Raw genomic sequence first — 57,671 nt, 5'->3', positions numbered from 1 at the left:
CCGCGGCGGCAATGCCGCTGAGCCAGGCGTAGGCGCCACGGTTGCCGCGCGGGGCCCGCCGGGCGGCTGACAGCGCGCGGCGCGCCTGCGCGCCGTTGAAGGGCGGTTCGCGCAGGCGCACGCCGGTGGCGTCGAAAATCGCGTTGGCCACCGCGGCCGCGGCGGGCAGCGAGGCGGCCTCGGACCAGGCCAGCGCGGTTGGCGTGGCCAGCGCGCGGGCAGGGCGTACGACTTCCGGCGTCGGCAGCTGGCAGGCGGCGGGCGCGGCGGGGACGCCCCAGTCGTCGTAGGCGGCCGGCGCGCCGAGCAGGCGGCCCGCGGTGTCGCGCAGATGCTGCTCGATGCGCGGCGCGTCCTGGCCGGGCGCGGCCGCCTCTTCGAGGTCGTGGCCGACCACCACGCGGGTCAGCGCGACCTTGCCGCTGTCGGGGTCGACCGCCACGTCGGCGACCCAGGCCGACCAGCTGCGCAGCGGCGGGTCGGTGCTGTCGTCGATGACGCTGGCATAGGCGAAGCCGCGTCCGCCGCGCCCGGCGGCCTGCCAGCCGGCCTGCTGCGCGACTTGCCGGATCAGCGCCGCGCCGCGCGCGTCGTCCAGGTGGCGCAGCCGGTACTCGACCGGGTCGACGCCGGCGCGGACCGCGGCCTCGTCGAGGAACGACTCCAGCGCGAACACCTGCGCCGCGCGCTGCCCGGGCAGGCGGGCCGCGCCGGGCGGCAGGGCGCCCTGGCTGTCGGCGGCCAGCCGGGCGGCGGCAAAGCGGTAGGGCGGGGCGTCGGCGGGCGCGGCGGCCGTGCCGCCGGCCAGCAGGCGGGCCAGGCTGGGGCGGGGCAGGCTGGCGCCGTCGTGGTGGATGCGCAGCGCGGCAATGCCGCCCTGCGCGTCGAAGTCGGCGCCCAGCCGGATCGCGCCGCTGGACGGCGCCGCCGGCCAGGGAACAGGGTTGCCGGCCACGCGTACCGGCTGGCCCACGGCGCGCGACAGCAGCGCCGCGTCGGCGGCCGTGTCGATGGCGGCGATGTCGGCGGCTTGCCCCGGCGGGGGGCCATATGCCAGCACGCGCACCGCATCGGGCGGCAGGTCCAGCAAGGCGGCCAGTTCGCGCCGCAGCGCCGGCGCGGCGGCGGCCGTCCAGACGGTCAGCGCGCCGTCGCGCCACCAGGCCAGCGCCCAGGTCGACATGCCGAGGCTGTCGGCCGCCGGCCAGCGGTAGCGCTGTTCGAACGGCATCGACGCGGCCGCGTCCGCGCGGCCTTGTTGCCACAACGGGTGGGCGTCGGCCGCCGGCGGCGCGGCGCGCCACTGCACCGGCAGCCGCGCGGCGGCCTGCTGCGCCAGCTCCGGCCGGGTGGCGACGATGCCGACGAAATCCCGCGCCACGAGCACGTGCACGATGCCGGGCAAGCCTTGCAAGGCGCTGGCGTCGGCATGGGCGGCGTGAGGGCCGGTATAGCGTTCGCCGTTCCAGCTGGCGCGCGGGGGGCGCAGCACCAGGCCGGCCAGCACGCCGGCGGCTGGCGGCGCCAGGTCGGCGCCGCCGGCCGGCAGGGCGGCCATGGGGGCGGCCTGCGGCGGGTCGGCGCGGCTCATGCCTGTCGCGCGGCCCACAGGCGCGCCGCGCGGCGCGCCGCCGCCATGATTTCGATATGCGTGCCGCAGCGGCACAGGTGATACTGCAACTCGCGGCGGATGTCTGCGTCGGTCGGCGCGGCATTGCGCAGCAGCAGCGCCTGGATGGCCATGATCATGCCGTTGAGGCAGTATCCGCATTGCGCGGCCTGTTCGTCGATGAAGGCCTGCTGCACCGGGCCGGGCGCCTGCGGCGTGCCCAGCCCTTCGAGCGTGGTGATGGCGTGCCCGGCCGCGCCGCGCACGGGTATCGTGCAGGCGCGCGCGGCCACGCCGTCGACCAGCACGGCGCATGCGCCGCACTCGCCCAGTCCGCAGCCGAACTTGGGCCCGTTCAGGCACAGGTCGTTGCGCAGGATGTAAAGCAGCGGGGTGTCGGGATCCGCCGTCACCGTGTGGCGGCTGGCGTTGACCTCGAGCGTGAAGTCGCGAGTGGCTGCAGGCATGGCGATACGGCAAACCTCGATGCGGCGCGGCAAGCTGCGCAGGTTATCCGGACTGGGCGGCGCGCGGCCAGGGGGATAACCCCTGGTGGCGCGCCGGCGGCGGGCGGCTTCAGGCCGCCGCGCGCCTGCCTTCGACCAGCGGCTCGGCGTACACGTCGTAGCCGAAGCACCAGTCCGGGTTTTCGTTGGTGCGCAGCCACGTATTGTCGTGCGATACCCGTTGCACGCGGCTGGCGCGTTCGGCGCGGTTGTCCTCGTACAGGCGGAAGGCGGCGGCGTGGTCCTGCAGCCCGGTCTGCTCGAAGATGCGCGTCAGCATGGCGGCGTCCTCGATCGCCATGGCCGCGCCTTGCGCCATGTGCGGTTTCATCGGGTGGCAGGCATCGCCCAGCAGCACGATGCGGCCGCGGCTCCACAGCGGCAGCGGATCGCGTTCGAGCAGGGGCCATTTGGAAACCTCGGGCGTGGCCTCGATGAGCGCCTGCACGGTCGGATGCCAGCCGGCGAAGGCCGCGCGCATTTCGGCCTTGCTGCTGGGCACCCAGCTCTTGCCCATGTCCCATTGCTGCTCGGGCACGCCGGTCACGTAATAGATTTCATCACGCTTGCCGGTGACGAAGTAGACCATCATATGGCGATCGTCCGACCACCACTTGACGCACATGTCGAAAGGCAGCGAGCCGCTGTCCAGCGGCGTGGGGAATACCGCGCGGTGCGCCACGTAGCCGGTGTACTTGGGCAGTTCGGCGCCCAGCAGGTGTTCGCGCAGCCGGGAGTTGACGCCGTCGGCGCCGATCACGATCTCTGCCTCCTCGACCGAGCCGTCGGCGAAGTGCAGGCGCACCACCTCGTCGTCCTCGTCCACGCGCGTCAGGCGCTTGTTGAACTGCAGCAGGCCCGCCGGCAGGGCGGCGGTCATCAGGGCATGGAAGTCGCCGCGATGCACCGTCAGGTACGTGGCGCCGTAATGCGAGACGGCGTAATCGCCCAGCGGGATGCGGGCCAGTTCTTCGCCGGTCCGCCAGTCGCGGCTGTACCAGTAGTCCGGGTGCGAGCCCTGGCGGTTGAGCTCGTCCTCGATGCCGATGCGCCGCATGATCTTCATCACGTTGGGCCCGAGATGGATGCCCGCCCCCAGCCGGGAGAAGGCCGGCGCCTGCTCGTACAGGCGTACATTGAAGCCGGCGCGCGCCATGAGCGCCGCGCCCGCGGTGCCGCCGAGACCGGCGCCGATGACAGCGATTCTGGGTTTGCCTTGCACGGTTTTTCTCCTGGAGTGAGGCGTGGAGCGGACCTGCGGTGCTCATGAAAATAAAGTGTACACACTCAAAATTGGCAAGTAAACAAGGAATCGTCCGCGGCTTTCTTCAAGCGCGTCCAGTATGGCGGCTGTTTGTAGCAAGTTGTTGTCTATACGATGTTTTCATAGGGGTTTTCCCTGACTTCAACGGCTCGAGCCGGCAGGGAGCGAGCTATTGCCACGGCCTGGCATAGCTGTGAAAATAAAGCGTATACATCTTATTAAGGGCGTCTTTCGGCGCCCGGTTACCGGGAGCAGGGCGTGCAGAAGACCTACCGCATTGGCCAGATCGTGCCGAGTTCGAATACGACGATGGAGACGGAGATACCCGCGATGCTGCTGGCGCGCCAGCAGATTCGCGGGGAGCGCTTCACTTTTCATTCGAGCCGGATGAGGATGAAGAAGGTGGTCAAGGAGGAGCTGGCGGCGATGGACGCGGAGTCGGATCGCTGCGCGGTGGAGCTGAGCGATGCGCGGGTGGACGTGCTGGGTTATGCGTGCTTGGTGGCGATCATGGCGATGGGCCGGGGGTATCACCGTCAGTCGCAGGCGCGGCTGACGGCGCACACGGCGGCCAACGGGGGCGAGGCGCCGGTGATTACCAGCGCGGGGGCGCTGGTCGATGGGCTGAAGGTGATGGGGGCCAAGAAGATCGCGGTGGTGGCGCCGTACATGAAGCCGCTGACCGAGCTGGTGGTGGACTACATCGGCCACGAGGGCTACGAGGTGGTGGATTACCGGGCGCTGGAGATACCGGACAACCTGGATGTGGGACGCCATGATCCGGCGCGGCTGCCGGAGATCGTGGCGGGGCTGGACTACCGCGAGGCGGACGTGATCGTGCTGTCGGCGTGCGTGCAGATGCCGTCGCTGGCGGCGATTGCCAAGGTGGAGGCGCAGACGGGCAAGCCGGTGGTGACGGCGGCGGTGGCCACGACGTACGCGATGCTCAAGGCGCTGGGGCTGGAGCCGGTGGTGCCCGGGGCGGGCGCGCTGCTGTCGGGCGCGTATTGAGAGAGGAGGGGAGCGAGCGATGAGCAATTTTCAGTATGGCGGCAACGTGCAGGCCAACGGGATCCGGCAGCACTACCTGCGCTACGGGGGCGAGCGGGCCGGGCGCGATCCGGTGATCATCGTGCCGGGGATCACCAGCCCGGCGGTGACCTGGGGTTTCGTGGGCGAGCGCTTTGGCGAGCAGTTCGACACCTACATCCTGGATGTGCGCGGCCGGGGGCTGTCGCAGTCGGGGCCGCAGCTGGACTATGGGCTGGACGCGCAGGCCGAGGACCTGCTGGCGTTTGCGCGCGCGCTGGGGCTGTCGCGCTACAGCGTGGTGGGGCATTCGATGGGCGCGCGCATCGGGATCCGGGCGGCGCGCACGGGCGAGGCGGGGCTGGCGCGGCTGGCGATGGTGGACCCGCCGGTGTCGGGCCCGGGGCGGCGGGCGTATCCGGCGCAGCTGCCGTGGTACGTGGACTCGATGGCGCAGGCGCGCCAGGGGATGACGGGCGAGCAGATGAAGGCGTATTGCCCGAGCTGGACGGACGAGCAGCTGCGGCTGCGCGCCGAGTGGCTGCACACGTGCGATGAGCGGGCGGTGCTCGCCAGCTTCGAGGGGTTTCACCAGGACGACGTGCACGCGGACCTGCCGCGGGTGCGGGCGGCGCGGCTGCTGGTGACGGCGGCGCGCGGCGAGGTGGTGCGCGATGCGGACGTGGCCGAGATCGAGGCGCTGGCGCCGGGCACGGCGCACGTGCGGGTGGCGGATGCGGGGCACATGATTCCGTGGGACAACGAGGAAGGCTTTTACGCGGCGTTCGGGGAGTTCCTGGGGGCGCGCCTGCGGGCGGGCTGAGGCCGCGATGAGACAAGGAGAGTGGCGATGCCGGTAAGCGATTACGAGATGATCCGCGCCTGGACCCAGGTGCTGAGCCTGTCCAGGCTGCAGGCGGGGCAGACGGTGACGGTGCTCACCAGCGCGGCCACGCACCCGCAGACGCTGGGCACGGCGCTGGTGGCGGCGCAGTCGATGGGGGCGGTGGTCAATCGGCTGGACCTGCCGCCGGTCAATGGGGAGAAGGCGCTCAGCCGGGACGCGCTGGCGTACCTGGGGACCACGCCGCTGACGGGCAACAAGGCGGCGATCGCGATGCTCAAGGCCAGCGACCTGGTGTTGGACCTGATGACGCTGCTGTTCTCGCCCGAGCAGCACGAGATCCTGCAGGGGGGCACCAAGATATTGCTGGCGGTGGAGCCGCCGGAGGTGCTGGCGCGGCTGGTGCCCACCGAGGGCGACCGGCAGCGGGTCAAGGCGGCGGCGGCGCGGATTGCGGGCGCGCGCGAGATGACGGTGGAGTCGGAGGCGGGCACGCGGCTGCGCTGCATGCTGGGGGAGTTTCCGGCGATCAGCGAATACGGCTATGTGGACGAGCCGGGGCGCTGGGACCACTGGCCCAGCGGGTTCGCGCTGACCTGGCCCGACGAGGGGTCGGCCAACGGCACGATCGTGATCGACCGCGGCGACATTGTGCTGCCGCAGAAGTCGTACGCGAGCGAGCCGATCGTGCTGACGGTGGAGAACGGCTACGCGACGCGCATCGAAGGGGGGCTGGACGCGGAGCTGTTGCGCGAGTACGTGGCCACGTTCAAGGATCCGCAGGCGTACGCGATCTCGCACATCGGCTGGGGCCTGCAGCCGCGGGCGAGCTGGACCACGCTGGGGCTGTACGACCGGGAGGCGACCATCGGCATGGATGCGCGGGCCTACGAGGGCAATTTCCTGTTCTCGCTGGGGCCCAACAACGAGGCGGGGGGCAGCCGCACGACGGCCTGCCACATCGACATTCCGCTGCGCCGCTGCACGGTGCGCCTGGACGGGCGCGAGGTGGTGCGCGAGGGCAAGGTACTGGACTGAGGAAGGGGCAAGGACAATGAGCAATGATCTGGCCAGCTATGAACGCCAGGGGTTCGGGGCGCGGTTGGAGCCGCAGGCGCCGTACGGGCTGCTGATCGTGGACTTCGTCAACGGGTTCGCGGATCCGGCGCAGTTTGGCGGCGGCAACATCGCGGCGGCGATCGAGACCACGCGCACGGTGCTGGGGGCCGCGCGCGAGCGGGGCTGGGCGGTGGCGCACAGCCGCATCGTGTACGCCGACGACGACGCCGACGGCAATATCTTCAGCCTGAAGGTGCCGGGGATGCTCACGCTCAAGGAGCATGCGCCGGCCAGCGCGATCGTGCCGCAGCTGGCGCCTGCGGCCGGCGAGTACGTGGTGCGCAAGAGCACGCCGTCGGCGTTTTTCGGGACGATGCTGGCGGCGTGGCTGGCGCAGCGCGGGGTGCGCACGCTGCTGGTGGCCGGGGCGACCACCAGCGGGTGCGTGCGCGCCAGCGTGGTCGACGCGATGTCGGCGGGGTTCCGCCCGCTGGTGCTGTCCGACTGCGTGGGCGACCGCGCGCTGGGCCCGCACGAGGCCAACCTGTTCGACATGCGGCAGAAGTATGCCGCCGTGATGACGCACGACGAGGCGCTGGCAAAGACAACGTAACCCCTCAGGAGCCTGTCCCCGCAGGGGGACAGGCTCCTGCCGAATTATGTTCCGCAGTGGGGACAGGCTCCTGCCGAGTCCTGGGGCCGCCCGGAGGAAGTTCATGCAGACACCCAGATCGCAACGAGAGGCCTTGCTGCGCGCCGCGGACGCCCTGCTGGTCACGCGCGCGCCGACGGCCGGGGCGCGGCCGGCGCCGGGGCAGCCGGGCGCGGCGTCCGATTATGTGCCGGCCACGCCGGACGTGTTCATCGCGGTGCGGGCCGACGGCCGGGTGCAGGCGTTCAACGGGCACGTGGATCTGGGCACGGGCGTGCGCACGGCGCTGGCGCAGATCGTGGCCGACGAACTCGATGTGGCGTTCGAGCGGGTGGAGATGGTGCTGGGGCATACCGAGGCCGCGCCGAACCAGGGGCCGACGATCGCCAGCGCCACGATCCAGATCACCGCCGTGCCGCTGCGCAAGGCGGCCGCGCAGGCGCGCGCCTGGTTGCTGGCGCGCGCCGCCGGCGCCTTGCGGGCGCAGGCCGACATGCTGCGCGTGGACGATGGCGTGGTGCGCGCCGGCGATGGCCGCGCCACCGATTACTGGACACTGCTGGCCGGCGGCGGCGCCACGCTGGCCCTGGCCGACGAGGTGGCGCTCAAGCCCGGCGCGCAATACCGTGTCGTGGGCCGGGCGGTGCCGCGCGTGGACATTCCGGCCAAGGCCACCGGCCAGCTCACCTATGTGCATGACATGCGGCTGCCGGGCATGCTGCACGGCCGGGTGGTGCGTCCGCCCTATCCGGGGCGCGACGTCGGCGGCTTCGTGGGGCACAGCCTGCGCGCGGTGGACCGCGCCTCGATCGCGCACCTGCCCGGCATCGTCGAGGTGGTGGTGCTGGGCGATTTCGTCGGCGTGGTGGCCGAGCGCGAGGAACAGGCCATCAAGGCGGCGCGCCAGTTGAAAGTGCATTGGGCCGCGCCGCCGCCCGCGCCCGACCTGGGCGACCTGGCGCGCGCGCTGCGCGACCAGCCGGCCACGCCGCGCGAACTGGTGGCGCAAGGCGACGTGGACGCGGCGCTGGCTCGCCAGGATGCGCTGCACCGCACCTACGTATGGCCGTACCAGATGCATGGCTCGATCGGCCCGTCCTGCGGGCTGGCCGATTATCGTCCTGATGGCCTGACGGTCTGGTCGGGTACGCAGAACCCCCACATGCTGCGCATCGACCTGGACCGCCTGCTCGGCCTGGGCGAGTCGCGCATCGAGATCGTCCGCATGGAGGCGGCGGGCTGCTACGGCCGCAATTGCGCCGACGACGTCTGCGCCGACGCCGCGCTGCTGTCGCGCGCGGTGGGACGGCCGGTGCGGGTGCAGCTCAGCCGCGAGCAGGAGCACGCCTGGGAACCCAAGGGCGCGGCGCAACTGATGGAAGTCCGTGGCGCGGTCGACGCGCAAGGCGGCCTGCTGGCTTGCGATTTCGCCACCCGCTATCCGTCCAACGACGCGCCCCTGCTGGCCCTGCTGCTGACCGGGGCGCTGGCCGCCGAGCCGCGCACGCTGCAGATGGGCGACCGTACGGCCGTGCCGCCGTATCGCTACGACAAGCTGCGCGTGGTGTGCCACGATACCGCCGCCATCATGCGGGCGGCCTGGCTGCGCGGCGTATCGGCCCTGCCCAACTCGTTCGCGCACGATTGCTTCATCGACGAGCTGGCCGAGCGCGCCCAGGCCGATCCGCTGGCGTTTCGCCTGCGCCACCTGGACGATTCGCGCGCCATCGACCTGCTGCGCGAAGTGGCAAGCCGCGCCGGCTGGCGGGACGGGCAGCGCGGCAGCCGCGGCAAGGCGGACGCGCGGCACCTGCTGCGCGGCCGCGGCCTGGCCTACGCGCGCTACGTGCACAGCAAGTTTCCGGGTTTCGGCGCGGCCTGGGCGGCCTGGGTGGTGGACGTGGCCGTCGATGCGCGCAGCGGCGCCATCGTGGTCGAGCGGGTGGTGGTGGGCCAGGATACCGGCATGGTCGTCAACCCCGATGGCGTGCGCCACCAGTTGCACGGCAACGTGATCCAGTCGCTCAGCCGCGCCCTGAAGGAGCAGGTGTCGTTCAACCAGGCGGGCGTCAGCAGCATGGAGTGGGGCGCCTATCCCATTCTCGGTTTTGCCGAGGTGCCGCCGATCGAGGTGGTGCTGATGCCGCGCCAGGACCAGCCGCCCATGGGCGCGGGAGAGTCGGCCTCGGTGCCGGGCGCCGCCGCGTTGGCCAACGCCCTGTTCGACGCCACCGGCCGGCGCTTTCGCGAGCCGCCGTTTACGCCCGAGCGGGTGCGCGCGGCGCTGGCCGGCTGAGCGCGGGCGCCGCCGCGTTGCGCCAGATCAAGGCCGCGCGGGATCGCGCGATGCATAATGGGCCTGGCGCGAATGGGATGTTCCGCAAACGCCGTCGCGCTCGTTCCGGAGATGCGATGCGACGCCTGAGAACAATATTCATTCTGCTGCTGGCGGCCCTGTCCGTCCTGTGGCTGAGCCAGAACCCGCCCACCGCATGGGGCGAGGGCTTCTGGGCCATGCGCAAGCCCCTGATCTACTACACCGGCATCCTGGCCCTGGGCATGATGTCGCTGGGCGTGATCCTGGCGGCGCGGCCGGCCCGCTTCGAGGGCGCCCTGGGGGGATTGGACAAGTTCTACCGGCTACACAAGTGGCTGGGGCTGGGCGGCGTGGCCTTGGCGCTGACGCACTGGCTGCTGAAGATCGTGCCGCCCTGGATGGCCGCGCAGGGCTGGACCGTGCGGCCGCCGCGCGTGCCCGCGCCGGCCGGGCAGGCCGCCCTGTACGATCCGTTCCAGGCCTGGCACGGCGTGGCCAAGAGCCTGGGCGAGTGGGGGCTGTACGCCTTGCTGCTGCTGGCCGTGCTGGCCCTGTACAGGCGTTTCCCGTACCGGCACTTCTTTCGCACGCACCGGCTGATGCCGGCCCTTTACCTGGTGTTCGTATTCCACGCCGTGGTGCTGATGGCGCCGGCCTACTGGCGCGGGCCCATCGGACCGGTGATGGCCGTGGTCATGGCCGCCGGCGGCGTGGGCGCGCTGCTGTCGCTGCTGGGCCTGATCGGCCGCCCGCGCCAGGCAGCCGGCCGCATTGCGCGGCTGGAGCGATTCGCCGACAACGCGGTGATGCAGGTCGACGTGCAACTGGAGACGCGTTGGCCCGGCCACAAGGCGGGCCAGTTCGCGTTCGTGACTTTCGACCGCGCCGAGGGCGCGCACCCGTTCACCATTTCGTCGGCCTGGCGCGACGACGGCTTGCTGCGCTTCAGCATCAAGGGTCTGGGCGACTACACCCGCAGCCTGCCGGCGCGCTTGCGGGTGGGTGACGGCGTGACGGTGGAGGGGCCCTATGGGCGCTTCGATTTTCGTCCGAATGGCAGGCCGCAGATCCTGGTGGCGGGCGGCATCGGTATCACGCCCTTCCTGGCGCGGCTGCAGGACATGGCCGCGACCAGCGCCGATGGCGCGCCGGCGCACGAGGTCGACCTGGTGTATTCCACCAATGCGCCGGACCCGGATTTCATCGGCGAGCTGCGTGCCCTGGCCGGGCGCGCCCGGGTCGGCCTGCATGTGCTGGTGACCCAGCGCGACGGCAAGCTGACCGCCGATCGCCTGGTCGACATGCTGCCGCGGGCCGCGCAATCGGAGGTGTGGTTCTGCGGCCCGGCCGGCTTCGGCCAGGCCCTGCGCGAAGGCCTGGCCGCCCGCGGCCTGCCCCCGGCGTGCTTCCACCAGGAGCTGTTCGAGATGCGCTGACGACGTATCGCTAGAAGCGGTACATGGCGCTCAGGGTGACCGTGCGGCGCTGGCCGTAGAAGCAGTCGCCGCGCCGCAGGCACACCACCTCGTAGGTCTTGTCGGCGATGTTGGCCACGTTCAGCGCATAGCGCCACGAACCGGTGTCGTAGCTCAGCATGGCGTCGAACAGGGCCACCGAACCGGTCTCGGGCGCGGACCCGTCGCGAAACGCGTTCAGGTAGCGCACGCCGGCGCCGGCGGCAAAGCCGTGCACCTCGCCCACGCTGAACCGGTATTTGCTCCACAGCGAGAAAGTGTGCTTGGGCAAGCCTTCGAGCTGCGGGTCGATGTCGGTGTAGTTGTAGTTGGCGATGACATCCATCTGCGGCGTGACGCGGCCGCGAAATTCCAGTTCGACGCCGCGCGTCCTGGTCTTGCCGGTCTGCACCTGGTTGGTGGGGTCGGACGGGTCGTTGGTCTGCCGGTTGCGCTCGCGCAGGTCATAGGCCGCCAGGGTGGCTTCGTAGCCGGTGTCCTGCGGCATGTACTTCAGGCCCGCTTCCCATTGCTTGCCGCGCATCGGCACCCAGCGGTTGCCGCTGTTGTCGGTGCCGGCGATGGGGGTGAACGACTCGCTGTAGCTGATGTAGGGCGACCAGCCGTTGTCGGCGGCGTACATCAGCCCCAGCCGCTTGGTGGTGGCGTTGTCGGTTTCCTTGTCGGCGCCCTCGACGCTGTTGGCGACGCGGTCGTGGCGCAGGCCCGCCACGACGATCCAGTTGCGGTCGAACTTGATCTGGTCCTGCAGGTACACGCCGATCTGCTGCTGCTTGTTCTTGGGCACGTCCGACATGGCGTAGTCGGGCAGGGTGCCGTAGACCGGCTGGTACAGGTCCAGCGGCGCGCCGAACCCGCTGCCGGTCTCGCCGGTCTCGCGATAGCGGCTGTAGTCCACGCCCATCAGCAGGGTATGCTCGGCGCGGCCCCAGTTCACCTTGCCCTCGAGGTTCTGGTCCGCCAGCAAGGAGCGCATGCGCGGGTTCTTGATGTACAGGTAGCGGTTGACCACGCGCTGATCGGCGTCGATGAAGGGATTGTCGGGGTTGCCGTAGACCGCCGGATATAGCGTGCTGTAGTCGACCTTGCTGGAGGTGTGGCGCAGGTTCTGGCGCACTTTCCAGTTGTCGTTGAATTTGTGCTCGAACTGCCAGCCCACGCTGAATTGCTCGGTGTCGTAGCGGTCGAAGCCGGGCTCGCTGGTGAAGCGGCGGGTGGGGATGCGGCCATTGGGATTGCCGCTGACCGTGCCGCTCCAGGGCAGGAAGGCCTGGGTCGTGCCCGACTTGTCCTTCTGCCAGTAGGCCTGCAGCGTCAGCGAGGTGGCGGCGCTGGGCTGCCAAGTCAGCGACGGCGCGAGCATCATGCGGTCGTCCTTGGTGTACTGGACCTGCGTATCGCTGTCGCGTCCGAGGGCCACCACCCGGTACAGCCAGGTACCGTCCTCGGTCAGCGGGCCGGTGAGATCGGCCTGGATCTCCTTGCGGTTGTGGTTGCCCACGGTGACGCCGATCTCGCGCATGGCCTCGGGCTGCGGACGCTTGCTGACGAGGTTGACCACGCCGCCCGTGCTGCCCTGGCCGTACAGCATCGAGGCCGGGCCGCGCAGCACTTCGACGCGCTCGAGCCCATAGACCTCGGTGCGCGGGTTGTTGTAGTTGAAGAACTGCTTCAGGCCGTCGAGATACTGGACCGGCTCCACCCCGCGCACCCGCACGTAGTCGCCGCGATTGTCCACGCCATAGGCATTGGGGCGTACTCCCGCGGCGTAGTTCATGGTGTCCTGCACATTCTGCGCGCCCTGGTCGATGATCTGCTCGCGCGGGATCACCGTGACGGCCTGCGGGGTTTCCGAGAGCGGGGTATCGGTCTTGGTGGCAGTGGCGCTGCGCGTGGCGGCATAGCCGTCGACCGGGCCGGTGGCGGTTTCGCCCCTGCCGGTGACCTGCACGGCGGGCATGGTGGTGGCTTCGGTGGCGGTCTGAGCCTGGGCGGCGCCGGCCGCCAGCGAGGCGGCCAGCGACAGGTGCAGCAGGCGCGGCGCGGCCGGGCGGCGCCGCGGTGGCGTGTGAGTGTGCAAGGGGTTTCCTCTTTCTTTTGTATGTCTAAGGCTACAAATTCTATCGCCAATCAGAATGATTCACATTAAGTGTTTTCCACAAACTGTTTCGGCGATGAAACACGGCCCGTCGCCGGGCCACCCCGCTAGGCGGGCCGCCCGGCTTCGTCGCGCAACTGGCGGCGCAGGATCTTGCCCACGTTGGTGCGCGGCAGCTCGGTGCGGAATTCCACCGAGCGCGGCACCTTGTAGCCGGTCAGGTTGGCGCGGCAGTAGGCGATCAGCGCGGCGGCGTCCAGGCCCGGATCCTTGCGGATCACGAACAGCTTGACCGCCTCGCCCGAGCGCGCGTCGGGCACGCCCACGGCGGCCACCTCGCGCACCCCCGGGTGCAGCGCCACCACGTCCTCGATTTCGTTGGGGTAGACGTTGAAGCCCGAGACCAGGATCATGTCCTTCTTGCGGTCGACCAGGAAGACATAACCCCGCGGGTCGACGTAGCCCATGTCGCCGGTGCGCAGGAAGCCGTCGGCATGGAAGCTGAGCGCGGTTTCATCGGGCCGCTTCCAATAGCCTGGCGTGACCTGCGGACCGCGCACGCAGATCTCGCCCGTGTCGCCCAGGGGCAGCTCCTTGCCCTGTTCGTCGCGGATCGACAACTCGGTCGAGGGCACCGGCAGCCCGATGGAGCCGGTGAAAACCGGGGCGTCGAGCGGGTTGATGGTGACCGCCGGCGAGGTCTCGGTCAGGCCATAGGCCTGCGCCAGCGGCTTGCCGGTGACGGCGCGCCAGCGTTCGGCCACCGAGCGCTGCACCGCCATGCCGCCGCCCAGGGTCAGCCGCAGGCGCGAGAAGTCGAGCCGGGCGAAGCCGGGGTGGTTGAGCAGGGCGTTGAACAGGGTGTTGACGCCGGTGATGCAGCTAAATGGCGTCTTGCGCAGCTCGCGCACGAAGGCCGGGATATCGCGCGGATTGACGATCAGCAGGTTGCTCGCGCCGATCTTCAGGAAGGTCAGGCAGTTGGCCGTCAGGGCGAAGATGTGGTAGAGCGGCAGGGCCGTCACCACGCACTCCTGGCCCTCCTTGACCAGCGGCTTGACCCAGGCGTGCGCCTGGCACAGGTTGGCGATCAGGTTGCCGTGGGTGAGCATGGCGCCCTTGGCCACCCCGGTGGTGCCGCCGGTGTATTGCAGGCAGGCGATATCGGCGTGGCCCAGCGCCGGGGCCGTGTGGGGCAGGCGTTCGCCTTCGGCCAGCGCCTCGCGCAGGCGCCGCGCGCCCGGCAGCGACCAGGCCGGCACCATGCGCTTGATCCGGCGCACCACGAAATCGACCGCGGGCCCGCGCAGCCCGCCGAGCTGTTCGCCGATGGAGGTGACGACCACATGCTCCAGCGCGGTCTGCGGCAGCGCCTGTTGCAGCGTGGCGGCGAAGTTCTCGGCCACCACGATGGCGCGCGCGCCGGAATCGGCCAGCTGGTGCGCCAGTTCGCGCGGCGTGTACAGCGGGTTGCAGCTGACCACGGTGCAGCCGGCGCGCCAGGCGCCGAACAGGCAGATGGGGTACTGCAGCAGGTTGGGCATCATCAGCGCGACCCGCTCGCCCCTGCCCAGCCCGCGCGCCTGCAGCCAGGCGGCGAAGGCGCGCGAGCGGCGGTCCAGTTCGGCGTAGCTCAGCGTGCGGCCCAGGCTGATATAGGCGGTCTTGCCGGCGAAGGCCCGGCAGCTGTCTTCGATCACCTCGGCCAGCGAGGCGTGCACGCTGCTGTCGATTTCGGGCGCCACGCCGGCCGGGTAGCTGGCCAGCCAGATTTTTTCCATGGGCGGTCCTAGGTGTCGGGCGGGGTCGGTTCGATGGGCGCGCGCGCCGGCGCGCCGGCCTGCGTCTTGTGCTTGTAGAAGGTCTTGTCGGCGATGTAGACCGTGCGCTCCACCACCGCGTAGACCTCCCCATGGCGGTCGGTCAGCGCCACGCTGTAGGTGCGCGTGGTTTCGTGGTCGCGCGCCAGCTCGGCGCGGATCGCGGCGATGTCATCGCGGCTGATGCGGAAATCCGCATACAGCGTGACGTAGGCCGGCTTGCGGTAGCGGATGGCGGCGGCCTTGTCCCAGACGATGGCGCCGGGCCCCAGCGCCATCATCAGCATGGTGGGGTGCGCGCCGTCGGTCACCGAGAACAGCGATCCGCCATACATCGAACCGACGATGTTGCGCGTGCGCCGGCCCAGCGGCAGCCTGATGCGGATGTGCAGGAAGTCGGCCGCGATCTCCACCACCCGCCCGCCCGTGGCGCGGAAGGCCGGATGCAGGTTGAACCCCACTCGCAACAGGCGCGCCCGCCAGCGCGGCGGCACGCGTTCGATCCACTGCAGCTTCACAGCGCCTCGAAGATGCCGGCCGCGCCCATGCCGGTGCCGATGCACATGGTGACCATGCCGTACTTGCCGCCGGTGCGGCGCAGGCCGTGCACGATGGTGGCGGTGCGGATGGCGCCGGTGGCGCCCAGCGGGTGGCCCAGCGCGATCGCTCCGCCCAGCGGGTTGACCTTGGCCGGGTCGAGCTCGAGGTCGCGCATCACCGCCAGCGACTGCGCGGCGAAGGCTTCGTTCAGCTCGATCCAGTCCAGGTCCTGCTGGGCGATGCCGCTGCGCGCCAGCACCTTGGGGATGGCCATCCTGGGGCCGATGCCCATGATCTCCGGCGGCACGCCGGCCACCGCGAAATCGACGAAGCGCGCCAGCGGCTGCAGGCCGTACTCGCGCAGGACGCGCTCGGAGACCAGCACGACGGCGGCCGCGCCATCGGACATCTGCGAGCTGTTGCCGGCGGTGACGCTGCCGCGCGCGGCGAATACCGGCCGCAGCCTGGCCAGCGCCTCGGCGGTGCTGTCGGGGCGTGGGCCTTCGTCCTGCTCGACCCAGCGCTCGGCCACGCGTACCGCGCCGTCGCGTGCGCCGGCCAGGTGCGTGCGCACCTGGTAGGGCGTGATCTCGGCCTTGAAGTGGCCGGCGGCGATGGCGGCGCAGGCCTTCTGGTGCGAGGCCAGCGAGAAGGCGTCCTGGTCCTCGCGCGAGACTTCCCATTGCTCGGCGACTTTCTCGCCGGTCAGCCCCATGCCGAATGCCATGCCGAGGTTTTCCTCGCGGGCGAAGATGGCGGGGTTCATCGCCACCTTGTTGCCCATGATCTGCGGCATGGCGCTCATCGATTCGGTGCCGGCGCCTATCATCACGTCGGCCATGCCCAGGCGGATGCGGTTGGCGGCATCGGCCACCGCCTGCAGGCCCGAGGCGCAGAAGCGGTTGACGGTGACGCCGGCCACGCTTTGCGGCAACCCGGCAAGCAGCAGGCCGATGCGCGAGACGTTCATGCCCTGTTCGGCCTCCGGCATGGCGCAGCCGGTGATCACGTCGTCGATGCGCTCGGGCGACAGCGCGGGCACCTGCGCCAGCGCGGCCTGCAGCACCGCGGCCAGCATGTCGTCGGGGCGCGTGGTGGCGTAGGCGCCATTGCGCTTGCCCACCGGCAGGCGGGTCGCGGCGACGATGTAGGCGTCCTGAATCTGTTTGCTCATGATGAATCCTCAGTTGCGCAGCGGTTTGCCGGTGTCCAGGGTGTGGCGGATGCGCGCCTGCGTTTCGGGCGTGCGCAGCAGCGCCATGAATTCGCGCCGTTCCACGGCCAGCAGCCACTCCTCGTCGACGCGGGTGCCGGGCTCGACCTCGCCGCCGCACAGGGCCACGGCGGCGCTGCGCGCCACGCGGTAGTCATGGGCGCTGATCATGCCGCCTTCGCGCATGTTGACCAGCACCATCTCGAAGTTGGCGATGCCGGTGCGGCCGGCCACCGGGATGTCGCGCGGCACGGGCGCCGGCGCATGGCCGCTGTCGGCCGCGGCGCGCGCCTGGCGCAGCGCCACCCACAGCAGCTCGTCCGGATGGAACACCACGCTGTCGCCGTCGTGCGCGTAACCCATGTCCATGGCCTGCAGGGCGCTCTTGGCGACCTGGGCGGTGGCGATGTTCTGGAATACGGGCTGCAGATAGGGAAATACCTCGGCCGGCGTGGCGGTGGCCGCGGCCAGCCGCGCGGCGCGCACCGCCAGGGCCTTGCTGCCGCCGCCGGCGGGGATCAGGCCCACGCCGGCCTCGACCAGGCCGATGTAGCTTTCCAGCGCCAGCACCCGGTGGCTGGCATGCATGATGAACTCGCAGCCGCCGCCCAGCGCCATGCCCTGCACCGCGACCACCGTGGGGATCTGCGCGCGGGCCAGCGCCAGCGAGGTGCGCTGGAACTGTTCGACCGTGGCCTCCAGGCGCTCGAACTCGCCCGCGGCGCAGGCCTGGTAGACCTGCTCCAGGTTGGCGCCGACGGCAAACGGCGCGTCGTGCCACATCACCAGGGCGTCGAATTCGCGCTCGGCGCGGGCCACGGCCTGCTGGATGCCGTCGAGCACTTCCTCGCCGATGGTGTGCATCTTCGAGGTGACCGACAGGATGGCGACGCCGCCGTCCTGTTCGGGCAGGCGCCACAGGCGCACGCCCGGCGCTTCCCAGACGGTTTCGCCGCGCGGCGCGGGCGGCTCGCCGACCAGTTGCTCGGCGAACAGCTGGCGCCGGTACACCGGCAGCGCCGAGCGCGCGCGCAGCTGGCCGTCGCGCGCCGAGTAGGAACCCTGCGGCGTGTGCACGCCCGTGCGGCCGCTGTCCAGGGCCCAGCCGGGCAGGGGCGCGGCGCTCATGGCGCGGCCCGCGGCGATGTCCTCGGCGATGGCGCGCGCGGTGTCCTGCCAGCCGGCCGCCTGCCAGGTCTCGAAGGGCCCCTGGGCCCAGCCGAACCCCCAGCGCATCGCCAGGTCCAGGTCGCGCGCGTTGTCGGCCACGCCGGCAAGCTGGCAGGCGCTGTAATGGAAAATGTCGCGCAACAGGCTCCACAGGAACTGCGCCTGCGGATGCGCGCTGGCGCGCAGTTGCGCCAGGCGCGCGGCCGGATCGCGCTCCTTGAGGATGGCGGCCGTCTCGTCGGCCAGCGCGCCGGCCGAGGGCCGGTACTGGCCGCTGGCCGGGTCCAGCACCTGGATCTCCTTGCCGGCCTTGCGGTAGACGCCCGCGCCGCTTTTCTGGCCCAGCGCGCCCTGGTCGATCAGGCCCTGCAGCCAGGACGGCAGCTGGAAATACGCATGCCAGGGATCGTCGGGCAGGTTGTCGCGCATGGTGGCGACCACGTGCGCCAGCGTATCGAGGCCCACCACGTCGGCGGTGCGGTAGGTGGCGCTCTTGGGGCGGCCGATCTTCGGCCCGGTCAGCGCGTCGACCTCGTCGAAGCCCAGGCCCAGGCGCTGGGTGTGGTGCATGGCCGCGAGAATGGAGAACACGCCGATGCGGTTGGCCACGAAGTTGGGCGTATCCAGGGCGCGGATGACGCCCTTGCCCAGGCGCGAGGTCAGCCAGCTTTCGAGCTGGTCGACGACTTCGGGCCGCGTATGGCGCGTGGCGATGATTTCAACCAGCCGCATGTAGCGCGGCGGATTGAAGAAGTGGATGCCGCAAAAGCGCGGCCGCAGCGCCTCGGGCAGGGCGCCGGCCAGGGTTTCGATCGACAGGCCCGAGGTGTTGGAGGCGATGACGGCGTGCGGCGCCACGTGCGCGGCGATGCGGTGGTAGAGGTCGGTTTTCCAGTCCAGCCGCTCGGCGATGGCCTCGATGACCAGGTCGCAGCCGCCCAGCCGCCCGAGGTCATCGTCGTAGTTGGCGGGCGTGATCAGCGCCAGGCGGTCCGGGCGCGCCAGCGGGGCCGGTTCCAGCTTGCGCAGGCCGGCCAGCGCCTTGTGGACCACGGCGTTGCGCTCGCCCTGAGGCGCGGTCAGGTCATACAGCATGACCGGCACGCCGGCATTGGCAAGATGGGCCGCGATCTGCGCGCCCATGACGCCGGCGCCCAGGACGGCGGCTTGTTTGACGACGAACTTGCTCAAGGAAACCTCCAGTCGTTGCGGCCCCGGGAGCCCGAGCCCCCGGGGTGTGGTCTTGCGGGCCGGGCCGTTGCTAGAAGCGGGCCGAAACCTGCAGGCCCACGATATTGCCCTTGCTGTTGTACGTGCCGGCGACACGGCCCTTGGTCAGCGGGTTGCCCGAGGTGGTGTCGATGTCGGTGTCGCGCAGGTACAGATAGGTATAGCCCAGATCGACCGTCACGTTGTCGGTCGGCGCGTATTGCACGCCGGTCGAGAACCACCAGCGGTCGGTGTCGGGCAGCGAGGTCGGGCGATCGGCCTCGTCGTGCACCGGCGACTGGTCGAAGGCGACGCCGAACTTCCACTTCCATTGTGCCGCGAACTGGTAGTTGGCGCCCAGCGCCACGCGCCAGCTGTCGCGGAACTTGAGCGGCAGCTCGTCGGTCGGGCCGTTCTTGTTCTTGATCTTCAGCTCGGGGATGCTGCTCCAGCCGGTCCAGGAAATGTCGCCCAGCAGCTCCCAGCGGTCGTTGAGCTGGTGCGACACGCTCAGGATGAGCGAGTCCGGCAGGTCCACCGACGCCTTGGCGTCGTACGAGGCCGAGGCGCTGCGCCCGCCCGGCAGGGCGATGTTGTCGACGTCCGTGTTGCCGGTGGCGGTGTGCTTGATGCGCGAGCGGTAGGACAGGCCGACGCGGGTGGCGTCGGTGGGCTGCAGCATGAAGCCCACGTTCCAGCCCCAGGCGTCGCCGTCCATGTCCAGCGTGGCGTCGCCGTTGGTGAACATGGGCAGCCCGGGCACGGGCTGCACCACGGTTTTCTTCTTGTAGGTGGCGTCGATGCGCTGCCAGTTGATGCCGAAGCCCATCGAGAAGCGGTCGTTGACCTTGTACGCGATGGAGGGGTTGATGTTGATGGTCTTGATGTCGAACTTGTTGGAGTGGTACTGGCCCGCCCAGCCGCTGTCGTACTTGGTCATCAGGCCGAACGGCGCGCCCATGCCCAGGCCCAGCCACCACTGGTCGGCCACCTGCCAGGAGACGTAGGCGTTGGGCACGACGCCCAGGTTGCCGGCGTCGCCGCCGTTGCCGCCGGTGGGCCTGCCGCCGCCCAGCAGCGTGGGGTCGCGGCTGTCGCCGTTGTCCGAGAACTTGAACGAAGGCCAGATGGCGTTGACGCCGCCCGACACGTTCACGCCGGGCAGATAGGTCATGCCGGCCGGGTTGAAGTAGATGATGCTGGCGTTTTCCGGGTTCGCCGCCGAACCGGCGTAGGCGTTGCCCAGCCCGCTGGCGTTCTGTTCGAGCAATTGGAAACCGGCCGAGTGCGCTGAGCCGGCCGCCAGGCCGGCCAGCGCCGCAGCCAGTGTTTTCAAGGTCACCGATCGTCCATTCATGGGTTCTGTCTCCTCGCGTTGTGACGTGACTGCCTTGCTTGGGGACGGCTTTCCGCTCTTGGTTCGCCGTGCTATGGCCGCTGGACGGCTTCTCGTTGACTTGCGTATTGCAGCGGGCCGCCCGTGTAGGGGGCAAAGCCCGTGCCGAAAATCGCGCCCGCGTCGGCCAGGTCCGCGTCGGCCACCACGCCGGCGGCCACGCGCTCGCGGGCGCTGTCGATCAGGGGCTGGAGCAGGCGGTTGACCAGCCCCGGCGGCACGCCGCGCGCGGCCGGCTTGACCGCCTTGCCGTCGCGCCAGGCATAAAAGCCGCGGCCGCTCTTGCGGCCCAGTTCCTTGCGCGCCAGGCGTTCGGCCAGGCAGCGCGGCGGCGCCTGCTCGCCGGTGAGCTGGGCGCCGGCGGCCGCCGCGATGTCCAGACCGACGGTGTCGGCCAGCTCCAGCGGCCCCATCGGCATGCCGAAGGCGGCCATGGCCGCGTCGATGGCCGCCGGCGCCATGCCTTCGTCGACGCAGCGCATCGCTTCCAGCATGTAGGGCGCCAGCACGGCATTGACCAGGAAGCCCGGCGCGTCGCGCACGGGCAGCGGCAGCTTGCCGATGCGGCCGACGAAGGCGCAGGCCCGCGCCAGCGCGCGCGGATCGCCATCGGCGGCGAGCACGACTTCGACCAGCGGCATGCGCGCCACCGGGTTGAAGAAATGGATGCCGACCAGCCGCCGCGGCTGCTCGAGGGCCTGGGCCAGGCCGGCCAGCGACAGGCTGGAGGTATTGGTGGCCAGCAGGGCATCGGGCTTCAGGCGCGGTTCGAGCTGGCGGTAGAGGGCCTGCTTGGCCTGCGCGTTCTCGCTGATGGCCTCGATGACCAGGTCGGCCTGCGCCACGCCATCGCCCTGCGGGTCGGGAACCAGGCGGTCGAAGGCGGCGCGCGCGGCGCGCCGGTCCTTCAGCTTGCGGGCGAAGAAGGCGCCGGCGCGCGCCAGCGCCGGCGCGATGCGCGCCATGTCCTGGTCCTGCAGCGTGACGGTCAGCCCGCGGTAGGCGCACCAGGCGGCGATATCGCCGCCCATGACGCCGGCGCCCACCACGTGCACGCGCCGCACGGGCGCGTCGGCGGCGGCCTTGCCGTAGCCCTTGAGCCGCTCCTGCAGGCGGAACACGCGCAGCAGCTGGCGCGCCGTATCCGAGGCCAGGATGGCGTCGATCAGGTCGGGCGCATGCAAGGCGTTGCCGCCGTGGCGCGCCCAGATGTCGATGATGGCGCGCGGGGCGGGGTAGTGGCCCTGCGGGTCCTTGGCGGCCACGCCCTGGCGCGCGCGGCGCGCCGCCAGCGCCTTGAGCGGCCAGCGGTTCAGCCAGGCGGGCAGACCGCGCGCGCGGCGCGGCGCACGGCCCGACAGCACGGTGGCGCGCGCCGCGGCCTGCAGCAGGCGCGGCGGCACGCGCGCGTCGACCAGGCCCAGCGCCGCGGCGCGGCGCGCGTCGACCCGGCGTCCGGTCAGCATCATGTCCAGCGCGGCCGGCGCGCCGATCAGCGCCGGCAGGCGCCGCATGCCGCCCCAGCCGGGGAAGATGCCCAGCATGGCTTCCGGCAGCCCCAGCGCCGTGTCGGCGTCGTCGGCGGCGATGCGGTAGCGGCAGGCCAGCGCCAGTTCCAGGCCGCCGCCCAGGCAGTGGCCGCGTATCAGCGCCAGCGTGGGGTACGGCGTGGCCGCCAGCCGGTTGAACAATTGCCAGCCGCGCGCGACCAGCTCGCGCGCCTGCTGCGGCGTCTGCAGCGCGCCGAATTCGTTGATGTCGGCGCCGACGATGAAGCCGTTCTCCTTGCCCGAGAGAATGACCAGTCCCTTGGGCGGCTGGGCCTGCAGGGCGTCGAGCACCGCGGCGAATTCGGCCATGACTTCGGCCGACAGCGAGTTCGCGGCGGCGTCGGCGCGCGCCAGCGCCAGCCACGCCAGGCCGTCGGCTTCACGGTGCAGGCGCCAATGGGTATAGGCCAGGTCGGGCGTGTTCATGCGCGCTCCTCGAGGTTTTCGACCAGCATGGCTCCGCCCTGGCCGCCGCCGATGCAGATGGCGGCCATGCCGTGCCGCATGCCGCGCGCCTTCAGGGCCTGCAGCAGGTGCAGCACGATGCGCGCGCCCGAGGCGCCCACCGGATGGCCCAGCGCGATGGCGCCGCCATCCACGTTCAGGCGGTCCTGGTCCAGGCGGCCCCAGGCGCCGGTGCCGAAGTGGTCGCGGCAATAGGCTTCGTCGTCCCAGGCCGCCAGGCAGGCCAGCACCTGCGCGGCGAAGGCTTCGTTGATTTCCCACAGATCCAGGTCGTGCAGGCCCAGTCCGTGCCGCTGCATGATGGGCGTGGCCGCGTGCACCGGTCCCAGGCCCATCTGGGCCGGATCCAGGCCGGCCCACTGGCTGTCGAGGATGCGTCCCAGCGGGCGCAGCCCCCATTTGCGTACCGCGGCTTCCGAGGCCAGCAGCAGCATGGCCGCGCCGTCGGTGACCTGCGAGCTGTTGCCGGCCGTGATGTTGCCCCACGGCTTGTCGAACACCGGGCGCAGGCGCGCCAGGCGTTGCGGGGTGGAGTCGTCGCGCACGCCGTCGTCGTCGGGGTAGACGACGCCGCGCGTATCGGCCAGCGGCACGATCTCGCCCAGCCGGCCGGCTTCGCGCGCGGCCAGCACGCGCAGATGGCTGCGCGCCGCGTAGGCGTCCATGGCGGCGCGGTCGATGCCGAAGCGGGTGGCCAGGTTCTCGGCCGTCTGTCCCATCGACAGGCCCACGACCGGATCGGTCAGGCCCTTGAGCAGGCCGACGACCGGCGCCAGGTAGCGCAGGCGCAGCGCGCCCAGCGCGCGCAGCCGGGCGCCCAGGCCGCGCGCGCCATACCAGCGCGCCAGCCACTTCACCATGTCGTCGGAGAACAGCAGCGGCGCGCGCGACAGCGCGTCGGTGCCGCCGGCCAGCACCAGGCCGCTGCGGCCCAGCTGCAGATTGGCGATGGCCGAGTCGAGGGCCTGCATGCCGGAGGCGCAGTTGCGCATCACCGTCCAGCCGGGCACGCGGTTGCCGCAGCCCAGCCGCAAGGCGATGACGCGGCCGATATTGACTTCGTCGGGGGAGGGCGCCGCGCAGCCGACGATGACTTCGTCCAGGTCGGTGGGGGCGAAGGGCTGGCGCAGCAGCAGCGCGCGGCCGGCCTGCACGGCCAGGTCCGCGGCCGAGAACGGTCCCGGGCCGTTGCGCGCCTTCAGGAAGGGGCTGCGCGTGCCGTCGACGATATATACCGGTTGAAAACGCATGCCTGTCGCTCCTTATGCCGCCTGGCGTCGCGCCGCCGGCCTGTGTGCGCCGGTAATGCCGTAATCGAAGGGAAAATCGTCCACGCCGATGACGCGGTCGCGCAAGCAGTCGCGCCGCTCGAGCAGGCGGTAATCGTCCTCGTCGAGCAGGCCGGCGGCGTGGGCGGCCTGGGCGATGTCGCGCACATTGGCGCGCGGATCGCCTTCGAGCCCGCCGGATTTCTCGGCGGCGCGGATGCGCGCCTCGACGGGCTCGGCCGCGATCGTCGCCGCCAGGGCCTGTTCCAGCGCGCCCACCGGTTCGTCGTCATCGGCGGGGATGAAGCAGCTGGCGGTCAGGCGGTCGCGCGCCGCGCCGGGGGCGATCAGCAACTGCGCCACCGCCTGATCCAGCCTGTCGTCCGGCCTGGCCTGGGGATGTCCCCATGGAAAGATGATACGTCGCATCGTCCAGGCCACCAACCGGTTGGGCAGATTGTCCAGCACGCCCTCGAAGGCCTGCTGCAGCCGGTGCAGCGCGTCGCGCACGGCCCAATGCGCCAGGGGCTCGTCCTCGGCCTGGCGGCCTTCGTCCTCGAAACGCTTGAGCACCGCGCTGGCCAGGTACATCTGCGACAGGATGTCGCCCAGCCGCGCCGACAGCCGCTCGCGCCGCTTCAGGCTGCCGCCCAGCGCCAGCATGCAGGCGTCGGCCAGCAGCGCGAAGGCGCTGCTGTAGCGCGACAGCGCGCGATAATAGGCGCGCATCGAAGGCGCCGCCGCGCGCGGGGCGCGGCCCAGCCGCGCTGCGCTCAGCGCGCCGGCCAGCGCCCGCAGCGCATTGCCGGCCACGTGGCGGACATGGCCCCACAGCGCTCGGTCGAACTCGCGCAGGCCGCGGGCGGGGTCGGGGTCCTGCGCCGCGCGCATTTCGGCCAGCACGTAGGGATGGCAGCGGATCGCGCCCTGGCCGAAGACGATCAGGCTGCGCGTGAGGATGTTGGCGCCCTCCACCGTGATGCCGATCGGCAGCTGCTGGTAGGCGCGGCCCAGGAAGTTCGACGGGCCCAGGCAGATGCCCTTGCCGCCGATGATGTCCATGCCGTCGTTGACCACCTGGCGGGCGCGTTCGGTGACGTGGTACTTGACGATGGCCGACACCACGGCGGGCTTTTCGCCCAGGTCCACGGCGCCGGCCGTCATCACGCGCGCCGCGTCCATCAGGTAGGTGTGGCCGCCGATGCGCGCCAACGCCTCCTCCACGCCTTCGAACTTGCCCACCGGCATGCGGAACTGGCTGCGCACCCGCATACGCGCCCACGGCGCGCGCGGTCAGCTGGGCCATGCCCGTATTGGACGACGGCAGCGAGATCGAGCGGCCCGCCGCCAGGCACTCCATCAGCATGCGCCAGCCCTGGCCGGCCATGGCCGGCCCGCCGATGATGAACTCCAGCGGCATGAACACGTCCGTGCCGCGGGTGGGGCCGTTCATGAACATGGCATTGAGCGGGAAATGGCGCCGGCCCGTGTCGACGCCGGGATGGTCGTGCGGCACCAGCGCGCAGGTGATGCCGAGATCCTCGCGCCCGCCCAGCAGGCCGTCCGGGTCGTACAGGCGAAACGCCAGCCCCAGCAGCGTGCACACGGGCGCCAGCGTGATGTAGCGCTTGTCCCAGGTGACGCGCATGCCCAGCACTTGCTCGCCTCGCCACTGCCCCTTGCAGACCACGCCGTGGTCGGGAATGGCGGCCGCGTCCGAGCCGGCCCACGGGCTGGTGAGCGCGAAGGCCGGTATCTCCTCGCCGCGCGCCAGGCGCGGCAGGTAGTGGCGCTTCTGCGCCTCGGTGCCGTAGTGCAGCAACAGTTCGGCCGGCCCCAGCGAGTTGGGCACCATGACCGAGACCGCCAGCGCCGACGAGCGCGTCGACAGCCGGGTGACGATCGCCGAATGCGCATGGGCGGAGAAGCCCAGTCCGCCGTATTCCTTCGGAATGATCATGCCCAGGAACCCCTGTTCCTTGATATAGGACCATACCTGGGGCGGCAGATCGAAACGCTCGTGGGTGATGTGCCAGTCATCGACCAGGCGGCACGCCTGTTCGGTCTCGTGGTCGAGAAAGCGCTGTTCGGCCGCGCTCAGGACGGGCCGCGGATAGTCCAGCAGCTTGCGCCAGTCCGGGCGGCCGCTGAACAGTTCGCCTTCCCACCACACGGTCCCGGCCTCCAGGGCGTCGCGCTCCGTGTCCGACATGGCGGGCAGCACCTTGCGGTAGGCCGCCAGGATGGGGCGGCTCAGCAGGGCGCGCCGCAGCGGTCCGATGCCCAGCAGCGCCACGGCCGGCAGCGCCACGCCCAACAATGCGACCAGTACAGCGTTCATTCTCCAGCCTCCGCGAGAAGTGGGCCTAATGCAGTTCGGGCAGGGGCGCCCGCAGCCCGCCCAGCAGGAAGCTGAGCAGGCGGGGCAGCAGCCATTCCGGGTTGTCGGGTTCGTCGGCCTGGTCGAACGTCCAGCCGGTCACGAAGCGCAGCGTGTCGGTGCCCATGATGGCGTACGACGTGGCGCCCAGCATGAACTGGAAGCGCCACATGATTTCGGCGCGCGGCACGCCCGGCAGCGCCGCGAAGAGCGCATTCTTGTAGCGCTCCATGACGTCGGCGTATTCCTCGGCGAACAGGGCGCGGATGAAGCCGCTGGGGTCGGTCATGGTGCGTTCGAGCAGGGGCAGGAAGGTCTTGCCCGCGTGGTCGGGGCTGGCGGCCAGCCGCAGCAGGGTGCCGAAGAAGGCATCGACGATCTGCGACGGCTTGAGCGGGTTGCCGCCGGCGGCGGCCTCGAGTTCGTCGAGCAGGCGCAGGCGCTCCCGGTTGACGACCTCCAGCCTGCGCTTGAGCACGGCCTGGACCAGCGCCTCCTTGGAGCCGAAGTGGTAATTGACCGCCGCCAGGTTGACGCCCGCCGCGCTGGTGATCTGCCGCATCGAGGTGCCGTCGTGGCCTTGCTGCGCGAACAGCTGTTCGGCGGTTTCGAGAATGATCTCGCGCGTCGAAGTGGATTTCAGTTCGTTCATGGCGCCCTGATTCATACGTTCGTTTGAATCGATTATAGGGAGCGGTATGCGGCAAAAGGCCTAGAGGCTATCCCGGATAGGGTAGACCCTAGGAATGGCCATGGACGAGGGAAGGGGCGGGTGCGGCCGCCGCCGGCGGCAGCGTCCGGGGATAATATTTTTGCAATGCAACATTGATATGCGCCAGATACTGTTTCAACCCTCTATTTATGAGACGCCAGTCTCGTGCGGCGCGGAATTGTTTTGTAATTATTTTGTATACAAAAATCGGAAACTCATATCGTCGACTTGACCGACGTACACCCTTTTATTATCTCTTCCAGTGGGCGCGCAAAGCCCGTAAGACGGGGCTGCGGCGGGGTCGAATGGGCCTGGTCGGCAAGGGAGGACACCGGTTGTGTACCAAGGAGGTAATCGCCGCGACGAAAAAGAACGGATTTATTTTCTGCAACCGGAAAGTCATTTTTATATGCGAGGAAATAATCCAGATGCGCGGTTCTGGTAAATACGAAAGCAATGGAGACGAAGGAAACGGCCGGTAAGTCCGGCGCACAAGGCGTATCCGCGGCGCGCCGGCCGGCGGCCGCGGGCGCGGCGCTGTCCAAGGGGATTCCCTCGCCAGCAGGGGGGCGGAAGGGTGTGCCGGCCGGCCGGCGTAATGCCTGGAATACTGCCCGGAGGGCTACGGTTTTTTTATAACAAAGTTGTTTGCCTGCTTCGCGCTGAATAAGCGCATGATATCTTTTGGCGAGTACGGAAATATATTTCTTATTATTTCTGCGGATTGCGCTGTTTCTCTCCCGCCAAGGCGGATCGGGCGCGGGTCCATGAGCCATAAAGAGGATAGAATCGTTGCTCCATGCGGCTTTCCAGGCGGTATGGGGCATTTCTTCCGGGTGTCGAAAGGATGGGATGAGAGCCGCTATCAGGGTCGGCCCTAGTGTTTAGTTCTTCCGGACGACATGGTTTTTATGGGATTAATTCGGCGTAAGCCTACTTGCTTTTACCAAATCCGACAAATATTATGATTTCATGCCATTTGCCGAATGGCTGGCTGAAGTAAGCCGGTTGAAGTAGAGAGTGTGCATCATTGGTGCGATGCAATATTCGGGGTCGGCGGCAGTGGCAGGGCAGCCTTCAGTGCAGCGAAGGTTCCGTTCATGTGGAAGAACAAGAGTGAGGAAACCATGGCCAAAATGGTACTCATTGAAGCGCACCCACTGTTGCGGCTCGGTCTCTGGCAGATCCTGAGCGAGCTCGATGACATTTGGGAAATACAGGGAATGGGGGTGGCGGATCTGTCCAAGGCGGACGCCACGCAATCGGAGGCCGACTTGCTGATCTACGGCCTGCCAACCGACCCGGACCTGGCAGTGGGTGCGCTGAGCGAAATCCAGAGTGTGTTGTCGCCCAAGCGGATCCTGTTGCTGAGCGACACCATGCCTTTGCCGATTCCCATGCAGGCGCTGCCGGTCAATGCGGTCTGCGGCTGCCTGCCCAAGACCGCGCCGGTGGAGGTGCTCGAGGCGGCCATCCGCCTGGTGATGGCGGGCGGACAGTGCTTCCCCGGCGAGCAGGCCCTGCAGCCTGCCATCGCGGCGGGGTATCCGTCGGCCATGCGCGTCACCAACGACGGCGTCAAGCCCACCATGCCGATCTCGACCGGCGCCCAGTTGCTGCAGATCACGCCGCGCCAGTACGAGGTGCTGGTGCTGCTGGCGCGAGGCTACCCGATCAAGACGGTCAGCCGCATGCTCAATATTTCCGTGGCGACCGCCAAGACCCATGCGTGCACGCTGTATCAGCGCCTGCATGTCAAGAACAAGGGCGAGGCGGTCTACACGGCGTTGCAGCGCGGGGCGACGCTGGAGTGGGCCGAGGTGGGCGCGCGCGAAGTCGAGCGACCGACCTATGTGTGCCGCTAGGGCAGGCGCGCCGGCCGCCGTCACGCGCGCGGCTGGCGACCGGTAGCCATCCTCCCGGCCAAAAGATAGGGCTCTTTCATTCTCCTGAACGAGAGGCATGCATGGTCGCCGCTGATAGCATGAATCTCATCTGCATACACACGCCTGCGTGGCCCCGGCAGCGGGATGCCACGCGTGGCGCGGGTGACAGATGGAGGTTCCCGCGCAAGCGCCCGCAGGCCGTCGGCCTCGACCATGCATACGTCGTACCGCTGGTGCGCATGGGCATGCGCGGGTCCAACCCGGACTCGCCGCTAAAGGCCCGTGCGCATGACGACCGTTCTGATCGAAGACTATGCGTTGTTGCGAATCGCCATCCAGCACGTGCTGGAGCATGGACGCGACGCCGGACAGGTACGCGCGCTCGCCTCCGTCGAGCTGGAGGCCGCGGCGGGCAGCGTGGACCGGCCGCCGGAGCTGGCGATCCTGGGCTGTACGGGCGTGAGCGAACACGACCAGTTGATGCTCACGCGCGTCATTGCGACGCTGGCGCCGCGCAACATGCTGCTGCTGTATCCCGAACTGGACCTGGCGGTGCTCACGGCCGCCGCGCGCGCCGGCGTGGCGGGCTATGTGGCCAAGTCGCTCAGCCCCGATGCGCTGGGCGCGGCGATCAACCTGGTGATGGCCGGCGGGCAATGCTATCCGCTGCCGGTGCAGGCCAGCGCGGCGCCGGTGCGCGGCGCCATGCAGCTGACCCAGCGGCAGGAACAGATACTGCGGCTGATGGTGCAAGGCAAGACCATGCGCGAGATCAGCCGCGAGGTCGGCACCTCCGTGGCCACCGTCAAGAGCCATGCGCGCACGCTGTACTGGAAGCTGAACGCGCGCAACCAGGCGGCGGCCGCCTATGCGGCCGTCAGCCTGGGGCTGGTGCCGGGCCTGCGCGAGGACAAGGATACCGGCCCGGCGGATCCGCCGGCGTAGTCCGTCCGCCGCAGCGGCGGGGACGGCAACACACGGTGCGATGCGGCGACCGCCGCCGGCGCGCCTGAGCCGGCGACGGCCACCTTTCGCGCGCAACCTTTATGGATACGCCCACCATGCACGGATCTTTCGACTGGGACGGCTCGCGAACCGGCGCCGGGGTCTTCGGGCCCTACGATATACGCGGCCGCACAGGGGAGGAGATCGACGCCGGCTTCGCCCACGCGCTCGGCCTGGCGCTCGGACGGCGCGCCGTCGCCGCGCATGCGGGCGCGGTGGTGGTCGGGCGCGACGCGACGTTGAGCAGCGTCGCGCTGGCGGCGGCGCTGCAGGCGGGCATACGCGCCGCCGGCACGCACGTCATCGACATCGGGCGGGTCACCACGCCCATGATGTATTACGCCACCCGCCTGACCGAAACCGGCGCGGGCGTGGCAGTGACCGGCCGGCGCGACGGGCAGGCCCACAGCAGTTTCAAGATCATGATGCATGGCGCCGCGTTGCACGGCGCCGGGCTGGCCGAGTTGCGCGCGGCCATGATGGAGGCCGACGGCGCCGCCGACGCGGCCGAATCGCCGGGCGCGCGCCGGCAACTGGCCGTGCTGCCCTGCTATCAGGCGCGGCTGTCGTCCGACATCCGGCTGCGCCGCCCGCTCAAGGTGGCGCTGGACTGCGGCCATGGCGTCACCAGCCTGTATGCGCCGGACCTGCTGCGCGAACTGGGTTGCGAGGTGACGGCGCTGTTTGCCGACGGCGACCCGGGGCCGGCCGACCATCCCGCCAATCCGGGCGACCCGCGCAACCTGCAGGACCTGATCTATTGCCTGCGTTATTCGGATTGCGAGGTGGGCCTGGCCTTCGATGGCGACGGCGACCGCCTGGCGGTGGTGTCCAAGAGCGGCGAAATCATCTGGGCCGACCGGCTGCTGGTGCTGCTGGCGCGCGACGTGCTGGCGCGGCGCCCGGGCGCATCGGTGATCTACGACGTCAAGTGCGGCCGGCTGGCCCCGCGCGGCATCGAGCAGGCGGGCGGCGAGCCGCTGATCTGGAAATCCGGGCCGGGGCAGATCAAGGCGCGCATGCAGGAAACCGGCGCGCTGCTGGCTGGCGAAATGAGCGGACGCCTGTATTTCAAGGACCGCTGGTACGGCTTTGACGATGCGATCTACGCGGCCGCCCGCGTGCTGGAGCTGCTCTCGGGCGTGGCCGATGCGACCGCGCTGCTGACGCAGGCGCCGGCCTCGTTCACGGCGCCCGAGACGCGGGTGGCGCTGCCCGAGGCGGACCTTCATGCCATCCTGGCCGCCTTGCAGGTGCGCGGCGGCTTTCCCGGCGCGCGGCGCATCACGTATCTGGACGGCGTGCGCGTGGACTACGACGACGGCTTCGGCCTGGTCCGCCAGGCAGGCGGCGCCGCGGTCCTGGCGCTGCGCTTCGAAGGCGACACGGCCGCCGCGCTGGCCCGCATCCAGGCCGAGTTCCGGCGCGAATTGGCGCGCATCGCGCCGCATCTGTCCATTTCCTTCTGAGAGGCTCGCATGCCGGACAACGCCCAACCCCATGCAGGCATCCCCGCCGACGACCACCAGCTTTCGGCGCAAAGCCCGCAGTGGCGCGTGTTCGCCGCGGCGGCGGCCGGCGCGCCGCTGGTGGCGCGCCCGCTGCGCATCATCGAGGCGGCGGGCATCTATGTGGACCTGAGCATGCAGCGCCACAGCAACGCGCTGGCCCAGGCCGGCCTGGCGCTGCTGCAGGCGCGCGACGTGCTGGGCGCCCGCGCCGCGCTGTTCGCGCCGGGCGACCCGGATGCCGCGCACGGCCGCTATCCGGTGCTGCGCGCGGGCTACGGCGCTCACCCGGAAGAGCAGTGCGACATCGAGGTCGAGATCGAATACGCGCGCATGCTGGATTTCGTGCGCGAACTCGATCGCGGCGGCGCCTACCCGGCCGTGCTGTATCTCGGCGCCGGGGCCGGGCAATGGGCCTTGCGGCTGGCGCTGCAGGCCTTCGGCGGGCCGGCGCAGCGCCGCCAGCTGCGCTTCGTGAGCGGCGGTGACGCAGCGGCGCTGCACGAGGCGCTGGCGGGGCTGGACCCGCGCCGCACCCTGGTGGTGGCGGCCAGCCGCGGCTTCGAGCCGTCCGAGACGCTGGACAACGCGCGCGCGGCCATAGACTGGCTGCGCCGCGCCGGCATCGACGATGTCTCGGCGCAACTGGTGGCCGTCACCGGCAACGAGTCGGCGGCGCGCGCGCTGGGCGTGGCGGCCGCGCGGGTTTTCCGCCTGCCGTCCTGGCTGCAGCCGCGCCACGAGCTCTGGTCGGTGGGCGCGCTGCCGGTGGCGCTGGCGCTGGGCGTGGACATGCTCAAGGCCTTGCGCAGCGGCGCCGCCGCCATGGACCAGCATTTCCAGCAGGCCGCGCCGGCGGTCAACGCGCCCATGCAGATGGCGCTGGCGGCGGTGGCCAACACCAGCGCCATGCACTGGCCGACCCATGCGCTGGCGGTGTACAGCGCCCGTCTGGGGGCGCTGCCGGCTTGCGTGCAGCAGCTGGAAATGACCTTGCCGGGACGCGCGCCGGCCAGCCTGCCCGCCTATCCCGTGGTCTGGAGCCCGGCCGGCGCGCCCGGCCCGGGCGCGTTCTTCGAATGGCTGCATCGGGCGCCGGCCGGCGCCCCGGTGGATTTCATCGCCGGCCTGGACGAATACCCGGCCAGTCCGCCGGCCCACCGCGCCCTGCTGGCCAATTGCCTGGCGCAGCGCGAGGCGCTGCTGCGCGGCCTGCCCGCCGAGCCGGACCAGCCGGCTGCCGGCGGCGGACGGCCGTCGACGCTGGTCGTGCTCAGGCAGATCGACCCGCGCGCCGTCGGGGCCCTGCTGGCGCTGTACGAGCACAAGGCGTTCGTGCAGGCGACGCTGTGGGGCGCCGCGCCGGACGGCGCCGACCAGGCCCGGGCCTGCCAGCGGCTGGCGCAGGACATCGCGCGCCAGCTGGCGGTGCCGCCGGCGGCCGGGCCGGTGGACTGGGGGCACGACTCGTCCACGGCGTTCTGGATCGACCGCTATCGCGAGCAGGGCGGGGCGGGCGCCGCGCCGCCGGGCCGCACGGCATAGCCGGCCCTAAACCCTGTTGGCGTATCGGCCGCCGGGCGCAAACGACGGCGAGCGGTTACAGTTGATGCAACGGCGGCGCCGGGCGGCGCCGCACGGCATCATCAACGAGGCTACGCCATGTTTCATCTGTTCTGTGTGACGGCCCCGGCGGCCGTCTTCACCGCCACGCCGGAGTCGCGCGCATGAGCGGTTCTTCCCATTATCCCGTCGCCAACTGGAACCTCGACGGCATCGTCTCCGGCCTGCGCGGCGCACGCCAGGAGTGGCGCGGCCCGCGCGGCCGCCTGCGCGAAGAGTCCGAGTCGGGCGTGCGCGAGTTTCCTTCCCAGGAAAGCCTGCGCGACATCATGCGGCAACTGTTCGGCGCGCTGTTTCCCATGCGCCTGGGCCCCATCGACCTGCGCGAGGAGGTCGAGGATTTCTACGTCGGCCACACCATCGGCGCCGCGCTGGACGCGCTGCTGCATCAGGTCTGCCTGGAGCTGCAGCACCTCGGGCGCGACGATCCGCAGCCCTACGGGCAGGTGCTCGAGCGCGCGGTCGACATCGTGCGCCGCTTCGGCGCCGAGCTGCCGGCGGTGCGCAAGGCGCTGGACCTGGACGTCACGGCCGCCTACCAGGGCGACCCGGCCGCGCGCAGCGTCGACGAAGTGCTGCTGTGCTATCCGGGCGTGACCGCCATGATCCACCACCGGCTGGCCAATGTGCTGTACCGGCTGGGCGCGCCGATGCTGGCGCGCATCGTCGCCGAGATCGCCCACTCCGACACCGGCATCGACATCCATCCGGGCGCGACCATCGGACGCAGTTTCTTCATCGACCACGGCACCGGCGTGGTGATCGGCGAAACGGCCATCATCGGCGAGCGCGTGCGGCTCTACCAGATGGTCACGCTGGGCGCCAAGCGCTTTCCGCCGGGCGAGAACGGCGAGCTCAAGAAAGGCCTGCCGCGCCACCCCATCATCGAGGACGACGTGGTCATCTACGCCGGCGCGACCATCCTGGGCCGCATCACCATCGGCCAGGGCTCGACCATCGGCGGCAATGTCTGGCTCACGCACAGCGTGCCGCCGAACAGCACCGTGACGCAGGCCGGCGCGATCAACGACATGCCCGATTGCGGCCTGGGCGGCTGAGGGCGCAACCATCCCGCTTGCCCGGCCCTGGCGGCCGGGCAAGCCTTCCGGAGCAGGCGCAATGAAATCGGATTCTCCAGCCGTCAATCCGGCGCCGCCGCTGTGGCCCATCATCCTGGCCGCCGGCATCGTGCTCGGGCTGTCGCTGGGCCAGCGGCACAGCGTCGGCCTGTACCAGCTGCCGCTGGTGCAGTCGTTCGGGCTCACGCGCGAAACCTTTTCGTTCGCCATCGCCATCCAGAACATCGTCTGGGGGCTGGCGCAGCCGTTCTCGGGCTACCTCGCCGACCGCTACGGCACGGCCCGCGTGGTGGCCGGCGGCGCCTTGCTGTACGTGGCGGGCCTGCTGCTGACCACGGTGTCGGACGGGCGGCTCAGCCTGGCCCTGTCGGCCGGCGTGCTGGTCGGGCTGGGGCTGGCGGGCACGGCCTGGACGGTCAACGGCGTGGTGGGCCGCAAGGCGTCGGCCGCGCGACGTTCGGCGGCGCTGGGCGCGGTCTCGGCCATGGGGGCCCTGGGGCAGTTCGTGATGCTGCCCCTGGGCATGTACCTGATCGGCGCCTTCGGCTGGCAAGGAGCGCTGGGGCTGTGCGCGGCGCTGCTGGCCTGCATGGCGCCGCTGGCCTGGCTGTTGCGCGAGGCGCCGCGCCAGCCCGCGGCCGCGCCGGCCGCCCAGTCCGGCGGCGGCGTGCGCGCGGCCCTGGGCAACCGCGACCTCTGGCTGCTGTGGCTGGGCTTCATGGCTTGCGGATTCCACCTGGCGTTCATCGCCACCCATCTGCCCGCCTACCTGGCCGACAAGGGCATAGGCGGCGGCACGGCGGCGCTGGCGCTGGGGCTGGTCGGCCTGTTCAATATCGCCGGCACCTTCTTCTTCGGCCTGATGGGCGAGCGCTACCCCAAGAAATACGTGCTGGCGTTTCTCTACCTGGTGCGCACCGCGGTCATCACGGTGTATTTCCTGGCGCCGGTCAGCCAGTTCTCCACCTTGCTGTTCGCCAGCGCGATGGGCTTTCTGTGGCTGGGCACCGCGCCGGTCACGACCGGCCTGGTGGCGCAGCTGTTCGGCCTGGGCACGCTTTCCACGCTGTTTGGCGTGGTGTTCCTCGGACACCAGGTCGGCAGCTTCCTGGGCGTGTGGCTGGGCGGGGTGATCTTCGACCTGTCGGGCTCGTACGATGCGGTGTGGCTGCTGTCCATCGCCATCGGCCTGTTCTCGGCCGCCATGCACCTGCCGGTGCGCGAGCCGGCGCGCCGGCTCGCGGCCGCGGCGCCATGACGGGGCGCGCGCGTGGATAGCCGCATGTCCGACCTGCGGGCGCTGCGGGGTTTCCTGGGCGGCGGCGCGCGCCTGTTCGTCCTGACCGGCGCCGGCTGCAGCACTGCCTCCGGCATTCCCGACTACCGCGACGGGCAAGGGCAGTGGAAGCGCAAGCCGCCGATCGACTTCCAGGCGTTCATGGGCGGGCAGCCCGCGCGGGCGCGCTATTGGGCGCGCAGCATGGTGGGCTGGCGCCATTTCGGCCAGGCCCGCCCCAATGCCGCGCACCATGCGCTGGCGCGCCTGGAGCAGCACGGCCAGGTCGAGCTGCTGGTCACGCAGAACGTGGACCGGCTGCACCAGGCCGCCGGCAGCCGCGCGGCGCTGGACCTGCACGGCAGGCTGGACGAAGTGCGTTGCATGCAGTGCGACTGGCGCGGGCCGCGCGGGCAATGGCAGCGCACGCTGGAGCTGGCCAATCCGCAATGGGCGGCCCTGCAGGCCGGCGTGGCGCCCGATGGCGACGCCGACCTGGAGGATCAGGATTTTTCCGATTTCGTCGTGCCACCCTGTCCGCGGTGCGGCGGCATCGTCAAGCCCGACGTGGTGTTCTTCGGCGAGGCCGTGCCGCGCGACCTGGTGCAGCGCGCCTACGCCGCGCTGGAGCATGTCGACGCCATGCTGGTGGTCGGCTCGTCCCTGATGCTGTATTCGGGCTATCGCTTCGTGCAGGCCGCCGCGCGCGCCGGCCTGCCCATCGCCGCGATCAACCTCGGCCGCACCCGCGCCGATGACATGCTGACCCTGAAAGTCGCCCGGCCCTGCGACGAGGTGCTGGCCGAGGTGGTGTCCTAGGGTGCCTGTCCCTGTGGGGACAGATACCGTCTTGGCCGTCAAGCGTTCATGGCGTAATTGGGCTGATAGGGGATGCGGTTTTTGAGGACCCCGAAGCACAGATGCACCAGTTTTCTCATGGCCGCGCCCAGCGCGGCCTTTTTGCTTTTTCCCGCTTTGAGCAGACGCTGGTAGAGAGCACGGATGTGGGGGTTGTGGCGGGTGCCCACCAGGGCCGCCATGTACAACGTGGCGCGCACCTGGGCCGGGCCGGCTTTGGACAGGCGTGCGCGGCCGTTCAGGCTGCTGCCGGATTGGCGCTGCACGGGGACAATCCCGAGGTAGGCGGCCAGGCTCTGGGCGGAGTCGATACGCCGATTGTGCATGACGGCCAGGATGGCGTTGCCGGCCTGAGGCCCGACGGCGGGGATGGAGTTCAGCAGCTCGCGGTCTTGCTTGAGATCGGGGTGGTTGTCGATGTGCTGCTCGATCGCCCGCTCGATCTGTTTGAGCTGTTCGCGCAGAAACGCGATGGCCTTGTCGATGGAGCCATCGACCAAGGGCGCCGAAGGGCTGAACTGGCTCTTCTCCTTGCGATTGAGCTCACGCAGCAGATCCTTGCCCAGCGCCTCGCGTCGCGTCAACAAGGCGCGCAGTTGGCGCGCATGCAAGGGCGCCGGGTGCCACAGCGCCGGGCTCAGCGTCTGTCCATAGCGTGCCAGAACGTAGCTGTCGAGCGCATCATTTTTGGAGCGCATCGCCAAGGCCTTGGCAAAGTCCCGAGCCTGGGCGGGATTGACCAAAGAGACCCGGACCTGGGCATCGTGCAGCGCCGTGGCCGCTTGCTCGTGATACAGCCCCGTGGGCTCCAGGATGGCGTGCAACTGCGCTGGCTGTGCGCCGTGTTTGGCGCACCACGCCAGCAGGGCCTTCACGCCCGCGGCGCTGTTGGCCGCCACCTTGGTCTTACGCTTATCAGACTGAGCCGTCAGCAACGTGCAATCCAGCTTAGCCTTCGATACATCAATACCTATAAAAAACATGGACTTGGCCTCCTGCAGATAACAAACTGCTGTCAGCCACTGCGCCCACTTGCCTTGTACATACAGGGTCCTCGCCCTACGATACCGTCCAGTGTTTCGCCGGCCCAGCAGTGCGCAACCGAGCCGCTATCTGTCCCACAAAGTCCTCGCTTTGGGCACCAACTCGCGGTCATCGGCGCGCGGTGGTGATAGCTAATCACCACCGGAGGAAAGATACAAGGCACCTGGAGTCTGCGTGTACCGTCAGCGGGTGCCTGTTCCTGCCGGGACAGGCACCCTTGCCCCAGGTGTCGCTCCCCCGGCGACTTGGCGCCGGCTCACACCGCCAGCGGCACCGCGTCGCCCAGCAGCGCCTGGTGGGCGGCGTGCCAGGTGCCGCCGTCGGGAGCGTACAGCAGGCCGCCGGAGCGGTGGGTGGGCTTGTACGGAGAGCCGTCGAAGTGCGCGCTGTAGCCGCCGGCTTCGCGGTGCAGCAGCCAGCCCGCGGCGTGGTCCCAGGGCGTCAGCTTGTTGTAGAGCAGCACATGGCAATGGCCCGAGGCGGCCAGGCGGTACTCGTGCGCGGCGCAGCGCAGCGACGCGGTCGAGCCCAGGCGCGCCTGGTTGGCGGTGACCTGCTCGCGCAGGCCGTCGGGCAGATTGGAGGTGGAGATCATGCCGTCCATCTCGTCGGCCGGGGCCGCGCCGGCCACGTGCAGCGCCCGCTGCGTGCCATCCTCGTAGTCGATCCAGGCGCCTTCGCCGCGCACGGCCAGCGCCGCGTCGTGGCCGATGGGGTCGTAGATCACGCCGGCCAGCACGTCGCCGCGATGGCACACGGCGACCATCATGCCGAACAGGGGCAGGCCCGCCACGTAGTTGCGGGTGCCGTCGATCGGGTCGATGAGAAAGGCCAGGTCGGCATCGACCAGCATGTTGAGCAGCGCGGGGTTGCGCGCCGAGGCCTCCTCGCCGATCAGCACCGCGCCCGGGTACAGCTTGCCCAGGCGCGCGGCGATATGGCGTTCGGCTTCTTCGTCGGCGATGGTGACCAGATCGCGCGGCGAACTCTTGCCGCGCACCGCGTCTTCGGTCAGGTGGCGAAAGCGCGGCAGGACTTCGGAACGGGCGGCTTCGGCAAGCAGGGCGGCGATGCGGCGCGTTTCGTCGCGCGAGAATGTCCGGTTCATGGAATGGGGCAGCAATGTACGACCCGCAAATCTAGCATGGGCCGGCGCGCCAGCCTATGACAAAAATGGCCGGGGCCTTGCGCATGGGCTTGCGGCGTTTGGATGAGGGCGGGCGGGGAAGGGCGAAAAAAAAGGCCGGCGCCCGAAGGCGCCGGCCTTGCCCGCGGGCTGGACTCAGGCGCCCAGGTCCACGCAGAGGTATTTCAGCTCGAGGTAGTCCTCGATGCCGTACTTCGAGCCCTCGCGGCCCAGGCCGGATTGCTTGACGCCGCCGAACGGGCCGACTTCATTGGAAATGATGCCGGTGTTGATGCCGACGATGCCGTATTCCAGCGCTTCGGAGACGCGCCAGATGCGGGCGTAGTCGCGCGTGTAGAAGTAGGCGGCCAGGCCGAAGATGGTGTTGTTGGCCATGCCGATGACTTCGTCCTCGCTTTCGAACTTGAACAGCGGGGCGACCGGGCCGAAGGTCTCCTCGACGGCAAAGCGCATCGACTGCGTGACGTCGCGCACCACCGTGGGCTGGAAGAAGCTGCCGCCCAGCGCATGCGGCTGGCCGCCGGCGATGACCTTGGCGCCGTGCGCGGTGGCGTCGGCGATGTGTTCCTGCACCTTGGCCACGGCGGCCGTGTCGATCAGCGGGCCCTGGGTGACGCCCTGCTCGAAGCCGTCGCCCACCTTCATGGCATTGACCTTCTCCACCAGGCGCTTGGCGACTTCCTCGTAGACGCCGGCCTGCACGTAGATGCGGTTGGCGCATACGCAGGTCTGGCCGGCGTTGCGGTACTTGGAGGCCAGGATGCCGTCGATGGCGCGATCCAGGTCGGCGTCGTCGAACACGATGAACGGCGCGTTGCCGCCCAGTTCCAGCGACAGTTTCTTGATGGTGGGCGCGCATTGCTCCATGAGCGTGCGGCCGACTTCGGTCGAGCCGGTGAAGCTCAGCTTGCGCACCACTTCGCTTTCGCACAGGGCCGCGCCGATTTCACGCGAGCTGCCGGTCACGACCTGGAACACGCCGGCCGGCACGCCGGCCTGCTCGGCCAGCACGGCCAGCGCCAGCGCGGTCAGCGGCGTCTGCTGGGCCGGCTTGACCACCATGGTGCAGCCGGCGGCCAGGGCCGGGCCGACCTTGCGGGTGATCATCGCGGCGGGGAAGTTCCACGGCGTGATGGCGGCGGTCACGCCGATGGGCTGCTTGAGCACCATCAGGCGCTGGCCGCCCTTGGGGCTTTGCAGGATGTCGCCGTCGATGCGCTTGGCTTCTTCGGCGAACCACTCCAGGAAGGAGGCGGCGTAGGCGATCTCGCCGGCGGCCTCGGGCACGGGCTTGCCTTGCTCGGACGTCATGATGACGGCCAGGTCCTGCTGGTTTTCCATCATCAGCTGGGCCCACTTCAGCAGGATCGCGGCGCGTTCCTTGCCGGTCTTGGCGCTCCAGGCGGGCAGGGCGGCCTCGGCGGCGTCGATGGCCTGCTCGGCTTCCTTGCGGCCCAGCTTGGGCACCGCGATGATGGTCTTGCCGGTGGATGGGTTATCGACCGGGATGGACGGGCCGTTGCCGGCGCCTACCCACTTGCCGTCGATGTAGCAGGCGTCGCGCAGCAGTTCGGCGCGGCGCAGGGGTTGGGTCAACTGCGTCATGAAAAATCCTCCTCAATACAGACGCGGGATGGTGGCGCCCATGGGGAGCGCCCCCATCCCGCGTCGAACGATCCAAACAATCAGGCGGCGATGACTTCGGCCAGGATGTCCAGCGCGCGAGCGAACTGGTCATCGGGGATGGTCAGGGGATACAGGAAACGCAGAACGTTTCCGTATACACCGCAGCTTAGCAAAATCAGGCCGCGTTCGATGGCTTGCTGCTGGATGCGCTTGACCGCCTCGGCGTCCGGCTTGCCGGTCGCCGGGTCGTTGAGCTCCAGCGCGACCATCGAACCCAGGCCGCGCACGTCGGCGATGGCCGGGCAGGTGGCGCGCAGGCTTTCCAGGCGCTCCATCAGGCGCTTGCCCAGCAGGGCGGCGCGCTCGCACAGTTTCTCTTCGGCGATCACGTCCAGCACGGCGTGCGCGGCGGCCACGGCCAGCGGGTTGCCGGCGTAGGTGCCGCCCAGGCCGCCGGCGGCCGGGCCGTCCATGACTTCGGCGCGGCCCACCACGCCCGAGATCGGCATGCCGCCGCCCAGGCTCTTGGCCATGGTGATCAGGTCGGCCTGCACCGAGTGGTGCTGCATGGCGAACAGCTTGCCGGTGCGCGCGAAGCCGGTCTGCACTTCGTCGGCGATCAGCAGGATGCCGTGCTCGTCGCACACCTTGCGCAGCGCCTGCATCAGCTCGGGCGGCGTTACGTTGAAGCCGCCTTCGCCTTGCACCGGCTCGATGATGATCGCGGCCACGCGCTTGGGATCGATGTCGACCTTGAACAGCAGGTCCAGCGCCTTGAGCGAGTCGGCCACGCTGATGGCCTGCGTGGCGTTGGGGAACGGCACGTGGAACACGTCGCCCGGCATGGGGCCGAACGCCAGCTTGTAGGGGGCGACCTTGCCGGTCAGGGCCATGCCCATCATGGTGCGGCCATGGAACGCGCCCGAGAACGCCACCACGCCCGAGCGGCCGGTGTAGGCGCGGGCGATCTTGACGGCGTTTTCCACCGCCTCGACGCCGGTGGTGAAGAAGGCGGTCTTCTTCAGGCCTTCGATCGGGGCCACGGCGTTGATGCGCTCGGCCAGCGACACGTAGCCTTCGTACGGCACGATCTGGTAGGCGGTGTGGGTGAAGTTGTCCAGCTGGGCGGCGATGGCGGCCTTGACCTTGGGATGGCGATGGCCGGTGTTCAGCACCGCGATGCCGCCGGCGAAGTCGATGTACTCCTTGCCTTCGGCATCCCACAGGGTCGAGTTTTCCGCCCGCACGGCGTAAAAGTCACACATCACGCCGACGCCGCGCGGGGTGGCCAGCGTACGACGCGTATTCAGATCTCGGTTTTTCATCTCAGGCTCGATTGGCAAATGGAATGCCGTATGCACGGCGCAATGTGGCGGCCGCCATGGCACGCCGTCCAGCTTCTATTTAATGCTAAGATGGCCCCATTCAGGGGAACCACTTTTACAAAACAGGTAGAACCAATTGAGGTCCATTGTCGGCGATCTGTTGCTCCTGCGCCTGGGGGACGTGGCCGACGGCCCGATGAACCAGCGTCTCTACCGCGCCATCCGCGAGGCCATCCTCGACGGCGCCATCGCGGCCGACACCCGCCTGCCCGCCACGCGCGACCTGGCGGCCGAGCTGGGCATCGCGCGCAACACCGTGGTGCATGTCTACAGCCAGCTGCAGGCCGAGGGCTACACGCACAGCCGCCAGGGCAACGGCACTTTCGTCACCGCCTCGCTGCCCGACGCCTACCTGGCCAGCGGCCGCCACGCGCGCCGTCCGGCCATCGCCGCGGTGCGCCCCACGCTGTCCGAGCGCGGCGCGCGCATCGTCGACCAGGTGTCGGCCTCGCCGTACCAGTGGGGCGCCTTCATGCCGGGCGTGCCCGATCTTACCGAGTTCCCGCACCAGAAGTTCGGCCGGCTGTTCAGCACGCTGTGGCGCGATCCCCATCCGGAGATGCTGACCTATGCCTATGGCGGCGGCCTGCCGGCGCTGCGCGAGGCGCTGGCCCAGCACCTGGCCCTGACCCGCTCGATCGACTGCGATCCCGAGCAGATCATCATCACCGAGGGCTCGCATCAGGCCATCGACCTGGCCACCCGCATCCTGGGCGGCCATGGCGACCTGGCCTGGATCGAGAACCCGGGCTATTGGGGCGCGCGCAGCGTGCTGATCGCCAACGGCATCCGCATCGAGCCGCTGCCGGTCGACGAGGAAGGCATGCAGCTGCCGGCCGAGCCGGTGGCGCAGCCGCCGCGCTTCATCTTCGTGACGCCTTCGCACCAGTACCCGCTGGGTTCGGTGATGTCGCTGGCGCGGCGCCGGCAACTGCTGGCGCTGGCGCGCAGCTGGGGCAGCTGGATCATCGAGGACGACTATGACAGCGAGTTCCGCTTCTCGGGCCGGCCGATTTCGTCGCTGCAAGGACTGGAGCCGGACGCGCCGGTGATCTACCTGGGCACCTTCAGCAAGACGCTGTATCCGGGCCTGCGCGTGGGCTACCTGGTGCTGCCCAAGGCGCTGGCCGGCGCGTTCCAGGCCGCGCATGCCGAGCTGTACCGCGAAGGCCACCTGGTCACGCACGCGGTGCTGGCCAGCTTCATCGCCGAGGGCCATTACGCCGCCCACATCCGCCGCATGCGCATGCTGTACGGCCGGCGCCGCGCCATTCTGGTCAACCTGATCGAGCGGCGCCTGGGCGCGCAGTGGCTGCATCCGGATTCCAGCGACGCGGGCCTGCACCTGGTGCTGGACTTCCCGCCGGGGCTGGACGACAACCAGGTGATGCAGGCCGCCCATGCGCGTGGCGTGCTTACGCGCGCGCTGTCGCGCTACTACGCCGAAGGCACCACGCCGCGCCAGGGCCTGCTGCTGGGCTATGCCTGCGTGCCGGAGAACGACATCGCGCGCAAGTTCGAGCTGGTGCTCGACAGCCTGGCCGAAGTGGCGCAGCGCAGCCGCGCCTAGCCAGGCGCCAGCGCCGCCGCCAGCCCGGCCGCGTTGCGCATGCCCTGGTCTTCGTAATTGGTGTTGAACACCGCGTGGGTGTGGCGCGCGCGCGCGGCCAGGCGCTTGACGCGCGCCGCCAGATCGGCCAGTTCCCGCGGCGAGTATTCGTACTGGAAGCGGCTCGACGAGGCCGCCGCGCGGCTGTTCCAGGCGCCGGCGTTGCGGCCGTGCAGGCGCACCAGCGCCAGTTCGGGGTGGGTGCACTCCCAGACCGGCGGCACGCTGTTGGCAAAGCCTTGCGGGCTGTCGACCACCGTGTGCACCAGCTCCAGGTCGCGTTCCAGCGCCAGCGTCCAATCGCTGGCGGCCGCGCTGCCGAACCAGCTGGCGTGGCGCATTTCCGCCGCCATGACGAGTTCGCCGGCGTCGCGCAGGCGCGCCGCGCAATCGCGCACGCGGGCCACGCCGCGCGCCTCGCGCCGCACCCAGGGCGCAAACTGGCAATGCACCGCGCCCAGCTTGCCGGCCTGGCGCAGCGGCTCCAGGGCCAGCAGGTAGCGGCGCCACAGTTCGTCGCGCACGGCGCCCGGCACCTGGTCGTCGAACACCGCATCGCCCTCGCCGGGCACTTCGCGGCGCAGGTCGTCCGGCAGCGCCGCGCGCGGCGTCTGGTGGCCCGTGAACAGGCGAAACGCCTTGATGTTGAAGACAAAGCCCGGCGGCGTGCGCTGCGCCCACAGGTAGGCCGTGCGCGGGTCGGGCAGGGCGTAGAAGCTGGCGTCGACCTCGGCCATGCCGAACCGGCTGGCGTAGAACCGCAGGCGTGCCTGCGGCGTGCGCGCGGCCGGCGGGTAGAACCGGCCGCACGCCAGCAGGGTGGGGTCGGTCCAGGAGGCGGTGCCGATGAGGATGTTCATGCCTGGGGCGCAGCGGCCGTTCGGACGAAAGGCTGGAAATTCTGTATAAATATACAGTATCGTCCAATTTGCCTGTTTCCATGTCTGAACCTGTTTCCCGCGACCCCGCGCCCGCGGATGATCCCCTGGCCGAACTGAACCCCGCGCAGCGCGAGGCCGCCGCGTACGGGGTCGACGCGCCGGCCAGCCAGGCGCTGCTGGTGATCGCCGGGGCCGGGTCGGGCAAGACCAATACGCTGGCGCACCGCGTGGCCCACCTGATCCTGCATGGCGCCGACCCGCAGCGCATGCTGCTGCTGACGTTCTCGCGCCGCGCCGCGCAGGAAATGGAGCGGCGCGTGGGCGCCGTGCTGCAACGGGTGATGGGCCTGCGCGCCGGGCACGCGGCGCCCGCGCTGCCGTGGGCCGGCACGTTCCACAGCGTGGGCGCGCGGCTGCTGCGCGATTGCGCGCAGCGCATCGGCCTGTCGGAGGCCTTTACCGTGCACGACCGCGGCGACGCCGAGGACTTGATGGGCATCGTGCGCCACGAGCTGGGCCTGTCGGCCACCCACAACCGGTTTCCGCTCAAGGGCACCTGCCTGGCCATTTATTCGCGCGTGGTCAACAGCCAGGCGCCGCTGGCCGAGGTGCTGCGCCAGGCGTTTCCGTGGTGCGAAGCCTGGGAGGCCGAGCTCAAGCGCCTGTTCCAGGCCTATGTGCTGGCCAAGCAGGAACAGAACGCGCTCGATTACGACGACCTGCTGCTGTATTGGGCCGAGATGATGCGCGACGCGGGGCTGGCCGCCGAGGTCGGCGCGCGTTTCGACCACATCCTGGTCGACGAATACCAGGACACCAATCGCCTGCAGGCCGCCATCCTGCTGGCCATGAAGCCCGATGGCGGCGGCCTGACCGTGGTGGGCGACGACGCGCAGTCGATCTATTCGTTCCGCGCCGCGAGCTTGCGCAACATCCTCGATTTCCCGCAGCAGTTCCCCGGCGGCGCCAAGGTGGTCACGCTGGAGCGCAACTACCGCTCCACCCAGCCCATCCTGGATGCCTCCAACGCGGTCATCGGGCTGGCCGCCGAACGCTACGCCAAGCAGCTGTGGACCGATCGCGTCTCGTCGCAACGCCCCGAGCTGGTGAGCGTGAGCGACGAAGCCGGCCAGGCGCGCTGGGTGGCCGACCAGGTGCTGGCGCAGCGCGAGGGCGGCGCCACGCTCAAGTCGCAGGCGGCGCTGTTTCGCGCCTCCAGCCACAGCGCCGCGCTGGAGCTCGAACTGACCCGGCGCAACATCCCGTTCGTGAAATTCGGCGGCCTGCGCTTTCTCGAGGCCGCCCACGTCAAGGACATGCTGTCCGTGCTGCGCTGGGCCGAGAATCCGCGCTCGCGGCTGGCCGGCTTCCGGGTGGCGCAGCTGGTGCCCGGCATCGGCCCGGCCACCGCGGGCAAGCTGATGGATGCCATGGCGCAGGCGGCCGACCCGCTGGCGGCCATGCGCGACTTCCAGCCCGGCGCGGCGGCGCGCCAGCAGTGGAGCGAATTCGTCGCCACCTACGCGACGCTGCGCGAGGCGCGCCGGCCCTGGCCCGCCGACGTGGACGCCGCGCTGCAATGGTATGGGCCGCAACTGGAGCGCATCTTCGACGATGCGCGCGTGCGCCGCGCCGACCTGGAGCAACTGGCCCGGCTGGCCGGCGGCTATCCGACCCGCGAGCGCTTCCTCACCGAGCTGACGCTGGACCCGCCCGACGCGACCAGCGACGAGTCCGGCCCGCCCTTGCGCGACGAAGACTACATGATCCTGTCCACCATTCACTCGGCCAAGGGCCAGGAGTGGAAGTCGGTCTACATCCTGAACGCGGTGGATGGCTGCATTCCCTCGGACATGGCCACCGGCACGGCCGAGGAAATCGAGGAAGAGCGGCGCCTGCTGTACGTGGCGATGACGCGCGCGCGCGAGCGGCTGCAGGTGGTGGTGCCGCAGCGCTTCTACGTGCACCAGCAGACCGGGCTGGGCGACCGCCACGTCTATGGCTCGCGCACCCGCTTCATTTCGGAGGCGATGCTGCCGTTGTTCGAGCACCTGCCCAGGCCGCCCGAGCCGCCGTTCGGCCGCGCCCGCCCCATCGAGCCGGCCGCGCCGCGCATCGACGTGGCCAGCCGGGTGCGCGGGCTGTTCTCGTAGCGGCCGCGCCGGGCGCGCGACGGTATCATAGGTGCCCAGGCGCATCCCGGCCCGGGATGCGCACAGGGAGACAGTGCAATGACCCAGAACGTTCAGGCCGCGGGCGCGCCGCACGGGGGCGTGGTGGCTTCGGTCGCCTACCTGAATGGCCGCCGCGCGCGCGACGTGCCCATCGACGATATCGCCGGCTACGAGCGTCCCGAGCACGGCCTGCTGTGGATCGGCCTGCACGATCCCGAGCCCGGCTTGCTGCGGCGCGTGGCCGAGGACCTGGGCGCCTGCGACAAGAACCAGGAGGAAATGGTCGAGCCGCACCGGCGCGCCAAGATCATCGACTACGGCAATATGGTGCTCATCGTCGCCATCACCGTCGAGATCGAGAGCGACCGGCCGGTGTTCGGCGAAACCCAGTTCCTGATCGGCGACGGCGTGCTGGTGACCGTGCGGCGCGGCGCCACCGCCACCCACAGCACCCTGCGCGAACGGCTGGAGGCCACGCCCGACCTGCTCAAGCGCGGCAGCGACTACGTGACCTCGGAGTTGCTGGACCTGCTGGTGGACCGCTACGTGGCGGCGGCGGCGCGCCTCGAAAGCGTGGTCGAGAGCGCCGAGCAGAAGCTGCTGATCCGCGGCGCCAAGGATGCCGACATCCGCAAGCTGTACCGTCAGCGCCGCGACCTGCTGCGCATCCATACCGCCATCGCCCCGCTGGCCGAGATCTGCCGTCGCCTGGCGCGCGTGGAGATGTCGCAGGTCGACGAGCATGCGCGGCCGTATTTCGGCGAGGTGGCCGACCGCGTGCTGCGGGTCGACGAACTGCTCAACGCGCTGCGCGAGGCCCTGGCGTTCGCCTTCGAGGCCAGCCAGATGATCGCGCAGGCCCAGCAGAACGACACCACGCGGCGGCTGGCGTCCTGGGCCGCCATCCTGGCCGTGCCCACGGCCGTGGCCGGCATTTACGGCATGAACTTCGAGTACATGCCCGAACTGAAGGCGCCCTGGGGCTATCCGGTGACGCTGCTGGCCATCGGCACCGTGTGCTCGATCCTCTACTGGCGCTTTCGCAAGTCGGGCTGGCTGTAGCGCCGGCCCGCACGCGCGCGCGCTGTGGCACACTGCCGCCACCTCCCGACGACGACGAACCGATGCTGCGCAACAAACTCCAACCGCGAGGCGGGCGCCGCGGCCTGGCCGGACTGCTTTCGGCCCTGCTGCTGGCGGCCCTGGCCGCGCTGGCCAACTGGCTCTGGCCGCAGGACGCTTCCCAGGCGCCGCCCGCGCGCCAGGCGCCCGCGGGCCCCGCTGGCGGCGTGCCCGCCGGCAGCTATACCCTGACCGGCCCCATCGTCAACGTGGCCGACGGCGATACCGTGACCCTGCGCGCGCCGGGCGGCCAGCGCCGCATCCGCATGGACAGCATCGACGCGCCCGAGGAAGGGCACGGCAGCGAGCAGCCGGGCCAGCCGTTCGCCCAGGCCTCGCGCCAGCACCTGGCCGGCCTGGTCGCCGGCAAGACCCTGACCGCGCAATGCTACGAGCGCGACCAGTTCGACCGCGACGTGTGCGCCCTGATCCTGCCCGACGGCAGCTCGGCCAACCGGGCCCAGGTCGAGGCCGGCTACGCCTGGGCCTATACGGCGCGGCGCGGCGACTACCTGCGCGATCGGGCCATGCCCGGCCTGCAGCGCCAGGCCCGCGAGGCCGGCCGCGGCCTGTGGGCGCAGTCCGGCGCGATCGAACCCTGGAAGTGGCGCTATGACTGCTGGCGCCAGCGGCGCTGCTGAGGCGGCGCGGCCCGCCTTCCGATACGGGCATCCCGGGGTATGGCGGCTCGCCGGCCTTTGCTATCCTTGCGCGAGCATTCGAGATAGGATGGTTACATGACAGGCATGTCCAGGCTGCTGCGTATCGCGGCGCTACTGTTGCTGGGCGCGATGGCGGGCTGCTCCCCTGAAAGCCCCGTCAACAGCCCGTACCCCGCCGGCGCGATGGCCGAGAATGCGCTCTATACCGCGTTCGTCAAGCGTTCGCCCAAATACCTGGACCCGGCCAGCTCCTACTCGACCGACGAGACGCCGTACACGTACAACATCTACGAACCGCTGTACGGCTACCATTACCTGAAGCGGCCGTACGAGCTGGTGCCGCGCGCCGCGGCCGCCATCGACGCGCCGCGCTACCTCGATGCGCAGGGCCGCGAGCTGCCGGCCGACGCGCCCGGCGAGCAGATCGCCGAAAGCGTCTACGACATCCGGCTGCGGCCCGGCATCCAGTTCCAGCCCCATCCGGCCTTTGCCCGGCGCGCCGACGGCGGCTACCAGTATTTCCCGCTGGCCGAGGACGAACTGGCCGACAAGTTCTACATTCCCGATTTTCCCGCTACCGGCAGCCGCGAACTGGTCGCCGACGACTACGTCTACGCGCTGCGCCGCCTGGCCAGCCCGCGCGTGGTGTCGCCCATCTATTCCCTGATGGCCGACCATATCGTCGGCCTGAAGGACTACGGCGACCGCTTGCGGGCGCGCGACCAGGCGCTGCGCCGCGACCTGCCCGGCGGCGCGCGCACGCTGCCCTGGCTGGACCTGCGCGAGGCCGACGGTTTTGCCGGCGTGCAGGCGCTCGACGCCCATACCCTGCGCATACGCGTGATCGGCAAGTACCCGCAGTTCAAGTACTGGCTGGCCATGACCTTCACCGCGCCCGTGCCCTGGGAGGCCGACCGCTTCTACAGCCAGCCCGGCATGGCCGAGCACGACCTGTCGCTCAATACGTGGCCGGTGGGCACCGGCCCCTACATGCTGGTCGAGTCGCGCCAGAACTGGCGCCATGTGCTGGCGCGCAACCCCAACTTCCGCGGCGAACCCTATCCGTGCGAGGGCGAGCCGCAGGACCGCGCCGACGGCCTGCTGGCCGATTGCGGCAAGCCCACGCCGTTCATCGACCGGGTGGTGTTCAGCGTCGAGAAAGAGGCGGTGCCGCTGACCGGCAAGTTCATGCAGGGCTACTACGACGTGCCGCAGGTCGAGCGCGGCGAGTATGGCGTGTCCATGCTGGTGGCCGCCGGCGATTCGCCCGACAAGGCGGCCCTGTATCGCGACCATGGCATACGCCTGCCCACCACGGTGGAAACCTCCAACTGGTACATGGGGTTCAACTGGCTCGATCCGGTGGTCGGGCAGGGCGACACGCCGGCGCAGCAGGAGCGCAACCGCAAGCTGCGCCAGGCCATCAGCATCGCCTTCGACTGGGAAGAATACGTGGCGGTGTTCGAGAACAGCCAGGCCCAGGTCGCCTACGGGCCGGTGCCGCCGGGCGTGCTGGGCTACCGGCCCCCGCCCGAGGGCTACAACCCGGTCGTCTACGACCTGGACGATGGCAAGCCGGTGCGCAAGCCGCTCGATACCGCGCGCCGCCTGCTGGCCGAGGCCGGCTATCCCGACGGACGCAACGCGCAGACCGGCGCGCCGCTGGTGCTGTACTACGACGCCATGACGGGCGCGGGCGCCAGCCCCATGTTCGACTGGATGCGCCGCCAGCTGGCCAAGCTGGGCATCCAGATGGATGTGCGCTCCACCGACTACAACCGCTTCCAGGACAAGATGCGGCGCGGCACGGCGCAGCTGTTCCTGTGGGGCTGGAACGCCGACTATCCCGACGCCGAGAACTTCCTGTTCCTGCTCTACGGGCCCAACGCCAAGGCCAAGTCGGGCGGCGAGAACGCGGCCAATTACGCCAACCCTGAGTTCGACCACTTGTTCGAGCAGATGAAGCTGCTTGACGACGGCCCCGAGAAAGAGGCCCTGATCGCCCGCATGACGGCCATCGTCCAGCGCGACGCGCCCTGGATGTTCGGCTATTTCCCCATGTCGGGCGGCGCCTACCAGCAATGGGTGGGCAACGCCAAGCCCACCCAGATGGTGCGCAATACGCTGCAGTTCATGAAGATAGACCCGGCCACCCGGGTGGCGCGCATCGACGAATGGAACCGGCCGCTGTGGTGGCCGCTGGGGGCGCTGGCGCTGCTGCTGGCGCTGGTGATCTGGCCGTCCTACCAGGCGCTCAAGCGGCGCGAGCGCCAGACCGTCTACGGCGCGCGCGCGGCCGCCTCCACCCCGGAGCAACAACCATGACCGGCTATGTCATTCGCCGCCTGCTGTACGGCGTGCTGATCCTGATCGGCGTCAACCTGTTCACCTTCGTGCTGTTCTTCGCGGTCAATACGCCCGACGACATGGCGCGGCTGGCCATCGGCGGGCAGCGGGTCAGCCAGGACGCCATCGAGAAATGGAAGGCCGAGCGCGGCTACGACAAGCCGCTGTTTCTCAACACCCGGGCCGAGGGCACGGCGCGCTATACCGACACGGTGTTCTACCAGCGCTCGGTGCCCTTGCTGGTGATGGACTTCGGCGCTTCCGACGGCGGGCGCGACATCGGCCGCGAAATCCGCACGCGCATGGGCCCCAGCCTGGCGCTGGCCCTGCCCACTTTCGTGCTGGGCCTGTTCGCCAGCGTGGTGTTCTCGCTGACCCTGGTGTATTTCCGCGCCACGCGGCTGGATTTCTGGGGCGTGGTGCTGTGCGTGGTGCTGCTGTCCATATCCAGCCTGTTCTACATCATCGCCGGCCAGTGGCTGTTCTCCAAGCTGCTGCGCCTGGCGCCGTATTCCGGCTTCGCCGGCGGGCTGGACATGGTCAAGTTCCTGGCGGTGCCGGTGGTGGTGGCGATCATCGCCCGGCTGGGGCCCGAGGCGCGCTTCTACCGCACGCTGTTTCTCGAGGAAATCGGCAAGGACTACGTGCGCACCGCCCGCGCCAAGGGCCTGAGCGAGTCGGTCGTGCTGTTTCGCCATGTGCTGCGCAACGCCATGCTGCCCATCCTCACGGGCACGGTATCGGCCATTCCGCTGCTGTTCATGGGCAGCCTGATCGCCGAGTCCTTCTTCGGCATTCCCGGCCTGGGCAGCTACACCATCGACGCCATCAACGCGCAGGACTTCTCCATCGTCCGCGCCATGGTGTTCCTGGGGTCCGCGCTCTATATCGTGGGCCTGATCCTCGCCGATATTTCGTACACGCTGGCCGACCCCCGCGTCCGTTTCGAGTAATCGCCATGCCGCTCTTCGTCTTTCTCTGGACCGACATCGCCCTCTACCTGCTGGTGGCCGCCGTGCTGGCGTATGCCTGGCGCGTGCGGCGTTCCCCGACGCTGCGCGCCACCTGGGGCAGGGTGGCGCGCGACGCGCCGGCCATGTGCTCCGCGGTGGTGCTGATGTGCTTCGTGGTGGTCGGGCTGCTCGACTCCGTCCACTACCGCGCCAGGCTGGCGCCGGCGCCCGGCGTGGCGGCCGATGCCCCGCCGGCCTATGCGCCGGTGGTGCGTTCGGCGCTTGACGGCCTGCTGGCCGCCACGGTGCTGGCCCGCCCCGAGAAAACCTATTCCGAGCCGCTGGCGGTGCGCCAGTTCACCAAGGAAACCCTGCTGATCGACGGCAAGCCGCAACGCGACTTTCCGCTGCTGCGCAGCGGCGGGGCGCACCTGCGGGACCCCGACGCCCAGCGCTGGCCCGACCTGCGGCAACGCTTCTGGAGCGGCCTGGGCCTGGGCGCGGCCGCCGCGCTGGCCGGCGGCCTGCTGCTGGTGTGGGCGCTGGCGCGGCGCAGGGCTTCGCTGCGCGCGGCCCTGGCCGACCTGGCGGCCAACCGCACCGAGCTGCCGTGGCGCGCCATGTGGATCACCTACGCCGTCATCTGCCTGCTGGCGCTCACCATTTCGATGCTGGCCGGCGGCTACCACGTGCTGGGCACCGACCGCACCGGCAACGACGTGCTGTGGCAGGCGCTCAAGAGCGTGCGCACCGCGCTCATCATAGGCAGCCTGACCACGCTGGCCATGCTGCCGCCGGCGCTGGCGTTCGGGATCGCGGCGGGCTATTTCAAGGGCAAGGCCGACGACGCCATCCAGTACCTCTACACCACGCTCACCTCCATCCCCAGCGTGCTGCTGGTGGCCGCCTGCGCGTTGATGATGCAGGTCTACATCGACAACCATGCCGAGCTGTTCGACACCTCGGCGGCGCGCGCCGACCTGCGGCTGTTCCTGCTGTGCATGATCCTCGGCCTGACGGGCTGGGCCGGCCTGTGCCGGTTGCTGCGCGCCGAGACCCTCAAGCTGCGCGAACTCGAGTACGTGCAGGCGGCGCGCGCCTTCGGCGTGTCGCACTGGCGCATCATGACGCGCCACCTGCTGCCCAACGTCATGCACATCGTGCTGATCACCGTGGTGCTGGAATTCTCCGGCCTGGTGCTTTACGAGGCGGTGCTGTCGTACCTGGGCATAGGCGTGGACCCCAGCATGAACTCGTTCGGCTCGATGATCGACAGCGCGCGCCTGGAGATGTCGCGCGACCCCATGATCTGGTGGAACCTGTTGGCTGCGTTCGGCTTCATGCTGGCGCTGGTGCTGGCCGCCAACCTGTTTGCCGACGCCGTGCGCGACGCCTTCGACCCGCGCACGCGCCGGTTCAGGCCGGCGCGCGCGGCCGCGGCGGGAGCCCTGCCATGAACGCGCGCGCGCCTTTGCTGCGCATCGAAGGGCTGGACGTCGACGTGGCCGGCGAGTCGGGCGTCACGCATGCCGTCAAGCGGCTGCAGCTGGCCGTGGCGCAGGGCGAGACCTTCGCCCTGGTGGGCGAGTCGGGCAGCGGCAAGAGCATGACCGCGCTGGCCCTGCTGCGGCTGCTGCCCGATGCCGGGCGTATCGTCGGCGGCCAGATCGAACTGGACGGCACCGACCTCAACGGCCTGTCCGAGCGCGCCATGCGCGGCGTGCGCGGCGGACGTATCGGCATCATCTTCCAGGAGCCCGCTACCAGCCTGAACCCCGTGATGCGGGTGGGCGACCAGATCGTCGAGACCCTGGCCGCCCATACGCCCTTGCGCGGCGCGGCGGCGCGCGAGCGGGCCATCGACTGGCTGCGGCGCGTCGGCATCCCCGAGCCCGAGCGGCGCATCGACGACTATCCGTTCCAGTTCTCGGGCGGCCAGAAACAGCGCCTGATGATCGCCATCGCGCTGGCGGCCGAACCCAAGCTGCTGATCGCCGACGAGCCCACCACGGCGCTCGACGTCACCGTGCAGGCCCAGGTGCTGGAGCTGCTGGCCGGCATCCAGCGCGAGATGGGCATGGCGGTGCTGCTGATCACGCACGACCTGGCGGTGGTGCGCCACGTGGCGCACCACGTGGCGCTGATGCGCGGCGGCGAGATCGTCGAAAGCGCCGATGCGCGCACGTTCTTCGAGCAGCCGCGCCATCCCTACGCGCGCGAACTGTTCGACGCCATTCCCACCTTCGCCAAGCGCGGCCGGCCGCTCTCGGCCCAGGGCCGCGCGGCGCAGCACGGCCAGGCCGCGCCCGAGGCCGGCGCGGTGGTGCTGGATGTGCAGGACCTGCTGGTGCACTACCCGGTGCGCAAGGGCGTGCTGCGCCGCGTGGCCTCATGGGTCGAGGCGGTCAACGGCGTGACCTTCACCCTGCGCGCCGGCGAGACCCTGGCGCTGCTGGGCGAATCGGGTTGCGGCAAGACCACCACCGGCAAGGCTTTGCTGCGCCTGGTCGAAGGCGCGCGCGTGCGGGGGCGCGCCATGCTCGATGGGCACGACCTGCTGGGCGCGTCGCGGCGCGAACTGCGGCGGCTGCGGCAGGACATCCAGATCGTGTTCCAGGATCCCTACGCCTCGCTCGACCCGCGCATGCGGGTCGGCGATATCCTCGAGGAAGGCATCGCCTCGTTGCGTCCCGAACTGACGTCGGCGGCGCGCAAGGCGCGGGCCGCGGGTCTGCTCGAACGCGTGGGGCTGCCGGCCGACACGCCCACGCGCTATCCGCACGAATTCTCGGGCGGCCAGCGCCAGCGCATCGCCATCGCGCGCGCGCTGGCGGTCGAGCCGAAGGTGCTGATCTGCGACGAACCCACCTCGGCGCTGGACGTGTCGGTGCAGGCGCAGATTCTCGATCTGCTGCGCGATCTGCAGGCCGAACTGGGCATCGCCTACCTGTTCATCACGCACAACTTCGGCGTGGTCGAATACCTGGCCGACCGCATCGCGGTCATGCACGGCGGGCGCATCGTCGAGATGGGGCCCGCCGATACCGTGCTGCATGCGCCGCGCCACGAAATGACGCAGCGCCTGCTGGCCGCCGTGCCGCGCCTGCGGTTCGGGGCGGAGAACGAGTAGGGGGGAGGGCCTGTCCCCGTGGGGACAGGCACCGTGCCAACCGTCAATCGTTGACGAAGTCCCGGCCGTGGCGCGACTGCAGCCACATGAGCGTTTCGTGGCGCAGCGAACGGGCGTACTGCGTCAGGAAGGCGTGCACCGTGGCCAATTGGTGGGAGTCGTACTGGCGGCTGAGGAACGTGACTTCCTCGGCCGCCGCGCGACGCTCGTCGGCCAGCGCGCGGCAGCGCTCGGCGACGGGCCGGATCACGATGACCCGCCGGTCCAGCGGATGCCGGCCGCGCTGCACATAGCCCGCGGCTTCCAGGCGATTGATCAGCGCGGTGGCGCCACCCCAACTGATGCCGAGCAACTGGCCCAGTTGTCCGGTCGGCAGGGCATCGAACTCCAGCACCAGGTCCAGGGCCTTCAGTTCGGTCAACGACAACCCCAGCCTTTCGGCCATGGCGGCCTGGCTGGCCGCCATGTAGACCGTCAGTTGCCGGGCCAGGACCTGCGCGATTTCTTCCACGCTGTCCGGCCGGCGGTCGTGGCCTAGGGGGTCGCCCGAGGAGACTCGTTGGTCTTGCTGTGAGATACGGTCTATATCCAGCATGGCGGCGCTCCGCTTCTTCGGGCTCAAGATCGGTTACTTCAAGGCGCTGGTCACGCCGCCGAGGATGCCGCCCAGCAGGCCGCCGCCGGCGCCGCCGGCGCCACCCGTGGCACCGCCGGTCACGCCGCCCGTCACGCCGGCCACGGTACCGGTCACGCCGCTCAGGATGCCGCCCAGCAAGCCGCCATTGGCCGCGCCGCCGGTATTGCCGCCACCGGCCGAGCCGCCGCCGACCGCGCCGGTCACGCCGCCCAGCAGGCCGCCGCCGCCACCGACCGCACCGGTGACGCCGCCCAGCAGGCCGCCCAGCAGACCGCCGTTGGCCGCGCCCGGCGCGTTGCCCGCGCCGCCCGATCCGCCGCCGGTCACGCCGCCCAGCAGACCGCCGAGCAGGCCGCCGTTGGGAGCGGCGCCGCCGCCCAGGTTGCCAGTCACGCCGGCCAGCAGGCCGGTGACGGGAGCCAGCAGGCCGCCGTTGGCGCCGCCACCGGTAATGCCGCCCAGGCTGCCGGTGATCGGGCTGAGCAGGCCGCCCTGGCCGCCAAGGCCCAGGCCGCCGGTCAGCGAGGAGACCGCGCTGGTGGCGTGGGCCAGGGTGTTGCCCAAGGGGTTGGTGTTACCCGGGGTGGCATGCAGCAGGCCGCCAGCGCTGGCGACCGCGCCGCCCAGACCGCCGAGCACGCCATCCAGGCCGCCTACCGGCAGGCCGCCAGGCAACTGGCCGCCCGCGCCGGCGAGGGTGCCGCCCACGCTGGTCAGCAGGCCGGCCACCGGCGCGCCCAGGTTGGTGGTGGCGCCCACCGTTTGCGTGAGGTTGGTGACGGCGCCCGCGACCGGGCTGACAGCCGGGTCGAGGCCGGCGCCGATGCCGCCCAGCGCCTCGCCCAGGCCCAGCGACGCGACGTTGTCCACGGCGGTGCCGGTGTTGGTCAGCGCGGGCTGCAGGATGGGTTGGGTCGGACCGTCGAGCACGCCGCCGGCAATGCCGCCCACCAGCTGGTTGACGGGGTTGAGCAGACCGCCCTGGCCGCCCAGCGCGCCGGTCAGCGCGCCCACGGCGCCGGTGGCGTTGCCCAGCACGGCGGTCAGCGGTTCGGGATTGTTGGCGTCGGCGTGGAGCAGGCCGCCGGTGCTGGCCACGGTCTTGCCCAGGCCATCCACCAGGCCGCCCAGGCCGGTGCTCAGACCGCCGGGCAGGCCCGTGCCGGCCACCGTGTCGCCCAGGCCGCTGACCGTGCCGCCGACTTGCGTCAGCACGCCATCGACCGGCGCGCCCAGCCCGGTGGTGGCGCCGATCTGCTGCGTCAGGCCGACGGTGGTGTCGACCACCGGCTTGAGCGTCGGATCCAGGGCCTTGCCCACCGCGCCCAGCGCGTTGTCGGCGCCCAGCGGCAGCAGGCTGTCGGTGGCGCCGCCGGTATTGCCCAGGGTGGTTTCCAGCAGGCCCGCGCGCACCGGGTCCACCGGCGTGGTCGGATCCGGGTTGCCCGGAGTGCCGGGGCCGCCAGGGCCGCCGGGGTTGCCCGGGCCACCCGGGTTGGTGGGGATGACCGGGGCGGACGCGCGCTTGCTGCTGCTATTGCCGCCGCCGCCGCAACCGGCCAGCGCGGCCACCATGATGGCCGTCAACAGGGGAACCGCGAAACGGGTCGGGCGGTGGTGGGTCTTGGTCTTGGCGTACATGATCCGTGCTCCTCAGGGTTGGAAGTTCAGGCCCCCTCATTGGCCCGATGCCCCATACCAAGCACAAACCGTGCCAGCTTTTTTCAAGACGTGGCGAAATCCACCCACGGCGCTGCGGCCGGGGAAAATAAGTTCATTGTTTTCATGTAGTTGCGGGTGTTTCTTGCATATTCGCAAGCGCTTGGCAACCGCACAATCCGGACATCAGGCCGTCTGCGAATGTTGTTTCTTCGCGAATATCGGCCCGATGTTACGGCTTGCGTTACGGCGACGTTACGTAACGTTCCGCTGTGTTGCCCGTGTTTCAGAGCGCGTCGTAGAACAGCGAGTAGTTGGCGTTGAAGCGCACGTCGCGATCGCCGTTGACCGTGCTGGACCCCACCGGCTTGGCGACGTTGAAGTCGAACAGGTAGAACTTGTCGTCGGTAAAGCGCACGCCGAGCGAGAGCGACGAGAGGTGGCGCTCGTTGAGCGCCTGCAGGCCCTTGTTGTTGTACCAGGTGCGCGCGTAGTCGGCCATGGCATAGGGCTGCACGGCGCTCAGGTAGCGCCAGCCCAGCCCGAAGCGGCGATTGATTTCGGCCGACAGGCCCACGCCCTTGTCGCCGCTTTGCTCGCCCTGCGGGTAGCCCATGGCGAAGCGCCAGCTGCCGAACGACACCTGTTCCGAACTCGGCAGGACGTCGCTGCTGTATTGGCCGGCGCCGGACAGGACCAGGCCGAATTGCGCCGGCAGGGTAAAGGCCTGGCGCACATTCAGGTTGAAGCGCGTGAAGTCGAGGTCGACGTCGGGAATTGCCGAATAGCCGTAGTTGGTATCGATCGACTTTTTCGCGCCCATGGCGTCGAAGCCCTTGGACACCGACACGGTCAGGTCGGTGGAGCGTTGCGGCAGGATGTCGATGTAGCGCAATTCGGCCGTGGCCGCGCGCACGCGGGTGTCCTGCTGCAGCCAGCGGTCGCTGTCGCGGTGGTTGTAGCGGTCCTTGGCGTTGACGGCATACATGCCCAGCGTGCCGGTCAGCGAGCGCTGGTTGTTCAAGAGGAAGGGATAGCTCACGCCTACGCCGATGCGGTCATTGGTGACCTTGCGGTCAAAGCCCAGGTATTCGATGGCGTCGTCCTGCGGCTTGGCCTGGTAATGGTAGCCGTCGACCTTGATCGAGAACCCGTCGGCGCCGATGGGCAGGCGCGCCTCGCCGGCGACATATTTCACATCGTCGCTGTTGAGCGGGATGCTGGTGGTCAGCTTGAGCTGTTCGCCCAGCGGCGTGAGGCTGTGCGCGCCCAGGTCGACCAGCGGTTGCATGCCGGTGCCCAGGTCGGCCACGCCGCCATTGGCGGTGAACTTGCTGTGGGTGGCCGCGATCACCAGTTCGGTGGCGCCATCGGCCCGGCGCGGCAGGTCCAGCGAGGGCGTGATTTTTACGCCCGGCACGATGCGCATCAGGTTGAGCTGGCGCTCCAGCGTGGCCTGGGTCAGCGGTTTTTCCTCCAGCAGCG

The 57,671-nt window shown here is 70.1% G+C and carries 42 protein-coding genes and 1 pseudogene (2 of these 43 only partly in view); 21 read left to right on the top strand and 22 right to left on the bottom strand.

The genetic code is table 11. The annotated features are described in order from the left end of the window. The 3 genes from CAL11_RS15530 to CAL11_RS15520 all read right to left on the bottom strand — a co-directional run. A protein-coding gene (locus CAL11_RS15530) for a molybdopterin-dependent oxidoreductase (protein ID WP_086094597.1) crosses the window boundary here: on the bottom strand, positions 1-1,591 show its 5' portion. 1,253 nt of this gene lie to the left of the window's left edge; 1,591 of the gene's 2,844 nt are visible here — the first part of the coding sequence; the start codon lies at positions 1,589-1,591; the stop codon falls past the left edge of the window. Next, a complete protein-coding gene (locus CAL11_RS15525; RefSeq protein WP_033463257.1) occupies positions 1,588-2,076 on the bottom strand; it encodes a (2Fe-2S)-binding protein in 489 nt (162 codons plus the stop codon). Before CAL11_RS15525 ends, CAL11_RS15530 begins: the two co-directional genes overlap by 4 nt. Before the next feature lie 109 nt (positions 2,077-2,185). Next, positions 2,186-3,337, bottom strand: a complete 1,152-nt coding sequence (locus CAL11_RS15520) for an FAD-dependent monooxygenase (RefSeq protein WP_033463255.1) — start codon at positions 3,335-3,337, stop codon at positions 2,186-2,188. Positions 3,338-3,637: 300 nt separating this feature from the next. On the opposite strand from CAL11_RS15520, the gene CAL11_RS15515 reads away from it, so the two are divergent. The 6 genes from CAL11_RS15515 to CAL11_RS15490 all read left to right on the top strand — a co-directional run bounded on the left by CAL11_RS15515 (position 3,638) and on the right by CAL11_RS15490 (position 10,716). Continuing rightward, positions 3,638-4,390: a maleate cis-trans isomerase family protein gene (locus CAL11_RS15515; protein ID WP_068924594.1), complete on the top strand. Its 753-nt coding sequence runs from the start codon at positions 3,638-3,640 to the stop codon at positions 4,388-4,390. Between the two features lie 19 nt (positions 4,391-4,409). Further along, entirely contained in the window at positions 4,410-5,231 is an 822-nt protein-coding gene (locus CAL11_RS15510; RefSeq protein WP_086093414.1) for an alpha/beta fold hydrolase, read from the top strand. 27 nt (positions 5,232-5,258) lie between these two features. Continuing rightward, complete coding sequence (locus CAL11_RS15505) at positions 5,259-6,290, top strand: 2,5-dihydroxypyridine 5,6-dioxygenase (RefSeq protein WP_033464892.1); 1,032 nt, start codon at positions 5,259-5,261, stop codon at positions 6,288-6,290. Positions 6,291-6,306: 16 nt separating this feature from the next. Continuing rightward, entirely contained in the window at positions 6,307-6,924 is a 618-nt protein-coding gene (locus CAL11_RS15500) for an isochorismatase family protein (RefSeq protein WP_086093413.1), read from the top strand. A 103-nt stretch (positions 6,925-7,027) separates the two neighbouring features. Then, positions 7,028-9,259 carry a xanthine dehydrogenase family protein molybdopterin-binding subunit gene (locus CAL11_RS15495; protein WP_167382518.1) on the top strand — a complete coding sequence of 744 codons (2,232 nt, stop codon included), beginning with the start codon at positions 7,028-7,030 and terminating at the stop codon, positions 9,257-9,259. A gap of 50 nt (positions 9,260-9,309) precedes the next feature. After that, positions 9,310-10,716 carry a ferredoxin reductase family protein gene (locus tag CAL11_RS15490; RefSeq protein ID WP_208617557.1) on the top strand — a complete coding sequence of 469 codons (1,407 nt, stop codon included), beginning with the start codon at positions 9,310-9,312 and terminating at the stop codon, positions 10,714-10,716. A gap of 10 nt (positions 10,717-10,726) precedes the next feature. Here CAL11_RS15490 and CAL11_RS15485 read toward each other — a convergent pair whose 3' ends face one another. From CAL11_RS15485 to CAL11_RS24385, 11 genes and pseudogenes are all read right to left on the bottom strand, one after another. Beyond that, the gene (locus CAL11_RS15485; RefSeq protein ID WP_086093411.1) at positions 10,727-12,835 is read right to left on the bottom strand and encodes a TonB-dependent siderophore receptor; all 2,109 of its coding nucleotides are present in this window, start codon (positions 12,833-12,835) and stop codon (positions 10,727-10,729) included. A 125-nt stretch (positions 12,836-12,960) separates the two neighbouring features. Further along, on the bottom strand, positions 12,961-14,634 hold the full coding sequence (locus tag CAL11_RS15480) for an AMP-binding protein (RefSeq protein ID WP_086093410.1): 1,674 nt from the start codon (positions 14,632-14,634) through the stop codon (positions 12,961-12,963). A gap of 8 nt (positions 14,635-14,642) precedes the next feature. After that, on the bottom strand, positions 14,643-15,191 hold the full coding sequence (locus CAL11_RS15475) for a PaaI family thioesterase (RefSeq protein ID WP_086093409.1): 549 nt from the start codon (positions 15,189-15,191) through the stop codon (positions 14,643-14,645). Then, on the bottom strand, positions 15,188-16,387 hold the full coding sequence (locus CAL11_RS15470) for an acetyl-CoA C-acyltransferase (protein ID WP_086093408.1): 1,200 nt from the start codon (positions 16,385-16,387) through the stop codon (positions 15,188-15,190). Before CAL11_RS15470 ends, CAL11_RS15475 begins: the two co-directional genes overlap by 4 nt. Before the next feature lie 9 nt (positions 16,388-16,396). Beyond that, positions 16,397-18,787 (bottom strand): 3-hydroxyacyl-CoA dehydrogenase/enoyl-CoA hydratase family protein, encoded by a 2,391-nt coding sequence (locus tag CAL11_RS15465; protein ID WP_086093407.1) that lies wholly within the window; start codon positions 18,785-18,787, stop codon positions 16,397-16,399. A gap of 70 nt (positions 18,788-18,857) precedes the next feature. Beyond that, complete coding sequence (locus CAL11_RS15460; protein ID WP_086093406.1) at positions 18,858-20,162, bottom strand: OmpP1/FadL family transporter; 1,305 nt, start codon at positions 20,160-20,162, stop codon at positions 18,858-18,860. A 71-nt stretch (positions 20,163-20,233) separates the two neighbouring features. Next, positions 20,234-22,177 (bottom strand): 3-hydroxyacyl-CoA dehydrogenase NAD-binding domain-containing protein, encoded by a 1,944-nt coding sequence (locus CAL11_RS15455; RefSeq protein WP_086093405.1) that lies wholly within the window; start codon positions 22,175-22,177, stop codon positions 20,234-20,236. Continuing rightward, complete coding sequence (locus tag CAL11_RS15450; RefSeq protein WP_086093404.1) at positions 22,174-23,466, bottom strand: acetyl-CoA C-acetyltransferase; 1,293 nt, start codon at positions 23,464-23,466, stop codon at positions 22,174-22,176. The genes CAL11_RS15455 and CAL11_RS15450 overlap by 4 nt, the downstream gene beginning before the upstream one ends. Positions 23,467-23,478: 12 nt before the next feature. Beyond that, positions 23,479-25,825: pseudogene (locus CAL11_RS15445) on the bottom strand (acyl-CoA dehydrogenase). Positions 25,826-25,850: 25 nt separating this feature from the next. Next, positions 25,851-26,516: a TetR/AcrR family transcriptional regulator gene (locus tag CAL11_RS15440; protein ID WP_033462597.1), complete on the bottom strand. Its 666-nt coding sequence runs from the start codon at positions 26,514-26,516 to the stop codon at positions 25,851-25,853. Between the two features lie 275 nt (positions 26,517-26,791). Next, positions 26,792-27,403 carry a hypothetical protein gene (locus CAL11_RS24385; protein WP_157668853.1) on the bottom strand — a complete coding sequence of 204 codons (612 nt, stop codon included), beginning with the start codon at positions 27,401-27,403 and terminating at the stop codon, positions 26,792-26,794. A gap of 273 nt (positions 27,404-27,676) precedes the next feature. On the opposite strand from CAL11_RS24385, the gene CAL11_RS15435 reads away from it, so the two are divergent. From CAL11_RS15435 to CAL11_RS15405, 7 genes are all read left to right on the top strand, one after another. Then, positions 27,677-28,441 (top strand): response regulator transcription factor, encoded by a 765-nt coding sequence (locus CAL11_RS15435; RefSeq protein ID WP_080699727.1) that lies wholly within the window; start codon positions 27,677-27,679, stop codon positions 28,439-28,441. Between the two features lie 309 nt (positions 28,442-28,750). Continuing rightward, on the top strand, positions 28,751-29,407 hold the full coding sequence (locus tag CAL11_RS15430; RefSeq protein WP_167382517.1) for a response regulator transcription factor: 657 nt from the start codon (positions 28,751-28,753) through the stop codon (positions 29,405-29,407). 101 nt (positions 29,408-29,508) lie between these two features. Then, a complete protein-coding gene (locus tag CAL11_RS15425; RefSeq protein WP_086093402.1) occupies positions 29,509-30,936 on the top strand; it encodes a phosphomannomutase/phosphoglucomutase in 1,428 nt (475 codons plus the stop codon). A 9-nt stretch (positions 30,937-30,945) separates the two neighbouring features. Continuing rightward, on the top strand, positions 30,946-32,520 hold the full coding sequence (locus CAL11_RS15420) for a glucose-6-phosphate isomerase (RefSeq protein ID WP_068925648.1): 1,575 nt from the start codon (positions 30,946-30,948) through the stop codon (positions 32,518-32,520). Positions 32,521-32,702: 182 nt separating this feature from the next. After that, positions 32,703-33,656, top strand: coding sequence for a serine O-acetyltransferase EpsC (gene epsC, locus CAL11_RS15415; protein WP_003810126.1), 954 nt, complete (start codon positions 32,703-32,705; stop codon positions 33,654-33,656). 61 nt (positions 33,657-33,717) lie between these two features. Next, entirely contained in the window at positions 33,718-34,935 is a 1,218-nt protein-coding gene (locus CAL11_RS15410) for an MFS transporter (protein ID WP_086093401.1), read from the top strand. Positions 34,936-34,947: 12 nt separating this feature from the next. After that, positions 34,948-35,772: an NAD-dependent protein deacetylase gene (locus CAL11_RS15405; RefSeq protein ID WP_086093400.1), complete on the top strand. Its 825-nt coding sequence runs from the start codon at positions 34,948-34,950 to the stop codon at positions 35,770-35,772. 38 nt (positions 35,773-35,810) lie between these two features. Here CAL11_RS15405 and CAL11_RS15400 read toward each other — a convergent pair whose 3' ends face one another. The 4 genes from CAL11_RS15400 to CAL11_RS15385 all read right to left on the bottom strand — a co-directional run bounded on the left by CAL11_RS15400 (position 35,811) and on the right by CAL11_RS15385 (position 40,953). Further along, positions 35,811-36,794, bottom strand: a complete 984-nt coding sequence (locus CAL11_RS15400; RefSeq protein ID WP_157668840.1) for an IS110 family transposase — start codon at positions 36,792-36,794, stop codon at positions 35,811-35,813. Positions 36,795-37,111: 317 nt separating this feature from the next. After that, complete coding sequence (locus CAL11_RS15395; protein ID WP_167382516.1) at positions 37,112-37,963, bottom strand: inositol monophosphatase family protein; 852 nt, start codon at positions 37,961-37,963, stop codon at positions 37,112-37,114. Between the two features lie 174 nt (positions 37,964-38,137). After that, positions 38,138-39,607 (bottom strand): NAD-dependent succinate-semialdehyde dehydrogenase, encoded by a 1,470-nt coding sequence (locus CAL11_RS15390; protein WP_086093398.1) that lies wholly within the window; start codon positions 39,605-39,607, stop codon positions 38,138-38,140. An 80-nt stretch (positions 39,608-39,687) separates the two neighbouring features. Continuing rightward, on the bottom strand, positions 39,688-40,953 hold the full coding sequence (locus tag CAL11_RS15385) for a 4-aminobutyrate--2-oxoglutarate transaminase (protein WP_033462562.1): 1,266 nt from the start codon (positions 40,951-40,953) through the stop codon (positions 39,688-39,690). A gap of 136 nt (positions 40,954-41,089) precedes the next feature. Here CAL11_RS15385 and CAL11_RS15380 point away from each other — a divergent pair, with 136 nt between their 5' ends. Then, positions 41,090-42,583, top strand: a complete 1,494-nt coding sequence (locus CAL11_RS15380) for a PLP-dependent aminotransferase family protein (RefSeq protein WP_432206075.1) — start codon at positions 41,090-41,092, stop codon at positions 42,581-42,583. On the opposite strand, the gene CAL11_RS15375 is transcribed toward CAL11_RS15380, so the two are convergent. Then, complete coding sequence (locus CAL11_RS15375; protein WP_086093397.1) at positions 42,580-43,482, bottom strand: DUF72 domain-containing protein; 903 nt, start codon at positions 43,480-43,482, stop codon at positions 42,580-42,582. The genes CAL11_RS15380 and CAL11_RS15375 overlap by 4 nt on opposite strands. An 80-nt stretch (positions 43,483-43,562) precedes the next feature. On the opposite strand from CAL11_RS15375, the gene CAL11_RS15370 reads away from it, so the two are divergent. From CAL11_RS15370 to CAL11_RS15340, 7 genes are all read left to right on the top strand, one after another. Further along, positions 43,563-45,656 carry an ATP-dependent helicase gene (locus CAL11_RS15370; RefSeq protein ID WP_086093396.1) on the top strand — a complete coding sequence of 698 codons (2,094 nt, stop codon included), beginning with the start codon at positions 43,563-43,565 and terminating at the stop codon, positions 45,654-45,656. Positions 45,657-45,734: 78 nt separating this feature from the next. After that, entirely contained in the window at positions 45,735-46,739 is a 1,005-nt protein-coding gene (locus tag CAL11_RS15365) for a magnesium and cobalt transport protein CorA (RefSeq protein ID WP_033470775.1), read from the top strand. Positions 46,740-46,801: 62 nt separating this feature from the next. Beyond that, complete coding sequence (locus tag CAL11_RS15360) at positions 46,802-47,440, top strand: thermonuclease family protein (RefSeq protein WP_033470777.1); 639 nt, start codon at positions 46,802-46,804, stop codon at positions 47,438-47,440. A 96-nt stretch (positions 47,441-47,536) separates the two neighbouring features. After that, entirely contained in the window at positions 47,537-49,786 is a 2,250-nt protein-coding gene (locus tag CAL11_RS15355) for an ABC transporter substrate-binding protein (protein WP_033462567.1), read from the top strand. After that, complete coding sequence (locus CAL11_RS15350) at positions 49,783-50,760, top strand: ABC transporter permease (protein WP_033462568.1); 978 nt, start codon at positions 49,783-49,785, stop codon at positions 50,758-50,760. The genes CAL11_RS15355 and CAL11_RS15350 overlap by 4 nt, the downstream gene beginning before the upstream one ends. Positions 50,761-50,765: 5 nt before the next feature. Next, positions 50,766-52,217: an ABC transporter permease gene (locus tag CAL11_RS15345; protein ID WP_033462570.1), complete on the top strand. Its 1,452-nt coding sequence runs from the start codon at positions 50,766-50,768 to the stop codon at positions 52,215-52,217. Further along, positions 52,214-53,890, top strand: a complete 1,677-nt coding sequence (locus CAL11_RS15340) for an ABC transporter ATP-binding protein (RefSeq protein WP_086093395.1) — start codon at positions 52,214-52,216, stop codon at positions 53,888-53,890. Before CAL11_RS15345 ends, CAL11_RS15340 begins: the two co-directional genes overlap by 4 nt. 43 nt (positions 53,891-53,933) lie before the next feature. Here the strand turns inward: CAL11_RS15340 and CAL11_RS15335 are convergent, their stop codons facing one another. The 3 genes from CAL11_RS15335 to CAL11_RS15325 all read right to left on the bottom strand — a co-directional run. Continuing rightward, entirely contained in the window at positions 53,934-54,485 is a 552-nt protein-coding gene (locus tag CAL11_RS15335) for a MarR family winged helix-turn-helix transcriptional regulator (RefSeq protein WP_086093394.1), read from the bottom strand. A gap of 33 nt (positions 54,486-54,518) precedes the next feature. Then, positions 54,519-56,168, bottom strand: coding sequence for a collagen-like triple helix repeat-containing protein (locus CAL11_RS15330; protein WP_086093393.1), 1,650 nt, complete (start codon positions 56,166-56,168; stop codon positions 54,519-54,521). A gap of 304 nt (positions 56,169-56,472) precedes the next feature. Continuing rightward, positions 56,473-57,671: the 3' portion of a ShlB/FhaC/HecB family hemolysin secretion/activation protein gene (locus tag CAL11_RS15325; RefSeq protein WP_086093392.1), read on the bottom strand. The gene runs 514 nt beyond the window's last position; only the last 1,199 of its 1,713 coding nucleotides appear in the window; its start codon lies beyond the right edge, outside the window; its stop codon occupies positions 56,473-56,475.

This window comes from Bordetella genomosp. 6, assembly GCF_002119705.1.
Lineage (GTDB): Bacteria > Pseudomonadota > Gammaproteobacteria > Burkholderiales > Burkholderiaceae_B > Bordetella > Bordetella bronchiseptica_F.
Note: the sequence above shows the minus strand (reverse complement) of the source record. Positions and strands in the feature narration are given on the sequence as shown.

Coding starts and splice junctions, on each gene's coding strand:
- CAL11_RS15525 (WP_033463257.1), bottom strand. CDS start 2,076: ATGCCTGCAGCCACTCGCGACTTCACGCTCGAGGTCAACGCCAGCCGC.
- CAL11_RS15510 (WP_086093414.1), top strand. CDS start 4,410: ATGAGCAATTTTCAGTATGGCGGCAACGTGCAGGCCAACGGGATCCGG.
- CAL11_RS15505 (WP_033464892.1), top strand. CDS start 5,259: ATGCCGGTAAGCGATTACGAGATGATCCGCGCCTGGACCCAGGTGCTG.
- CAL11_RS15500 (WP_086093413.1), top strand. CDS start 6,307: ATGAGCAATGATCTGGCCAGCTATGAACGCCAGGGGTTCGGGGCGCGG.
- CAL11_RS15495 (WP_167382518.1), top strand. CDS start 7,028: ATGCAGACACCCAGATCGCAACGAGAGGCCTTGCTGCGCGCCGCGGAC.
- CAL11_RS15490 (WP_208617557.1), top strand. CDS start 9,310: ATGCATAATGGGCCTGGCGCGAATGGGATGTTCCGCAAACGCCGTCGC.
- CAL11_RS15480 (WP_086093410.1), bottom strand. CDS start 14,634: ATGGAAAAAATCTGGCTGGCCAGCTACCCGGCCGGCGTGGCGCCCGAA.
- CAL11_RS15470 (WP_086093408.1), bottom strand. CDS start 16,387: ATGAGCAAACAGATTCAGGACGCCTACATCGTCGCCGCGACCCGCCTG.
- CAL11_RS15460 (WP_086093406.1), bottom strand. CDS start 20,162: ATGAATGGACGATCGGTGACCTTGAAAACACTGGCTGCGGCGCTGGCC.
- CAL11_RS15455 (WP_086093405.1), bottom strand. CDS start 22,177: ATGAACACGCCCGACCTGGCCTATACCCATTGGCGCCTGCACCGTGAA.
- CAL11_RS15450 (WP_086093404.1), bottom strand. CDS start 23,466: ATGCGTTTTCAACCGGTATATATCGTCGACGGCACGCGCAGCCCCTTC.
- CAL11_RS15440 (WP_033462597.1), bottom strand. CDS start 26,516: ATGAACGAACTGAAATCCACTTCGACGCGCGAGATCATTCTCGAAACC.
- CAL11_RS24385 (WP_157668853.1), bottom strand. CDS start 27,403: ATGCCCCATACCGCCTGGAAAGCCGCATGGAGCAACGATTCTATCCTC.
- CAL11_RS15435 (WP_080699727.1), top strand. CDS start 27,677: ATGTGGAAGAACAAGAGTGAGGAAACCATGGCCAAAATGGTACTCATT.
- CAL11_RS15430 (WP_167382517.1), top strand. CDS start 28,751: ATGACGACCGTTCTGATCGAAGACTATGCGTTGTTGCGAATCGCCATC.
- CAL11_RS15425 (WP_086093402.1), top strand. CDS start 29,509: ATGGATACGCCCACCATGCACGGATCTTTCGACTGGGACGGCTCGCGA.
- CAL11_RS15420 (WP_068925648.1), top strand. CDS start 30,946: ATGCCGGACAACGCCCAACCCCATGCAGGCATCCCCGCCGACGACCAC.
- epsC (WP_003810126.1), top strand. CDS start 32,703: ATGAGCGGTTCTTCCCATTATCCCGTCGCCAACTGGAACCTCGACGGC.
- CAL11_RS15410 (WP_086093401.1), top strand. CDS start 33,718: ATGAAATCGGATTCTCCAGCCGTCAATCCGGCGCCGCCGCTGTGGCCC.
- CAL11_RS15400 (WP_157668840.1), bottom strand. CDS start 36,794: ATGTTTTTTATAGGTATTGATGTATCGAAGGCTAAGCTGGATTGCACG.
- CAL11_RS15395 (WP_167382516.1), bottom strand. CDS start 37,963: ATGAACCGGACATTCTCGCGCGACGAAACGCGCCGCATCGCCGCCCTG.
- CAL11_RS15390 (WP_086093398.1), bottom strand. CDS start 39,607: ATGACGCAGTTGACCCAACCCCTGCGCCGCGCCGAACTGCTGCGCGAC.
- CAL11_RS15385 (WP_033462562.1), bottom strand. CDS start 40,953: ATGAAAAACCGAGATCTGAATACGCGTCGTACGCTGGCCACCCCGCGC.
- CAL11_RS15375 (WP_086093397.1), bottom strand. CDS start 43,482: ATGAACATCCTCATCGGCACCGCCTCCTGGACCGACCCCACCCTGCTG.
- CAL11_RS15370 (WP_086093396.1), top strand. CDS start 43,563: ATGTCTGAACCTGTTTCCCGCGACCCCGCGCCCGCGGATGATCCCCTG.
- CAL11_RS15365 (WP_033470775.1), top strand. CDS start 45,735: ATGACCCAGAACGTTCAGGCCGCGGGCGCGCCGCACGGGGGCGTGGTG.
- CAL11_RS15360 (WP_033470777.1), top strand. CDS start 46,802: ATGCTGCGCAACAAACTCCAACCGCGAGGCGGGCGCCGCGGCCTGGCC.
- CAL11_RS15355 (WP_033462567.1), top strand. CDS start 47,537: ATGACAGGCATGTCCAGGCTGCTGCGTATCGCGGCGCTACTGTTGCTG.
- CAL11_RS15350 (WP_033462568.1), top strand. CDS start 49,783: ATGACCGGCTATGTCATTCGCCGCCTGCTGTACGGCGTGCTGATCCTG.
- CAL11_RS15345 (WP_033462570.1), top strand. CDS start 50,766: ATGCCGCTCTTCGTCTTTCTCTGGACCGACATCGCCCTCTACCTGCTG.
- CAL11_RS15340 (WP_086093395.1), top strand. CDS start 52,214: ATGAACGCGCGCGCGCCTTTGCTGCGCATCGAAGGGCTGGACGTCGAC.
- CAL11_RS15335 (WP_086093394.1), bottom strand. CDS start 54,485: ATGCTGGATATAGACCGTATCTCACAGCAAGACCAACGAGTCTCCTCG.
- CAL11_RS15330 (WP_086093393.1), bottom strand. CDS start 56,168: ATGTACGCCAAGACCAAGACCCACCACCGCCCGACCCGTTTCGCGGTT.